At 65.8% G+C, this 56,333-nt stretch carries 53 protein-coding genes and 1 tRNA gene (1 of these 54 only partly in view); 18 read left to right on the top strand and 36 right to left on the bottom strand.

From position 1 onward, the window contains the following. The 3 genes in view from IOC61_RS08155 to IOC61_RS08145 are tightly spaced (at most 17 nt apart) and all read right to left on the bottom strand, a layout consistent with a single transcriptional unit that may run on beyond the window. Positions 1-1,345, bottom strand: the 5' portion of a protein-coding gene (locus IOC61_RS08155; RefSeq protein ID WP_195688350.1) for an N-acetylmuramoyl-L-alanine amidase. The gene continues 104 nt to the left of window position 1, outside the view; only the first 1,345 of its 1,449 coding nucleotides appear in the window; it begins with the start codon at positions 1,343-1,345; its stop codon lies beyond the left edge, outside the window. Then, positions 1,345-1,851: a tRNA (adenosine(37)-N6)-threonylcarbamoyltransferase complex ATPase subunit type 1 TsaE gene (gene tsaE / locus IOC61_RS08150; RefSeq protein WP_195688349.1), complete on the bottom strand. Its 507-nt coding sequence runs from the start codon at positions 1,849-1,851 to the stop codon at positions 1,345-1,347. Before tsaE ends, IOC61_RS08155 begins: the two co-directional genes overlap by 1 nt. 17 nt (positions 1,852-1,868) lie before the next feature. Beyond that, complete coding sequence (locus IOC61_RS08145; RefSeq protein WP_195688348.1) at positions 1,869-3,407, bottom strand: NAD(P)H-hydrate dehydratase; 1,539 nt, start codon at positions 3,405-3,407, stop codon at positions 1,869-1,871. A gap of 126 nt (positions 3,408-3,533) precedes the next feature. Here IOC61_RS08145 and queG point away from each other — a divergent pair, with 126 nt between their 5' ends. Continuing rightward, positions 3,534-4,637, top strand: a complete 1,104-nt coding sequence (gene queG, locus IOC61_RS08140; protein WP_195688347.1) for a tRNA epoxyqueuosine(34) reductase QueG — start codon at positions 3,534-3,536, stop codon at positions 4,635-4,637. Between the two features lie 28 nt (positions 4,638-4,665). On the opposite strand, the gene orn is transcribed toward queG, so the two are convergent. Continuing rightward, positions 4,666-5,271: an oligoribonuclease gene (gene orn, locus IOC61_RS08135; RefSeq protein WP_195688346.1), complete on the bottom strand. Its 606-nt coding sequence runs from the start codon at positions 5,269-5,271 to the stop codon at positions 4,666-4,668. Positions 5,272-5,368: 97 nt separating this feature from the next. Between orn and rsgA the strand changes: the two genes are divergently transcribed. From rsgA to asd, 3 genes are all read left to right on the top strand, one after another. Beyond that, a complete protein-coding gene (rsgA, locus tag IOC61_RS08130; RefSeq protein ID WP_195688345.1) occupies positions 5,369-6,403 on the top strand; it encodes a small ribosomal subunit biogenesis GTPase RsgA in 1,035 nt (344 codons plus the stop codon). Between the two features lie 27 nt (positions 6,404-6,430). Beyond that, positions 6,431-7,261 (top strand): sulfurtransferase, encoded by an 831-nt coding sequence (locus tag IOC61_RS08125; RefSeq protein ID WP_195688344.1) that lies wholly within the window; start codon positions 6,431-6,433, stop codon positions 7,259-7,261. 114 nt (positions 7,262-7,375) lie between these two features. Next, positions 7,376-8,218: an archaetidylserine decarboxylase gene (gene asd / locus IOC61_RS08120; protein ID WP_195688343.1), complete on the top strand. Its 843-nt coding sequence runs from the start codon at positions 7,376-7,378 to the stop codon at positions 8,216-8,218. A 207-nt stretch (positions 8,219-8,425) separates the two neighbouring features. Here the strand turns inward: asd and epmA are convergent, their stop codons facing one another. After that, complete coding sequence (gene epmA, locus IOC61_RS08115; RefSeq protein WP_195688342.1) at positions 8,426-9,415, bottom strand: EF-P lysine aminoacylase EpmA; 990 nt, start codon at positions 9,413-9,415, stop codon at positions 8,426-8,428. A 190-nt stretch (positions 9,416-9,605) separates the two neighbouring features. Continuing rightward, positions 9,606-10,172, bottom strand: coding sequence for an elongation factor P (gene efp, locus IOC61_RS08110; RefSeq protein WP_132043320.1), 567 nt, complete (start codon positions 10,170-10,172; stop codon positions 9,606-9,608). A gap of 116 nt (positions 10,173-10,288) precedes the next feature. Here efp and epmB point away from each other — a divergent pair, with 116 nt between their 5' ends. Beyond that, a complete protein-coding gene (gene epmB, locus IOC61_RS08105; RefSeq protein ID WP_195688341.1) occupies positions 10,289-11,398 on the top strand; it encodes an EF-P beta-lysylation protein EpmB in 1,110 nt (369 codons plus the stop codon). Between the two features lie 95 nt (positions 11,399-11,493). Here the strand turns inward: epmB and leuA are convergent, their stop codons facing one another. The 7 genes from leuA to pgi all read right to left on the bottom strand — a co-directional run bounded on the left by leuA (position 11,494) and on the right by pgi (position 22,447). Continuing rightward, positions 11,494-13,200 carry a 2-isopropylmalate synthase gene (gene leuA, locus IOC61_RS08100; protein WP_195688340.1) on the bottom strand — a complete coding sequence of 569 codons (1,707 nt, stop codon included), beginning with the start codon at positions 13,198-13,200 and terminating at the stop codon, positions 11,494-11,496. A 349-nt stretch (positions 13,201-13,549) separates the two neighbouring features. Continuing rightward, positions 13,550-14,374, bottom strand: coding sequence for an ion transporter (locus IOC61_RS08095; protein WP_195688339.1), 825 nt, complete (start codon positions 14,372-14,374; stop codon positions 13,550-13,552). Beyond that, the gene (gene serB, locus IOC61_RS08090) at positions 14,371-15,600 is read right to left on the bottom strand and encodes a phosphoserine phosphatase SerB (RefSeq protein WP_195688338.1); all 1,230 of its coding nucleotides are present in this window, start codon (positions 15,598-15,600) and stop codon (positions 14,371-14,373) included. Before serB ends, IOC61_RS08095 begins: the two co-directional genes overlap by 4 nt. 86 nt (positions 15,601-15,686) lie before the next feature. Beyond that, positions 15,687-17,939, bottom strand: coding sequence for a DNA topoisomerase IV subunit A (parC, locus tag IOC61_RS08085; protein ID WP_195688337.1), 2,253 nt, complete (start codon positions 17,937-17,939; stop codon positions 15,687-15,689). Positions 17,940-18,237: 298 nt separating this feature from the next. Further along, positions 18,238-20,118: a DNA topoisomerase IV subunit B gene (gene parE, locus IOC61_RS08080; RefSeq protein ID WP_195688336.1), complete on the bottom strand. Its 1,881-nt coding sequence runs from the start codon at positions 20,116-20,118 to the stop codon at positions 18,238-18,240. Positions 20,119-20,133: 15 nt separating this feature from the next. After that, positions 20,134-20,760 (bottom strand): YqiA/YcfP family alpha/beta fold hydrolase, encoded by a 627-nt coding sequence (locus tag IOC61_RS08075; protein WP_195688335.1) that lies wholly within the window; start codon positions 20,758-20,760, stop codon positions 20,134-20,136. Between the two features lie 28 nt (positions 20,761-20,788). Continuing rightward, positions 20,789-22,447 carry a glucose-6-phosphate isomerase gene (pgi, locus tag IOC61_RS08070; protein WP_195688334.1) on the bottom strand — a complete coding sequence of 553 codons (1,659 nt, stop codon included), beginning with the start codon at positions 22,445-22,447 and terminating at the stop codon, positions 20,789-20,791. Positions 22,448-22,530: 83 nt separating this feature from the next. On the opposite strand from pgi, the gene cmoA reads away from it, so the two are divergent. From cmoA to cmoB, 6 genes are all read left to right on the top strand, one after another. Then, entirely contained in the window at positions 22,531-23,271 is a 741-nt protein-coding gene (cmoA, locus tag IOC61_RS08065) for a carboxy-S-adenosyl-L-methionine synthase CmoA (RefSeq protein WP_195688333.1), read from the top strand. 27 nt (positions 23,272-23,298) lie between these two features. Beyond that, entirely contained in the window at positions 23,299-24,705 is a 1,407-nt protein-coding gene (locus IOC61_RS08060) for a phospholipase D-like domain-containing protein (RefSeq protein WP_195688332.1), read from the top strand. 112 nt (positions 24,706-24,817) lie between these two features. Further along, positions 24,818-25,264 carry a MarR family winged helix-turn-helix transcriptional regulator gene (locus tag IOC61_RS08055; protein ID WP_195688331.1) on the top strand — a complete coding sequence of 149 codons (447 nt, stop codon included), beginning with the start codon at positions 24,818-24,820 and terminating at the stop codon, positions 25,262-25,264. A 14-nt stretch (positions 25,265-25,278) separates the two neighbouring features. Then, positions 25,279-25,731 carry a hypothetical protein gene (locus IOC61_RS08050; RefSeq protein WP_195688330.1) on the top strand — a complete coding sequence of 151 codons (453 nt, stop codon included), beginning with the start codon at positions 25,279-25,281 and terminating at the stop codon, positions 25,729-25,731. Positions 25,732-25,741: 10 nt separating this feature from the next. Beyond that, complete coding sequence (locus IOC61_RS08045) at positions 25,742-26,314, top strand: DUF2269 family protein (RefSeq protein ID WP_195688329.1); 573 nt, start codon at positions 25,742-25,744, stop codon at positions 26,312-26,314. 308 nt (positions 26,315-26,622) lie between these two features. Beyond that, positions 26,623-27,615 carry a tRNA 5-methoxyuridine(34)/uridine 5-oxyacetic acid(34) synthase CmoB gene (gene cmoB, locus IOC61_RS08040; RefSeq protein ID WP_195688328.1) on the top strand — a complete coding sequence of 331 codons (993 nt, stop codon included), beginning with the start codon at positions 26,623-26,625 and terminating at the stop codon, positions 27,613-27,615. Here the strand turns inward: cmoB and IOC61_RS08035 are convergent. The 3 genes from IOC61_RS08035 to IOC61_RS08025 are packed head-to-tail and all read right to left on the bottom strand — an operon-like array spanning position 27,593 to position 29,276. Beyond that, the gene (locus tag IOC61_RS08035; RefSeq protein WP_195688327.1) at positions 27,593-28,327 is read right to left on the bottom strand and encodes an RNA polymerase sigma factor; all 735 of its coding nucleotides are present in this window, start codon (positions 28,325-28,327) and stop codon (positions 27,593-27,595) included. The two genes, cmoB and IOC61_RS08035, sit on opposite strands and share 23 nt — an antisense overlap. Then, positions 28,324-28,845: a plastocyanin/azurin family copper-binding protein gene (locus tag IOC61_RS08030; RefSeq protein ID WP_229332999.1), complete on the bottom strand. Its 522-nt coding sequence runs from the start codon at positions 28,843-28,845 to the stop codon at positions 28,324-28,326. The genes IOC61_RS08035 and IOC61_RS08030 overlap by 4 nt, the downstream gene beginning before the upstream one ends. Next, complete coding sequence (locus IOC61_RS08025) at positions 28,842-29,276, bottom strand: hypothetical protein (protein ID WP_229332998.1); 435 nt, start codon at positions 29,274-29,276, stop codon at positions 28,842-28,844. Before IOC61_RS08025 ends, IOC61_RS08030 begins: the two co-directional genes overlap by 4 nt. Before the next feature lie 235 nt (positions 29,277-29,511). Between IOC61_RS08025 and IOC61_RS08020 the strand changes: the two genes are divergently transcribed. Beyond that, entirely contained in the window at positions 29,512-29,760 is a 249-nt protein-coding gene (locus tag IOC61_RS08020) for a GlsB/YeaQ/YmgE family stress response membrane protein (protein ID WP_195688326.1), read from the top strand. A 106-nt stretch (positions 29,761-29,866) separates the two neighbouring features. On the opposite strand, the gene IOC61_RS08015 is transcribed toward IOC61_RS08020, so the two are convergent. From IOC61_RS08015 to IOC61_RS07980, 8 genes are all read right to left on the bottom strand, one after another. Beyond that, positions 29,867-30,541, bottom strand: coding sequence for a zinc metallopeptidase (locus IOC61_RS08015; protein ID WP_195688325.1), 675 nt, complete (start codon positions 30,539-30,541; stop codon positions 29,867-29,869). Positions 30,542-30,612: 71 nt separating this feature from the next. Next, the gene (locus tag IOC61_RS08010) at positions 30,613-31,743 is read right to left on the bottom strand and encodes an App1 family protein (RefSeq protein ID WP_229332997.1); all 1,131 of its coding nucleotides are present in this window, start codon (positions 31,741-31,743) and stop codon (positions 30,613-30,615) included. 66 nt (positions 31,744-31,809) lie between these two features. After that, the gene (cysN, locus tag IOC61_RS08005) at positions 31,810-33,264 is read right to left on the bottom strand and encodes a sulfate adenylyltransferase subunit CysN (protein ID WP_195688324.1); all 1,455 of its coding nucleotides are present in this window, start codon (positions 33,262-33,264) and stop codon (positions 31,810-31,812) included. Positions 33,265-33,428: 164 nt separating this feature from the next. Next, on the bottom strand, positions 33,429-34,391 hold the full coding sequence (cysD, locus tag IOC61_RS08000) for a sulfate adenylyltransferase subunit CysD (RefSeq protein ID WP_195688323.1): 963 nt from the start codon (positions 34,389-34,391) through the stop codon (positions 33,429-33,431). 119 nt (positions 34,392-34,510) lie between these two features. Beyond that, positions 34,511-35,257, bottom strand: coding sequence for a phosphodiesterase (locus IOC61_RS07995; protein ID WP_195688322.1), 747 nt, complete (start codon positions 35,255-35,257; stop codon positions 34,511-34,513). Positions 35,258-35,283: 26 nt separating this feature from the next. Further along, a complete protein-coding gene (locus IOC61_RS07990) occupies positions 35,284-35,733 on the bottom strand; it encodes a DUF1249 domain-containing protein (RefSeq protein WP_195688321.1) in 450 nt (149 codons plus the stop codon). A gap of 1 nt (position 35,734) precedes the next feature. Next, on the bottom strand, positions 35,735-36,373 hold the full coding sequence (locus tag IOC61_RS07985; RefSeq protein ID WP_195688320.1) for an NUDIX domain-containing protein: 639 nt from the start codon (positions 36,371-36,373) through the stop codon (positions 35,735-35,737). Between the two features lie 115 nt (positions 36,374-36,488). Then, on the bottom strand, positions 36,489-37,136 hold the full coding sequence (locus IOC61_RS07980) for a tetratricopeptide repeat protein (protein ID WP_195688319.1): 648 nt from the start codon (positions 37,134-37,136) through the stop codon (positions 36,489-36,491). A 153-nt stretch (positions 37,137-37,289) separates the two neighbouring features. On the opposite strand from IOC61_RS07980, the gene greB reads away from it, so the two are divergent. Next, entirely contained in the window at positions 37,290-37,829 is a 540-nt protein-coding gene (greB, locus tag IOC61_RS07975; protein WP_195688318.1) for a transcription elongation factor GreB, read from the top strand. Here the strand turns inward: greB and IOC61_RS07970 are convergent, their stop codons facing one another. Both IOC61_RS07970 and IOC61_RS07965 read right to left on the bottom strand, forming a co-directional pair. After that, positions 37,830-38,861: a methyltransferase gene (locus tag IOC61_RS07970; protein WP_195688317.1), complete on the bottom strand. Its 1,032-nt coding sequence runs from the start codon at positions 38,859-38,861 to the stop codon at positions 37,830-37,832. After that, positions 38,861-39,727: a methyltransferase domain-containing protein gene (locus IOC61_RS07965; RefSeq protein ID WP_195688316.1), complete on the bottom strand. Its 867-nt coding sequence runs from the start codon at positions 39,725-39,727 to the stop codon at positions 38,861-38,863. Before IOC61_RS07965 ends, IOC61_RS07970 begins: the two co-directional genes overlap by 1 nt. A gap of 163 nt (positions 39,728-39,890) precedes the next feature. Here IOC61_RS07965 and IOC61_RS07960 point away from each other — a divergent pair. The 3 genes from IOC61_RS07960 to IOC61_RS07950 all read left to right on the top strand — a co-directional run bounded on the left by IOC61_RS07960 (position 39,891) and on the right by IOC61_RS07950 (position 43,022). After that, positions 39,891-39,967, top strand: a tRNA-Arg gene (locus IOC61_RS07960). Between the two features lie 343 nt (positions 39,968-40,310). Further along, positions 40,311-41,462, top strand: coding sequence for a DcaP family trimeric outer membrane transporter (locus IOC61_RS07955; protein ID WP_324254704.1), 1,152 nt, complete (start codon positions 40,311-40,313; stop codon positions 41,460-41,462). A 387-nt stretch (positions 41,463-41,849) separates the two neighbouring features. Then, positions 41,850-43,022, top strand: coding sequence for a hypothetical protein (locus IOC61_RS07950; protein ID WP_195688315.1), 1,173 nt, complete (start codon positions 41,850-41,852; stop codon positions 43,020-43,022). A 204-nt stretch (positions 43,023-43,226) separates the two neighbouring features. On the opposite strand, the gene IOC61_RS07945 is transcribed toward IOC61_RS07950, so the two are convergent. The 8 genes from IOC61_RS07945 to IOC61_RS07910 form a co-directional block, all read right to left on the bottom strand. Next, positions 43,227-44,270 (bottom strand): hypothetical protein, encoded by a 1,044-nt coding sequence (locus tag IOC61_RS07945; RefSeq protein ID WP_195688314.1) that lies wholly within the window; start codon positions 44,268-44,270, stop codon positions 43,227-43,229. Positions 44,271-44,375: 105 nt separating this feature from the next. Continuing rightward, a complete protein-coding gene (locus IOC61_RS07940) occupies positions 44,376-45,527 on the bottom strand; it encodes a porin (RefSeq protein ID WP_324254703.1) in 1,152 nt (383 codons plus the stop codon). A gap of 403 nt (positions 45,528-45,930) precedes the next feature. Then, a complete protein-coding gene (locus IOC61_RS17635) occupies positions 45,931-47,187 on the bottom strand; it encodes a ProQ/FINO family protein (protein ID WP_229332996.1) in 1,257 nt (418 codons plus the stop codon). 103 nt (positions 47,188-47,290) lie between these two features. Continuing rightward, complete coding sequence (locus IOC61_RS07930) at positions 47,291-47,812, bottom strand: dihydrofolate reductase (RefSeq protein ID WP_229332995.1); 522 nt, start codon at positions 47,810-47,812, stop codon at positions 47,291-47,293. Positions 47,813-47,844: 32 nt separating this feature from the next. Then, positions 47,845-48,618, bottom strand: coding sequence for a thymidylate synthase (locus IOC61_RS07925; protein WP_229333050.1), 774 nt, complete (start codon positions 48,616-48,618; stop codon positions 47,845-47,847). A 217-nt stretch (positions 48,619-48,835) separates the two neighbouring features. Continuing rightward, the gene (gene lgt, locus IOC61_RS07920; protein WP_195688312.1) at positions 48,836-49,627 is read right to left on the bottom strand and encodes a prolipoprotein diacylglyceryl transferase; all 792 of its coding nucleotides are present in this window, start codon (positions 49,625-49,627) and stop codon (positions 48,836-48,838) included. A gap of 102 nt (positions 49,628-49,729) precedes the next feature. Further along, positions 49,730-50,527: a sulfite exporter TauE/SafE family protein gene (locus IOC61_RS07915; protein ID WP_195688311.1), complete on the bottom strand. Its 798-nt coding sequence runs from the start codon at positions 50,525-50,527 to the stop codon at positions 49,730-49,732. Next, entirely contained in the window at positions 50,524-51,531 is a 1,008-nt protein-coding gene (locus IOC61_RS07910; RefSeq protein ID WP_195688310.1) for a response regulator, read from the bottom strand. Before IOC61_RS07910 ends, IOC61_RS07915 begins: the two co-directional genes overlap by 4 nt. Before the next feature lie 104 nt (positions 51,532-51,635). Here IOC61_RS07910 and IOC61_RS07905 point away from each other — a divergent pair, with 104 nt between their 5' ends. After that, on the top strand, positions 51,636-52,400 hold the full coding sequence (locus IOC61_RS07905) for an NRDE family protein (RefSeq protein WP_195688309.1): 765 nt from the start codon (positions 51,636-51,638) through the stop codon (positions 52,398-52,400). Positions 52,401-52,560: 160 nt separating this feature from the next. Here IOC61_RS07905 and ptsP read toward each other — a convergent pair whose 3' ends face one another. Further along, the gene (gene ptsP / locus IOC61_RS07900; protein WP_195688308.1) at positions 52,561-54,819 is read right to left on the bottom strand and encodes a phosphoenolpyruvate--protein phosphotransferase; all 2,259 of its coding nucleotides are present in this window, start codon (positions 54,817-54,819) and stop codon (positions 52,561-52,563) included. 87 nt (positions 54,820-54,906) lie between these two features. Next, positions 54,907-55,398, bottom strand: coding sequence for an RNA pyrophosphohydrolase (locus tag IOC61_RS07895; protein ID WP_299235954.1), 492 nt, complete (start codon positions 55,396-55,398; stop codon positions 54,907-54,909). Between the two features lie 153 nt (positions 55,399-55,551). On the opposite strand from IOC61_RS07895, the gene IOC61_RS07890 reads away from it, so the two are divergent. Beyond that, entirely contained in the window at positions 55,552-56,205 is a 654-nt protein-coding gene (locus tag IOC61_RS07890; protein WP_195688306.1) for an HAD family hydrolase, read from the top strand. Positions 56,206-56,333 lie beyond the last annotated feature (128 nt).

The raw sequence follows: 56,333 nt of genomic DNA, 5'->3' as shown, positions 1-56,333 counted from the left end.
TCTCGGAGAGGGTATCACCCGGCTGGATGCGATACTCGTCGCCGGCGGTGCTTCGCCCGTTGTCACGCTGCCAGGCCAGCAGGCTGGCCGGGGGCGGGTTGGTGCGGAAATGCTCCTCGACGCCCGAGAAGATGGCTCGGGCCATCTTCTCCTGGTGGGCGGGGTCGAGTAGGCGACGCTCCTCCTGGGGGTTGGAGATAAAGCCGGTCTCGACCAGCAGCGACGGGATATCCGGCGACTTGAGCACCACGAAACCGGCCTGCTCCACCCGAGGCTTGTGCAGCCGGTTGACGCGCCCCATGCGATCCAGCACCTGTCCCCCGATGGAGAGGGAGTCGTTGAGGGTCGCGGTCATGGTCAAGTCGAGCAGCACGCCGCGCAGCACCTCGTCCTTGTCCTTGAGCGAGAGATTGCCATCCACACCGCCGATCAGGTCGGCCTTGTTCTCGCTCTCGGCCAGCCACTGGGCGGTCTCGGAGGTGGCCCCACGCTGGGAGAGCGCAAAGACCGAACTGCCGTTGGGGCGCGGACTGTGAAAGGCATCGGCATGAATGGAGACGAAGAAGTCCGCCTTCTGCTCACGCGCGATATGGGTGCGCTGGCGCAGCCCCACGTAGTAGTCGCTGTCGCGGATCATCACCGCACGGAATCCCTCGGCCGCATTGACTCGCTGCTGGAGGCGCTTGGCGATCTGCAGCACCACGTCCTTCTCGAGGGTACCCGAGGGGCCGATGGCGCCGGGGTCCTCGCCGCCATGGCCGGCGTCGATGGCGATGATGATATCGCGCTTGGGATGCGGCTGAGCCGGCTGGACCACCGCCTCGGGCTCGGGCACTACCGAGCTGCCGCCGAGGTCGACCTGGGCCTGGGCACGCTTGGCGGCGATCTCCTGCTCGCGGATCATCGCCTCGATGGGATCGATGGGGTCCTCCACGGCGCTCTCGCCGGGGTACTCCAGATCCACCACCAGTCGATGTCCATACTGATTGTTGGGCGCCAGGACGAAGTGGCGCGGCGCCACCTCGCGCTCCAGGTCCAGCACCACGCGCAGATCGTTTCCTTCGCGAACGCCGGAGCGGATACGGCTGATGGCACTGCCGGTCAGGTCGAGTCCGTCGAGGTCGGCCTGCATGCGGCTGTCGTCCAGATCGATCACCAGCCGCCGCGGATTGTCGAGGGAGAACACCTTGGCCTGGGTCGGTGAGGCCAGGTCGAAGACCAGGCGCGCATGATCCGGCGCCGCCCACAGCCGCAGGTTCTCCACCTCGCCGGCCTGAACCGCGGCAAGAGGGGCCATCATCGACAGGCTCAGCGCCAGCAGGCGATGCAGGATGGCTGGTCGCATCAGGTGGCCCCCTCTCCGGGCTTGGCCGCGCGACACCACTCGGTGACGGCGGGCATGGCGGCCAGGCGAGCCAGGGCCGCTTCGCCAGGGGCACTATGCGCCTCCAGCACCGCCTCGCGGCCCTCTCCCACCACGCCAAGCTCGATGCGCAGGTCGGGACCGGGCAACCAGCCCTCGCCACGAACCGGCCACTCGATCAGACTCAAGGCATCATCCCCCAGCAGGTCTCGGCCGCCGATGAACTCGAGCTCCTCGGGGTCCCCCAGACGATAGAGATCGAAGTGATAGACCCGCTTGCCATCGAGTTCATAGGGCTCCACCAGGGTATAGGTCGGGCTCTTCACCGCCCCGCGATGACCATAGGCACGTAACACGCCGCGGGCCAGGGTCGTCTTGCCAGCCCCCAGCTCGCCGACGAGATAGACCCGCCCACGCCCCTCCAGGGCACGCCCCAGGCACTCCCCCAGGCCCACCTGGCACGCTTCATCATCGAGTCGCAGCCGCATCGTCCTCGCCCTTGCCATCACTCGTCGCCATCATACCCGGCCGGGTTGACCAGAATCCGCGCATAGGATGCCAGATCACCGGCCAGCAGACCACGCTCTCCGGCGTCTGCCGCGGCCAGATCCGCGGCCCTGGCGTGGACCAGCACCCCCACTCGGGCGGCCATTTCCAGCGGCACCCCCTGGGCCAGCAGGGCTCCGAGCATCCCGGAGAGCACATCCCCCATGCCACCGCTGGCCATGCCGGGGTTGCCGAAGGGGCAGACCGCGACCCCCTCGGGGCCCGCGACCAGGCTGCCCGCCCCCTTGAGAACCACCACTCCGCCGAAGCGCTCGCGCAGGGCCACCACGGCCGCACGGCGCTCCGCCTCGATCTCGGCCACACGCCAGCCCAGCAGCCGGGCCGCCTCCCCGGGGTGGGGGGTCAGGATCCAGTTGTCGCGAGGTGCCATGCCCTCCTCGGCTCCGGCGAAGTAGGCGGCCAGCAGATTGAGTCCATCGGCATCCACCACCAGCGGCTTATCGGTCTCGAGCGCCGCCTGCAGCACCCCCTGGCCCCAGCTGCCCTGCCCCAGGCCGGGCCCCACCACCAGCACATCGGCCTGGGCGGGAAGCTGTCCGAGATCGGTGGCGCCACGAATGCCATGGGCCATCACCTCGGGACGACGCACCAGGCTGGCGGCAACGTGCGCCGGGGCGGTGGCCAGGCTGATCTTGCCGGCCCCCAGCCGTGCGCAGGCCTCGGCGGCCAGCAGCGCCGCGCCACCGAAACCGGGTGCGCCACCCAGCACCAGCGCATGGCCGCAGTCGCCCTTGTGGGCGGTACGGCGCCGCGCCGGCAGCCAGGCAGCCGCCAGCCCCGTGTCGAGCAGGTGCGCTGCCGGCACCAGGTCCGTCTCGGCCAGGGCCTCCACCCCCAGATCCCGAAAGCAGAGCTCACCGACATGCTCCGCCGCCGCACCGATATGCAGGCCCAGCTTGTCGCCGATAAAGGTCACGGTGGTAGCCGCCAGCACCGCGTCGCCGAGCACCGCACCGGTATCGGCGTGCAGCCCCGAGGGAATATCGATGGCCAGCACCGGCCTGCCGCTGGCATTGACCGCCGCGATCGCCTCACGAAAGGCACCGCGCACCTCGCCGGCAAGCCCGGTCCCCAGCAGGGCATCGACCATCAACTCCCCGGCGAGCCTTATGCCGGGCGTCCAGGGTTCGGCGCCCACGCCGACCGCCGTGGCCATCTCGGCGGCCAGGCGGGCATCGCCACTCAACTCCTCAACGGGCCTGAGCAGAACGCGCTGCACCGCGAGCCCCTCGGCGGCGGCCAGGGCGGCCAGCACATGACCATCGCCGCCATTGTTGCCCCCTCCACACAGCACCGTAAGCGAACGGGCCTCGGGCCAGCGCTGCCTGAGCACCTGCCAGGCCGCGGCACTGGCGCGCTGCATCAGGGCGAAGCCCGCGATGCCACCGGCAATGGTGCGCCGGTCCAGTTCACGCACCTGGTCGGCGAGGTAGAGCGGGTGCAATCCTGACCCGCCCCCCTGGCTGGCATCGATCATGCGGTGTCTCCCCGGTGGCAATGCTTTATCATGGCAGTGGTTCGATAGACGACCTTATCGAACAGTGTAAAGCCTTCGCGGCCCGCGCCAAGTGGCGCAGGCCCCCTGCACGGTGTTTTCGCGATCATGTCCTCCTCGTCTCTCCACGACGACGCCCCCGACCCGCACGCCCTGGCCCAGCGTATCAAGGCCTGGGGGAGCGAGCTCGGCTTCCAGCAGCTTGGCATTACCGATATCGACCTCAGCGAGGATGAGGCGCGTCTGGAGCGCTGGCTGGCGGCTGGCCGGCATGGCGAGATGGGCTTCATGGCCAAGCATGGCACCAAGCGCACGCGCCCCGACGAGCTGGTGCCCGGCACCGTGCGAGTGATCAGTGTGCGGCTGGACTATCTGCCCGCCGAGGTCGAGACCCTGACCACCCTGGCGAGTCCGCAGACGGCCTATGTGTCGCGCTACGCCACCGGCCGTGACTATCACAAGCTGATGCGCAAGCGCCTAGCGACCCTGGCCAAGTGGATCGAGGCCGAGGTGGGCCCCTTCGGCTACCGTGCCTTCGTCGACTCGGCGCCGGTCATGGAGCGGGCACTGGCGCGCAAGGCGGGTCTCGGCTGGGTGGGCAAGAATGCCATGATGATCAATCCACAGGCCGGCTCGCTGTTCTTTCTGGGTGAGCTGTATACCGACCTGCCGCTGCCGGCGGATGAGCCCTTTGCCGGCGAGCACTGCGGCAGCTGCAGCGCCTGCCGCACCGCCTGCCCCACCGGCGCCATCGTCGAGGATCGGGTGGTCGACGCCCGGGCCTGCATCTCCTACCTGACCATCGAGCTGTTCGGTGCGATTCCCGAGCACTATCGCGAGGCGATGGGCAACCGGGTGTTCGGCTGTGACGACTGCCAGCTGGTCTGTCCCTTCACGCGCTTTACCACGCCCACCGCCGAGAGGGACTTCTCGCCGCGCCACGACCTCGACCGCGCCAGCCTGCTCTCGCTATTTACCTGGGGCGAAGAGGAATTTCTGGAGAAGACCGCCGGCAGCCCGATCCGCCGCATCGGCTACGAGCGCTGGCTGCGTAACCTCGCCGTGGGGCTGGGTAACGCCCCCTGGAGCGAGGCCATCGAGGCGGCGCTGAGAGCACGCCTGCCCTACCCCTCCGACCTCGTCCGCGAGCATGTGCGCTGGGCCCTCGCCCGCCAGGGGGAAAAACGCCGGGAACTGATTGCCGCCAGCTAAAAGCCGTAAGCTCCGGGCGGTGCCCGGCCTACTCCTCCTCGTCGCCCTGCTTCCCCGGCAGGCGCAGAAAAGTATTGCGATAGTGGGCAAGCTCGGCGATGGACTCCTTGATGTCATCCATGGCCAGGTGCACGTTGCGCTTGCTGAAGCCCGCCAGGGCGCCGGGGTTCCAGCGCTTGGCCAGCTCCTTGAGGGTGGAGACGTCGAGGTTGCGGTAGTGGAAGAAGGCCAGCAGCTCGGGCATCTCACGCTCAAGGAAGCGACGGTCCTGGTGGATGCTGTTGCCACACATCGGCGAGCTGCCGGGCTCGACATGCTCCTGCAGGAACGCCAGGGTGCGCCGCTCGGCCTCGGCGGTATCCACCTCGCTCGCCTGCACGCGCGCGGTCAGCCCCGACTCGCCGTGGGTTCGGGTACACCACGCATCCATCCCCTCGAGCAGGCTATCCGGCTGCTTGACCGCGATCACCGGCCCTTCGGCGACAACGTTTAGCTCGGCATCGGTGACCAGGGTGGCCACCTCGATGATCCGCTCCCTGTTCGGGTCGAGGCCGGTCATCTCCAGGTCGATCCAGACCAGACGCTGGCTACGGGAGTTCTGCTTGTCGTCTTGCACTGACGCGTTCGTGCTCATGGAAACATCTTCTCCTGCGGGGGCCGACTCGCAACCTCGCGACAGCCGGCGTCATGGATGAGTACAATGCCATCATTGTACCGAGCATCAGGGCCCCATGAGCAAACGCAAGCTGAGTCGCCAGCAACGCTGGCGTATCGAGAAGATACAGGCCGAGCGCGCCGCGCGCGCCACCCGCCACGATGTCCAGGAAGAGGCGCTGCTCACCGCCGGCGACTACGGCGCCGAGCAGCCGGGACGGGTGATGGCCCACTTCGGCCGCACCCTGGACGTGCGGCCGGACGCCGACGACGCATCGATACGCTGCCATCTGCGCGCCAACCTCGATGGCCTGGTCACCGGCGACCGGGTGATCTGGCGCGGCAGAACGGATACCGAGGGGCGCATCGTGGAGGGGGTGGTGGTCGCCCGCGGCGAGCGCGACAACGTGCTGGAGCGCCCCGACGCCCGGGGCCAGCTCAAGCCGGTGGCGGCCAATATCGACCAGATCCTGGTCGTCTTCGCGGTGGAGCCCGAGCCCCACCCCAATCTGATCGACCGCTACCTGGTGGCCGCCGAGGCCACCGGCATCCCCCCCGTGCTGGTGCTCAACAAGGTTGACCTGCTACCCGACGGCGGCGGCGAGCTGATGGCACTGCTGCAGCGCTACGCGGCACTCGGCTATCCGGTGGTGGCCACCACCACCGCCCGCGAGGATGGCCTGGCGAGCCTGCTGTCGCGGCTGGCCGGCCGCACCTCGGTGTTCGTGGGGCAGAGCGGTGTGGGCAAGTCGTCACTGATCGACCGCCTGCTCCCCGACGAGGGGCTGCGTATCGGTGACCTGTCGAAGGATTCTCGCAAGGGCACCCATACCACCACCACCGCGCGGCTCTACCGGCTGCCCCGCGCCGAGGGGGCCGAGCTGATCGACTCCCCGGGGATTCGCGAGTTCGGCCTCGGCCACCTGACCGAACGGCAGGTCACCGAGGGTTTCATCGAGTTTCGCCCCTATCTCGGCCAGTGTCGCTTTCGCGACTGCCGCCACCGCCAGGAGCCGGGCTGTGCCCTGCTCGCCGCGGTGGAGCGTGAAGAGATCCATCCCGAGCGATTCGCCAGCTACCGGCGCATCCTCGATTCCCTGGAAGTGAGCTGAGTGGACCTGTCATAGAAGGAGAGTCCCATGAGTTCAGAAGCCAACCTGCTACCGCTGATCGTCGAACCGGAGCAACTCGCCGAGCACCTGGATGACCCGTCGCTGCTGATCATCGACGTGCCCATGCGTGGCGACAGCTATACCGAGGGTCATGTCCCCGGTGCCGTGTTCCTCGACAAGGCTCGGCTGATGCGCGGCGACGGCGAGGTCCCGAACCGCGAGCCCAGTGTCGAGCAGCTCTCGGCACTGTTCAGTGACCTCGGCCTGACGCGTGATACCCATGTGGTGGCCTATGATGACGAAGGCGGCGGCTGGGCGGGCCGGCTGCTGTGGACCCTGGAACTGATCGGCCATACTCGCTACTCCTACCTCAACGGCGGCATTCATGCCTGGCGTGCCGCGGGCCAGCCGCTCGCCACCGAGGCCAGCGCCCCCACGCCCAGCGATTATGAGGCTGTGCTCCTCACCCCCGAGGTGCTGATCGAGCGCGACGAGATCGCCGAGCGCCTCGGCGAGAAGGGATTCGCGGTATGGGATGCCCGCTCACCCGCGGAGTACCGCGGCGAGAAGGGTGACAACAAGCATCTCGGCCATATCCCCAGAGCGGTCAACCTGGAGTGGACCCAGGCCATGGACCCCGAACGCGGCCTGCGACTGCGCGACTATGCCGAGCTGATCACCGAGCTCGAGGCCCTGGGCCTGACCCCGGACATGGAGGTGGCCACCCACTGCCAGAGCCACCACCGCAGCGGCTTCACCTGGCTGGTGGGCAGGGCACTGGGCTTCGACCGAATCCGCGCCTATGCCGGCTCCTGGAAGGAGTGGGGCAATCGCGACGATAGCCCCATCGAGAAGTAGGCCGGCCCCCTGGGGTAACGGTAGCCTCCCTCGGGATCAGACCCCGAGGGAGCAGCGAAACGGCGCTCTTCCAGCTCCAAACGTATATCTCCCAACCACGAGAATCCTCACATAGTGTCCCTAGCCAAGCTATTTGCCCTGATCCAGTACCCCGTGCCCCACCACCTGCTCTCGCGGCTGGTGGGCCGGCTGGCCGAATGTCGCCAGCCCACGCTCAGGAACACCCTGGTGCGTGCCTTTATCCGCCGCTTCGGGGTGGACATGGCCGAGGCCGCCGAGCCCGACCCGACCGCCTATGCCACCTTCAACGACTTCTTCACCCGGGCGCTGAAGGACGACGCACGGCCCATCGGCGAGGGCGTGGCCAGCCCAGCCGACGGCCGGCTATCGCAGTTCGGGGCCATCGAGGCGGGCCAGCTGCTGCAGGCCAAGGGGCATCGCTTCTCGGCCGAGGCGCTGCTGGGCGGCGACACCGAGGCCGCGACCCGCTATCTCGGCGGCAGCTTCGCCACCATTTACCTGTCACCCAGCGACTATCACCGGGTGCATATGCCACTTTCCGGCACCCTGACCGAGATGGTCTACGTGCCGGGCCGGCTATTCTCGGTCAACGCTGCCACCACCGAGCATGTGCCGGGCCTTTTCGCCCGCAACGAACGCCTGGTGTGCCACTTCGATACCGAACACGGCCCCATGGCCATGGTGCTGGTGGGCGCGATGATCGTCGCCGCCATCGAAACCGTATGGGCCGGCCAGATCACGCCCCTGCCTCATGGCGCAGTACAGCGCATTCGCTTCGATACCCCAGTGCGTCTGGAGAAGGGGCAGGAGATGGGCCGTTTCAAGCTTGGCTCCACGGTGGTGATGACCTTCGCCGAACCGGTGGCCTTCGCCGACAGGCTCGACCCTGGCGCCAAGGTGCAGATGGGAGACTCGCTGGGTGAGCTGAATCACTAGTATCAGGGCTTTCCCGGCGTTAAGTCTTCGCGGAGGCGCTGTGAATCCCTCCCTGGGCGCTACCGATGCCCTGCTTCGCTCTCGCATCCTGCTCCGCTTGCAGGACCGGTGCTGGCCATCCATGGCCAGCCCGTTCGAAGCTGTGCTTCTCACCCATGGCATAGGACCTCCGCTTCGACTTACCCCCGGCGCCCTGTCCTCGCACTTCTAACAGCGCGGCGTGGCGAAGGCCATGACCTCCGCCACGCTCTCCTTGCCCAGCGCCAGCTGAATCAGCCGGTCGATGCCGAGCGCAACACCGCTTCCCTCGGGCATGCCGTGCTTCAGCGCCGCCAACAGCCGCCGATCGACCGTGACCTCGGGCAACCCCGCCGCCCGCCGGGCGGCGTTGTCCTCGGCAAAGCGCGCCGCCTGCTCCTCACCATCGGTCAGCTCATCGTAGCCGTTGGCCAGCTCCAGCCCCTCGAGATAGAGCTCGAAGCGCGAGGCCACCCACTCGCCATCCTCCGGGTCGCGGTGACGCCGCGCCAGGGCCGCCTGGCTGGCCGGATAGTCCACCACCACATCGATGGCGCCCCGCCCAAGATGCGGCTCGATCTCGAGGCTGATCAACAGGTCCAGGCAGTCATCGCGGCTGGCATCAGTCATCTCGAGCCCGCCCCTATCCTCGGCCAGGCGGCGCAGCTCGGCCAGCGCCACACGAAAGGGGTCGATGGCGAGGTACTCACGAAACAGCTCGCGGTAGCGGCGTCGACGCAGCGGGCCCGGGTTATCCCCAGATCCTCGTCCCAGCACGCACCTCACCAGCTCCGCGGTCTCCTCGATCAGCCCTTCGAGGGACATGCCGGGGCGATACCACTCCAGCATGGTGAACTCGAGGTTATGGCGCCGCCCGACCTCGCCATCACGAAAACAGCGTGCCAGCTGGAAGATCGGCCCCGCCCCCGCCGCCAGCAGCCGCTTCATGGGAAATTCCGGCGAGGTCTGCAGCCACAGGCGCTCGCGGCCAGCGGGCGTGGTGGCCGCGGCCGAGAGCGAGGCCAGGTGCAGGTCGGTGCTGCCGCCGTGGCCCAGCACCGGCGTTTCCACCTCGAGCACACCGCGCGCGGCGAAGAAGCCGCGCACCTCGGCCAGCAGACGAGCCCGCTCGCGCAGGGTCGCCATAGTGGCAGTAGGCTGCCAATCGATAACTGACATGGTGAGTACACCCAGGGAGGGGGGATTCGCCTGATACGGCGGGCTCCTGCGGATAAGTCGTTACCCCATCCGTTGTAGGAGCCCGACTTGTCGGGCGATTGTCGGAGGCCGCAGCTGGTCGCCTTCGGCGCCAATCGCGCGATGAATCGCGCTCCTACGGGAGGTCGTCAACAGACGTGTTGTCGAGAGATCAAGCCCGGCTGACGTACTCACCGCTACGCGTATCCACCTTCAGCACCTCACCCTCGTTGATAAACAGCGGCACACGCACCACGGCGCCGGAGGAGAGCGTGGCCGGCTTGGAACCGCCCTGGGCGGTGTCGCCCTTGAGGCCGGGGTCGGTCTCGGTGACCTCGAGCTCGATGAAGTTGGGCGGGGTCACGCTGATCGCGTTGTCGTTCCACAGCGTGATGGTGTAGACCACCTGCTCCTTGAGCCACTTCTCGGTATCGCCCAGGGCCTTCTTCTCCACCGGATACTGTTCGAAGGAGCCATCGGTCTTCATGAAGTACCACATCTCGCCATCGTTATAGAGGTACTCCATGTCCAGATCAAGGACATCGGCGCCTTCCAGGCTCTCGCCGGACTTGAAGGTACGCTCCCAGACGCGGCCGGTCATCAGGTTGCGCAGCTTGACGCGGTTGAATGCCTGCCCCTTGCCGGGCTTGACGAACTCGTTCTCGACGATCGAGCAGGGATCGCCGTCCAGCATCACCTTCAGACCGCCCTTGAATTCGTTGGTAGAATAGTTAGCCATCTTCACTCACTCATGGTCGAGCGCGCCCACGGAGACCCCGCGGCGCGCTGGGAAACGATTTTCGACGAGGCAGGCCAGAACGGTCAGCGCCTCGTTCGCATTGACTGGTGTAACACATGATAACCCGAAGCCCCGCCCCTTTGCAGCGCCACGACGAAAGCGAAGAGAGCAGTCAGAACCGTTCACAGCGAGAGGCGCCGGGGCCTGTCGCCGGACCAGCCTCGAGCGAAGAAGCGTCGCCACTTTCGCTTCCACCCGCCTGGCAGGCGCAGCTGTCTGGCGCCATCCGTGACCCGCGCGAGCTCTGCCGGCGCCTGGGGCTGGATGAGCGCTGGCTACCCGGTGCCGAGGCGGGTCATGCGCTCTTCGAGGTGCGCGTGCCCGAGGCCTTCCTGGCACGCATGCGCCCCGGTGACCCCGACGACCCCCTGCTGCGCCAGGTGCTGCCGCTGGGCGAAGAGGCGCGCCCCACCCCCGGCTATGTCGCCGACCCGCTGGAAGAGGCCGCCCACACCCCGGCCAAGGGGCTGATTCACAAGTATCACGGCCGCGTGCTGCTGATCACCAGCCCCGCCTGCGCGGTCAACTGCCGCTACTGTTTCAGGCGCCACTTCCCCTATGCCGAGAATTCCCCCTCCATGGCACAGTGGGAGGCCAGCCTCGACACCCTGCGTGATGACTCCTCGATCACCGAGGCGATCCTCTCCGGCGGTGACCCCCTGGCGACCAGCGACCGTCGTCTCGCCTGGTTTATCGAGCGCCTGGAGGCCATTCCCCACCTCAAGCGCCTGCGCATCCATACCCGCCTGCCGGTGGTCATTCCCGAGCGCATCGACGCCGAGCTGCTCGGCTGGCTCGGCGCCACACGCCTGCAGAGGGTGGTGGTGCTGCATATCAACCATGCCAACGAGATCGACGAGGCCGTGATCGCCGCCTGTCGCCGCCTGAGCGATGCCGGCGTGACCCTGCTCAACCAGAGCGTGCTGCTGCGCGGGGTGAATGACTCGGTCGAGGCACTGGCTGCCCTCTCCGAGCGTCTCTTCGAGGCCGGCGTGCTGCCCTACTACCTGCATGTGCTCGACCCGGTGGCCGGCGCCGCGCACTTCGACGTACCAGACGACGAGGCCCGCGAACTGGTCGCGGGCCTCAGGGACGTGCTGCCGGGCTTTCTGATGCCGGGGCTGGTCAGGGAAATTCCCGGCGAAGGGAGCAAGACACCCTTGTAGGAGCCCAATTCATTGGGCGTCCTCGGCAGCCGCTATCACCGCCGGGCGCCTGCGGCGCCAATCGCCCGACGAGTCGGGCTCCTACAGGATGCCCTTCACGCAAGGGTGGCCGCGGTGACGTTCGCCGCGGGCGCCTGGGTGGAGAGCTTGCGGTTGATGGCACTCATCACCCCCTTGATCGAGGCGCTGGTGATGCTCTCGTCGGTGCCCACGCCGAAGACCGATTCCCCGTCGATGCGCACCTCCACATACGCGATCGCCTCGGCATCGGAGCCCTGGCCACGGGAGTGTTCGTGATAGTCGATGATCTCCACATCGTGACCGGCGGCCGCCATGGCCCGGATAAAGGCGGCCAACGGCCCGTTGCCCTGCCCCTGGATGGTGCGGCGCTCGCCGTGCTCCTCGATGGTCGCCTCCAGGGTGACCGTCGGGCTATCGGGCTCCGAGGAGAGACGGTGGCTGACCAGGCCGAAGGGTGAGGTCTGCTCGAGGTACTCATCGCAGAAGGCCTGGTAGATCATCTGGGAGGTGATCTCCTTGCCGGTGCGATCGGCCACCTCCTGCACCACCTGGCTGAACTCGATGGAGAGACGACGCGGCAGCTCGATGCCGTGCTCCTGCTCCAGCAGATAGGAGACCCCGCCCTTGCCGGACTGGCTGTTGACGCGGATCACCGCCTCGTAGCTGCGGCCCACATCCAGCGGGTCGATGGGCAGGTAGGGAACGTCCCAGGTGGCATCCGGATTGGCGCGACGCTCGGCCATGCCCTTCTTGATGGCATCCTGGTGGGAGCCGGAGAAGGCGGTGAATACCAGGTCGCCCACATAGGGGTGACGCGGATGGACCGGCAGCTGGTTGCAGTACTCCACCTCCCGCATGATCGGGGTGATATTGGAGAAGTCGAGGCCCGGATGCACCCCCTGGGTGTACATGTTCATCGCCAGGGTCACGAGGTCGACGTTGCCGGTACGCTCGCCATTGCCGAACAGGGTGCCCTCCACGCGATCGGCGCCGGCCATCAGGGTCATCTCGGCGGCGGCCACCCCGGTGCCACGGTCGTTATGCGGGTGCACGCTGACGATCAGCGCCTCACGGTTCTTGATATTGCGGCAGAACCACTCGATCTGGTCGGCGTAGTTGTTGGGGGTGCCCACCTCCACCGTGGCCGGCAGGTTGACGATCATCGGCTTCTCGGCAGAGGCACCGTAGGTATCCATCACCGCCTCGACGATCTCCTTGGCGAAGTCCATCTCGGTGGTGGTGAACAGCTCCGGGGAGTACTGGAAGGTCCAGTTGGTCTCGGGCGCCTCCTCCATGCGCTGCTTGATGCGCGTGGTGGCGTCCACGGCGATCTGGATGCACTGGGGCTTGTCGACCCCGAACACCACGCGCCGGAACATCGGGTCGGTGGCGTTGTAGACGTGCACGATGGCGCTCTTCACCCCCTCGAGCGCCTCGAAGGTGCGATCGATCAGATGGTCGCGGGCCTGGGTGAGCACCTGGATGGTGACATCATCGGGGATGCGATTCTCCTCGATCAGCGAACGCACGAAGTCGTAGTCGGTCTGGGAGGCCGATGGGAAGCCCACCTCGATCTCCTTGAAGCCGACCTTCACCAGCAGGTCGAAGAGGCGCTGCTTGCGCTCCTGGTCCATGGGATCGATCAACGACTGGTTGCCATCACGCAGATCGACACTGGTCCAGATCGGCGGCTGCTCGATGCGGCGGTTGGGCCACTGGCGATCGGGCAGATCCACGGCTACGAAGGGGCGGTACTTGGCGGCAGGGTTATCGAGCATCATGGCGGCGTTCTCCTCTGGATATGGGGGCGTCAGGCGTGCTGGCGTTCGGAAACGACAACGCCCCGATGGCCACAAGGCGATCGGGGCGCTGCATGAAGGATCACGGGACGACGGGCATCAACCCAGCGGGAAGATACCGGGACGACCGGGAAACAGGGGGTATAACAGCATGTGGTGACGGGGGTGATTGACATGGTACGACCTCTTGACGACCGGGGCTCCAGCGGGGGAGCAGTGACTCGGCGATGCAGGCGGCATCGCCAGCGCTCAGGCTAGCGCTAGTAGTCGTAGGTCGAGGTCGTACATGGTCTGGTTCATGCCTCTAGAGAATCAGTCCTGAGGCGCGTTGTCAACTCCGCCGCTCAAGCAGTCCCTCCATGCGCGAGAGCTGCTCGCGCAATTCGCGCACATCGTCCCGCAGGCCATGGAGCTCGGCGGCCTCCCCCTCCCCGCTCTCGATCTCCATCTGCACGCTCTCCTTCTGCATCACGTCGAGCACGATGCCGATCATCATATTGAGAAAGATGAAGGCGGTCAGGAAGATAAACGTCAGGTAGTAGAGCCAGCTCCAGGCATACACCTCCTGGGTGGCATACATCACGTCGGTCCAGTCCTCGAAGGTGGCGATACGGAACAGCGTGAGCATGGCGGTGGCGATATTGCGCCACAGGAAGTCGTCCACATCGGCGAACAGGAAGCTCCCGATGGCCGCATAGATGTAGAAGATGATGAACATCAGCAGCGCCACATAGCCCATGCGCGGAATCGACTTGACCAGCGCCGCCATCAGCATGCGCAGCTCGGGGATCATCGACACCAGGCGTAGCACCCGGAAGATGCGCAGCAGGCGAGCCAGCAGCACCATCTCCGAGTCATCCAGCGGGATCAGGCTGGCGGTGACGATCAAAAAGTCGAAGACATTCCACCCCTGGCGGAAGAAGTCGCGCAGGCGCTTCTCCGCGGCCATGCGAATCAGGATCTCCACCAGGAAGAACACGGTGACCGCCACATCCAGCCGCAGCAGCCACTGTTCGAAGCGGCTGGTCTCCTCGTAGGTCTTGGCGCCGATCAGCAGCGCCGAGAGGATGATGATGGCGATGACCGCGGCCTCGAACAGCTTGTTGGCACGCAGTCGTTCGAAGTGGTCGCGCCAGGTGTCAAAGCTCGCACTCACGCGCCCTTCTCCTCCAGATCGCCCTGGCGGTAACCGATCAGATAGAGCACGGCATCGAGGCCCAGGGTCGAGAGCGAGTGCCGTGCCTGGGCACGCACCAGCGGCTTGGCGCGAAAGGCGATGCCGAGCCCCGCGGCGGCCAGCATCTTGAGATCGTTGGCGCCATCGCCCACGGCGATGGTCTGCTCCATGGCCAGCCCCTCACGGGCGGCGATATCGCGCAGCAGCTCCGCCTTGCGATCGGCGTCGAGGATCGGCTCACGCACCTCGCCGGTTACCTTGCCATTCTCGATCACCAACTCATTGGCATGGACCTCATCGAAGCCGAGCCGCTGCTGCAGATGACGGGCAAAGTAGGTGAAGCCGCCAGAGAGAATGGCCGTGCGATAGCCCAGGCGCTTGAGCTGGGTCATCAGGCGCTCGACGCCATCCATCAGTGGCAGCTCCTCGGCGATCTCGGCCAGCACCGCCTCGTCGAGCCCCTTGAGCTTGGCCATGCGCTCGCGAAAACTCTGCTGGAAGTCGAGCTCGCCGCGCATGGCACGCTCGGTGACCTCGGCGACCTCGTCATAGACCCCGTGACGGCGCGCCAGCTCGTCGATCACCTCGGCCTGGATCAGGGTAGAGTCCATGTCGAAGCACACCAGCCGACGATGGCGACGCCAGATGGAGTCCTCCTGGATGGCGATATCCACACCATGCATGGCGCCCAGCGCCAGTGCCTTCTCGCGCAGCGCATCGAGGTCGACCTCATCGCCGCGCAGCCAGCACTCCACGCAGGCGCCCTGAATGCTGTCGTGTTCCTGGGGCACGCCGCCATCCAGCGGCTCTCGGCCGGAGAGGCGATGGATCAGCTCCACCGTCAGGCCATGCTCGGCGGTCAGCGCGCCCACCTCGGCCAGGATGCCTGCGGGCAGATGCGGCGCCAGCAGGGTGAGGATCAGCCGTGGCCGGCTGGCCTGACTGCTCCAGCGCTGGTAATCCTCGGCGCTGACCTGGATCGCCTGGACGTCGAGGCCCAGCTCGTCACCCGCCGCCGACAGCGCGGCCTCGAGGTCGCTGTCGCGGTCTAGGCCCACCAGGGCCTCCAACGACAGCATGCCGAAGGTCACGCTCTGGTTGATATCCAGCAGCCGCGCGCCACTTGCCGCTAACGCCTTGCCCAGTCCGGCCAGCTGGCCCGGCCGTGCCACGCCGGTGGCGCGAATCAAGATTCGTCTTGTCATGTTAACCCCAGTCTTAAGCCGTAGGAGCCCGATTTATCGGGCGAGCCACGGCCAATCGCCGAATAAATTCGGCTCCTACCGCCCTATCATTCGGCGACTTCCAAGCGATCGACCTTCTGCAACCCACGAGGCAGCTTGCTGCCGCGCCGGCCGCGCTCGCCAAGATAATAGGCCAGATCGTTGGCCTTGAGCGTCAGATGACGCTTGCCGGCATGCACCACCAGGCTGGCATCGGCCGGCAATACCACCAGGTCGCGGACGAACTCCTCGCGCCGCGCCGCCCGGGGTCCGGGGATATCGATCATCTTGTTGCCCTTGCCCCTGGCCATTTCGGGAAGCTCGCTCAGGGGAAAGAGCAGCAGGCGCCCCTCGTTGGAGACCGCCGCGACCAGCGTCCCCTCCCCCTCGGGCACCGCCACCGGGGGCAGCACATTGCAGCCCTTGGGTACGGTGAGCACCGACTTGCCTGACTTGTTCTTGCCCACCAGCTCCTCGAGACGGGCGACGAAGCCGTAGCCCCCGTCGGAGGCAAGCAGATAGCGGGTCGCCGATGGCGCCAGCATCACCCCGGCGATATGGGCGCCGGCCACCACATTGACCCGACTGGTCACCGGTTCGCCCTGGCCTCGTGCGCTGGGCAGGTTGTGTGCCTGCAGGGTGTAGGCGCGCCCGGTATCGTCGAGCAGCACCAGCGGCTGGTTGGTCTTGCCACGGGCGGCGAGATGGAAGCGGTCGCCGGCCTTGAAGGAGAGCCCCGAAGGGTCGATCTCGTGACCCTTGGCGCTGCGAATCCAGCCCTTCTCGGAGAGCACTACGGTCACCGGATCGGCCCCCACCAGCTCGACCTCGGAGAGCGCACGGGCCTCCTCGCGCTCGACGATGGGCGAGCGACGCTCGTCACCGTGGACCTCGGCGGCGGCGCGCAGTTCCTCTTCGATCAGGTCGGTCAGCTTGGCCTCGTTGCCCAGCAGCTCCTGCAGATGGGCACGCTCGGCCTCGAGCTCCGACTGCTCGCCGCGGATCTTCATCTCCTCGAGCTTGGCCAGGTGGCGCAGGCGCAGCTCCAGGATCGCCTCGGCCTGACGGTCGCTGAGGCCGAAGGCCTCCATCAGGGCGGGTTTTGGCTCATCCTCCTCGCGGATGATGCGGATCACCTCGTCGATATTGAGGTAGGCGATCAGCAGGCCTTCGAGCAGGTGCAGGCGGTCCTCGACCTTGCCCAGGCGGTGCTCCAGGCGTCGGCGCACCGTGGAGCGCCGGAAGCGCAGCCATTCGCCGAGCATGTCGGGCAGCGGCATCACCCGTGGCCGGCCGTCCAGGCCGATCACGTTCATGTTGATGCGGATGTTCTTCTCGAGGTCGGTGGTGGCGAACAGGTGCGCCATCAGCGACTCGATATCGACACGATTGGAGCGCGGCTCGATCACCAGCCGGGTCGGCTCCTCGTGGGTCGACTCGTCACGCAGGTCGGCCACCATGGGCAGTTTCTTGGCCTGCATCTGGGCGGCGATCTGCTCGAGCACCTTGGCGCCACTGACCTGATAGGGCAGCGCGGTGATCACCACGCTCCCCTCCTCCCGCACATAGCGGGCGCGCAGCTTCACCGAGCCGCGGCCGTTCTCGTAGACCTTGCGCAGGTCGGCACGCGAAGTGATGATCTCCGCCGCGGTGGGAAAGTCCGGCGCCGGCAGGTGCTGGACCAGATCCGTGGTGGTCGCCTCGGGATGACGCAGCAGGTAACAGGTGGCCTCGACCACCTCGTTCACATTGTGCGGGGGAATATCCGTCGCCATGCCGACGGCGATGCCGGTGCCGCCATTGAGCAGCACATGAGGCAGCCGGGCCGGCAGCACCACGGGTTCGTTCATGGTGCCGTCGAAGTTGGGGGTCCAGTCCACGGTGCCCTGGCCCAGCTCGGCGAGCAGCACCTCGGCGAACTTCGACAGCCGCGCCTCGGTATAGCGCATGGCCGCGAACGACTTGGGGTCATCGGGGCTGCCCCAGTTGCCCTGGCCATCCACCAGCGGGTAGCGATAGCTGAACGGCTGGGCCATCAGCACCATGGCCTCGTAGCAGGCGCTATCGCCGTGAGGGTGGAACTTGCCCAGCACATCGCCGACGGTACGCGCCGACTTCTTGTACTTGGCGCTGGCGTTGAGGGCCAGCTCGCGCATGGCGTAGATGATACGGCGCTGCACCGGCTTCATGCCGTCGCCGATATGCGGCAGCGCCCGGTCGAGAATGACGTACATCGAGTAGTCGAGGTACGCCTTCTCGGTATATTCGCGCAGCGAAAGGCGCTCGACGTCGCCCTCCGCCACCTGGATATCCATGGTCATACGGTATGCCCTTGGTCAGGGTGTCCAGAGACTGTCTGAGTAGTACCTCATGCAGTCATGCTATCTATCTCGTAGGAGCGCGATTCATCGCGCAATTTACCCGCTCCCATCGCCGGATAAATCCGGCTCCTACAAGGCGTAGGCGGTTGCCATTATCATCGTAGGAGCGCGATTCATCGCGCGATTTACTCGCTCCCATCGCCGGATAAATCCGGCTCCTACAAGGCGTAGACAGCTGCCATAATCGTCGTAGGAGCGCGATTTATCGCGCGATTGGCGACATTCATAGTGCTCGTGGCTACACCTCTATGTCAGCGAGGTTGCCGTAGTCCTCGAGCCAGCTCTTGCGGTCGGCGGCCCGCTTCTTGGCCAGCAGCATGTCCATCATCTCCATGGTGCCGTCGTCGGCCTCGCGGGTGAGCTGGACCAGGCGGCGTGTCTCGGTGGCCATGGTGGTCTCACGCAGCTGCAGCGGGCTCATCTCGCCCAGGCCCTTGAAGCGCTGGACGTTCACGGTGCCGCGCTTGCCCTCCAGCTTGCGCAGGATCGCCGCCTTCTCGCTCTCGTCCAGGGCGTAGAAGACTTCCTTGCCCAGGTCAATACGGTAGAGCGGCGGCATGGCCACGAACACGTGGCCGGCGTCGACCAGTGCCGGGAAGTGACGCACGAACAGCGCGCACAGCAGGGTGGCGATATGCAGGCCGTCGGAGTCGGCGTCGGCAAGAATGCAGATCTTGTTGTAGCGCAGCTTGGAGAGGTTGTCGCTGCCGGGGTCCATGCCCACGGCCACGGCGATATCGTGGACCTCCTGGGAGCCGTAGATCTCGTGGGACTCCACCTCCCAGGTGTTCAGTATCTTGCCGCGCAGCGGCAGGATCGCCTGGGTCTCGCGGTCGCGGGCCTGCTTGGCGCTGCCGCCGGCGGAGTCCCCCTCCACCAGGAACAGCTCGCTGGCGGCCGGGTCCTGACCGGAGCAGTCGGCCAGCTTGCCAGGCAGCGCCGGTCCCGAGGTGACTTTCTTGCGCGCCACCTTCTTCGAGCTCTTCTGGCGGCGCTGGGCGGCGCTGATCACCAGCTCCGCCAGGGCCTCGGCCTGGTCGACATGCTGGTTGAGCCACAGCGAGAAGGCATCCTTGACCACGCCGGGAACGAAGCCCGCCACGGTGCGCGAGGAGAGCCTCTCCTTGGTCTGACCGGCGAACTGCGGGTCGAGCATCTTCACCGAGAGCACATAGCTGACCCGCTCCCAGAGATCCTCGGCGCTGAGCTTCACCCCCCGCGGCAGCAGGCTTCGGTACTCGCAGAACTCGCGCAGCGCCTCGAGCAGGCCGGCGCGCAGGCCGTTGACGTGAGTGCCGCCCTGGGGCGTGGGGATCAGGTTGACGTAGCTCTCCAGCAGCGGCTCCCCCCCTTCGGGAAGCCACTGGATCGCCCAGTCCACGCCCTGCTCGTCATCGGCAAAGTGGCCGATAAAGGGCGAATCGGGCAGCACCTCGAAGCCGTCGGTGGCCTGGGCCAGGTAGTCACGCAGGCCATCGGCATATTGCCACTCGCTCTCGGTGCCATCGGGCTCCACCAGGGTCACCTTGAGCCCCGGGCAGAGCACCGCCTTGGCACGCAGCAGGTGCTTGAGCCGCCCGATGGCCAGGCGTGGGCTATCGAAGTAGCTGGCCTCGGGCCAGAAACGCAGCACCGTGCCGGTATTGCGCTTGCCCACGCTGCCGATCACCGCAAGCCCGGAGACCGGCTCGCCGTGTTCGAAGGCGATGGCGTGACGGCTGCCATCGCGCAACACCTCCACCTCCAGGCGCCGGGAGAGGGCGTTGACCACCGATACCCCGACCCCATGCAGGCCGCCGGAGAACTGGTAGCTGGCGTTGGAGAACTTGCCCCCGGCATGCAGCCGGGTCAGGATCAGCTCCACCCCGGAGACGCCGTGTTCGGGGTGAATATCGATGGGCATGCCGCGGCCGTCGTCGAAGACCTCGATGCCACCATCCTCGAACAGGCGCACGGCGACGCGGCTGGCGTGGCCGGCCAGCGCCTCATCGACGCTGTTGTCGACCACCTCCTGGATCAGGTGATTGGGGCGGCTGGTATCGGTGTACATGCCCGGGCGCTTGCGCACCGGCTCCAGGCCGGAAAGCACCTCGATCGAGCTGGCACTGTATTGCGTCATGAGTCGTCCGGTTCCTTAATATTGGCTGGCCTGCCACTTGGGCGGCAGGGCGTGACCGCCATGCGCCAGCACCGCCGGCAGGTGTCGAGCGAGTGCCGTGAAGGCGTGGTCGGCCCCGGGGTGCAGCAGCATGCTTGCGCCACGATAGAGCGCGCAGGCATGGGCCGGGTCGAGCACCTCGTCGGCGGTTCCCAGCAGCAGGAGATAGCGCTCGGGGCTCACCGCCTCGGGCGTCAGCGCCGCCAGCTCGGCCAGGTGCCGCTCGCCGATCGTGAACCGCTCGCCGGTATGGTCGTTGACGAACTGCTCGCCCACCCATTCCGCCACCAGATCCGCCGGGCGCACCGCCGGGTTGATCAGCACCCCGGCAAGCGCGAAACGCTCGGCCAGGCAGGTCGCCAGAAAGCCACCCATGGAGCTTCCCGCCACCAGCGGGCGCTCGCCCAGTTCGGACAGGTGCGACTCCGCCAACGCCAGGGCCTCACTCGGCTGGTGTGGCAGCTGGGGCGTGATGCAGGGCACTCCCACGGCCTCGCAGGCGCGTCGCATCAACACGCCCTTGGGCGAGGCGGCCCCGCTGTTGAAGCCGTGAAGATAGAGCACCCCGGTCGCTGGCGCTGGCTGCCTCGAGCCGCTCAGCATACCGCAACACCTGTATAGGTAGCCAGCTTCATAAGGACTCCTCTGCCGCCCAGGCCGCCTCGATCAGGGCTCGCGTGGAGGCATCCATGGTCGCGAGCCCCTCATGGCTCTCGAGGATGCGCTGGGTCTCGCCGGCGATCTTCTTGCCCAGTTCGACCCCCCACTGGTCGAAGGGGTTGATCCCCCAGATCGTGGCCTGAACGAATACCTTGTGCTCATACAGGGCGATCAGTGCCCCCAGGGTGGATGGCGTCAGCTCATCGAGCAGCAGGGTGCTGGAGGGCTGGTTGCCGCGGTAGCGCTTGTGGCCGGGGCGCGGGCCGTCATCGTCGATGGCGTCATCCCCCAGCATCAGCACCCGGGACTGGGCGAAGCAGTTGGCCAGGGTCAGGCGGTGCTGCCCCTTGAGGTGGGCCCGGGTCGCGGCATCCTCGACCCCGTCGTAGCGCCGCAGCGGCGCGATGAAGTCGCACTCCACCGCCTGGGTGCCCTGGTGAAGCAGCTGATAGAAGGCGTGCTGGGCATTGGGGCCGAGCTGGCCCCACAGCACCGGGCAGGTGGCATAGCCGACCTCGCGCCCCTCATGGGTCACCGACTTGCCGTTGGACTCCATCTCCAGCTGCTCGAGATAGGCGGCGAAGTACTCCAGGCGGCCATCGTAGGGCAGGATGGAGTGGGCGCGGATATCCAGGAAGTTGACGTTCCAGATCCCTGCCAGGGCCAGCAGCACCGGCAGGTTGTCCGCCATCGGGGTCTCGCGGAAGTGGCGGTCCATGGCGTGGGCGCCGGCCAGTAGCGCCCGGAAGTTCGGCATGCCAGTCACCAGGGCGATGGGCAGGCCGATGGCGCCCCAGAGCGAATAGCGCCCCCCTACCCACTCCCAGAACTCCAGCTGATGTGCCGGGGCGATGCCCCACTCGTTCATCTTCTCGGTGCTGGCCGACACGCCGATAAAGTGCTGACGCATGATCAGTGCGGCATCCACGCCATCGCTCTCCATCAGGCGAGCCATCAGCCAGTCACGCGCGGTATTGGCATTGGAGAGGGTGTCGATGGTGGTGAAGGACTTCGATGACAGCACGAACAGGGTGGTCTCGGGGTTCAGGCGCAGCAGGTAGTCGGCCAGCTGGGAGCCATCCATGGTCGAGGCGAAGTGCACCTCGATGGTGTGCACGTCATCGGGGCGATAGTCGGTCAGGGCATGGGTCACCATCAGCGGGCCGAGGTCCGAGCCACCGACCCCCAGATTGACCACATCCCGGATCGGCTTGCCGGTGGCGCCTCGCCACTGACCGGCATGAAACAGCGCCACCATCTCTGTCATGCGCTCCAGGGTGCGGTGGACCGCGGGTACCAGGTCCTCCCCCTCCACCACCAGCGAAGCCCCGACGGGCAGCCGCAGCGCCGTATGCAGGGCCGGGCGATCCTCGCTGACGTTGACTCGCTCGCCGGCGAGCAGGCGCTCGATCGCGCCAGGCACCCCGGCCTGCTCGGCCAGGGCCAGCAGGTGCGTCAGAGTCTCGGCGGACCAGCGCTGCTTGGAGAGGTCCAGGGTGAGGCCCGCGGCATGGCGGGTAAAGCAGGCCTGACGATCCGGCTCCGCGGCAAACAGCTCACGCAGGTGGCGTTGGCTCACTTCAGCGGCATGCGCCTCGAGCTCACGCCAGGCGGCGCTCTCGTTGATCATCCTTCTCCTCCTTGAAAGCGACGGGTGCGAGGGCGAGGCGGCACGCGTAGAATGGCGCTCGTTTCCGTCTATCTGGCCCGATCATGAGTGACGCATCTTACCGTGACGCGATCTTTTCGACACCCCTCGACCGGGTGGCCCGCTTCTCCTTTGACGAGCGAGTCGTCGCCTGCTTTCCCGACATGATTCGCCGCTCGGTGCCGGGCTACGGACAGATACTCGGCATGCTGGGGCTGATCGCCCAGCGCCACCTGCGCCACGGCGCCCGGGTCTATGACCTGGGCTGCTCGCTGGGTGCCGGGGGCCTGGCCCTGGCCGGCCAGCTCGCCCCGGGTGCCTTCCGCTACACCGGCGTCGACCTCTCGCCGGCCATGGTCTCCCGCGCCCGGGAGACGCTGGCCGCCGAGTGTCCCGACCACGCCATGGAGGTGCTCGAGGGCGATATCCGTCAGCTGGAGTATCAGCCGGCGGGCATGATCGTGCTCAACTTCACATTGCAGTTCCTGCCTCCGCAGGACCGCGAGGCCGTGGTGGCGCGCCTGTTTGCCGCCCTGGAGCCCGGCGGTGTGCTGGTGCTCTCGGAAAAGATTCGTGCCGAGGACGAACAGGAGAACGCCTGGCTGGTAGAGCGCTATCACGACTTCAAGCGCGCCAACGGCTACAGTGATCTGGAGATCAGCCAGAAGCGCACGGCGCTGGAGAACGTGCTGGTACCGGACACCCTGGAGGGGCATCACGCGCGCCTGGCTCGAGCCGGCTTCACCCGCTCGCTGGTGTGGTTCCAGTATCTCAACTTTGCGTCGCTGATCGCCTTCAAGGAGTGACCGGTACCGGCAAGGCCGGGAGGACCCATGACTGCAGTGCTCAGCGGCCTGCTGCTGGTGGCCGCCCTCGCCTGGGTGGCCACCGCCTGGTGGCACAGTCGCAAGCCGCTTCCTCCGGGCCTGCACGTGATCGGCCCCTGGCGCCGCGCCGAGGCGCTCGCCCTGTTGCTGGACGAGGCCTTCCTCGATCCCCGGGGACGGCTGCAGCGCCGCCAGACGATCTTCGCCGAGTGGCAGCGGTTGATCGACCAGGCCCGACGCCTGGTGGTGGTCGACCTCTTCATGCTCGACGACGGCCCGCTGGGCCGCGCGCTCTGCCAGGCCCTGATCCGGCGCAAGGCCCGGGTCCCGGGGCTCGAGGCGGTGGTGCTGGTCGACCCCATCAACCACTGCTACGGCGGTCGCCCCGCCCCCCAGCTCGAGGCGCTGCGCCGGGCCGGGATCCGAGCGGTGATTTGCGACCTGGCCCCGGGGCGCGACCCCAACCCCGCCTGGACGGCGCTGTGGCGCGGCCTGTTCCGCCCCCTGGGCAACTCCTCGCGGGGCGGCTGGCTGCCCAACCCGTTGGGCGCCGGGCGCGTGACCCTGCGTAGCTACCTGGCCCTGCTCAATTTCAACGCCAACCACCGCAAGACCCTGGTGGTGGACCACGGCGACGGCTGGCGGGCGGTGGTGAGCTCGGCCAACGCCGACAGCGACAGCCGCGACTACCGCAATGCCGCCCTGCGCCTGGCCGGCCCCGCAGCCCTGGACCTGCTGCATAGCGAGCTGGCGCTGGCTCGCCGCTCCGGCCTCCGCGCTGCGCCCCGCTGCCCGGCACCGCCGGCTGCCGGGCCCCTGCCCGCCCTGCCCCGCCTGCGGCTGCTCACCGAAGGCGCCATCCGCAATACCCTGCTGGCCCTCATCCGCGAGGCCCGATCCGACGAGACGCTCGACCTCTGCGCCTACTACCTGGCCCACCGCCAGGTGATCCGCGCCCTGGTCGCCGCCCGCCGTCGCGGCGTGACCCTGCGCCTGCTTCTCGATCCCAACGACAGCCATTTCGGCCGTCCGAGCCCCGGCATCCCCAACCGCCAGGCGGCCCACGAGCTGGCCCGTGCCGGGCTGGCCATCCGCTGGAGCGGCAACGCCCGGGCTCATGCCCACGGCAAGTGGCTGCTGCGCCACGGCGGCGGGCGCCCCGCCACCCTGTTGATCGGCTCGGCCAACCTCAGCCGACGCAGCCTCGACGACCATAATTTCGAGGCCAACATCCAGCTGGAGGCCGCCGGCGACCACCCGGTGATTCGCGCGGCGCAGGACAGTTTCGCCCGCTACTGGCTTAATCGGCGCGGCGAGCTCCATAGCCGCCCCTTCGACGCATGCGACGATGCCACGCCCTGGCGCTACTGGCGCTACCGGCTGATGGAGGCGACCGGCTGGTCGACGTTCTAGCTTCCCCCTTTGCCCAAACAGTTGACCGCAGCAACATGACAACGAGTTGCTATATTGGTGAATAGCTGCCACATTGGAAACCAGTTGTCATCATGCTCGAGGAAGAGAGTCGATGCGTACAGACGAGGGCGAGCGGTTGACCCGATTGATCCTGGCAGTTTTTCGGACCAATGGTCGCTTATTGGCGGCCGGCGATGCGCTCGTCGCACCGCTCGGCCTCACCAGCGCCCGCTGGCAGGTCCTGGGGGCGATTGAGCTGGCTGCCACGCCCTTGACCGCCCCGCAAATCGCCCAGCGCATGGGTATCAGCCGACAGGGCGTGCAGAAACAGGTCAACCTGCTGCTGGAGGAAGGGCTCCTCGAAGCGCAACCGAACCCGGGGCACAAGCGCTCTCCGTTCTATCAGCCGACCGATCGAGGCCAGCAGACGCTGGCGGAAGTCGACGAAGTCCAGGCGCGTTGGGCCAACCAGCTTGCGGCCGACCTCCCTGCACAGGACCTGGAAGCCGCTGTGCGTGTCCTGCACACGCTCGCGGATCGCCTTGACTCCCCCCCTTGATTGAGGACGTCCCCATGAAACCTGCATTGCATGCCGGCGCTGGTGCCATCGCGACACTGACGATTCTGACGTTCTGGATGTCGACCGCTGTCTCCGAGCTCTTTCTCTCGTACGAAGCGATCGCCTCGGTCAAACGCGCAATCCTCTATGGCATGCTCGTGTTGATACCGGCCCTGGCCATGACCGGTGGCAGCGGCTTTTTCCTGGCCAGGGGCCGTCAGGGACGCATCCTCGACACCAAGAAGAAGCGGATGCGTCTGCTCGCGGCGAACGGTCTGCTGATCCTGGTTCCCGCCGCCTTCTACCTCGACAGCAAGGCTGCCTCTGGCGAATTCGACCAGCTCTTCTACGCCGTTCAGGTCGTAGAACTACTGGTCGGACTGATCCAGCTCACCCTTCTGGGCCTCAACTTTCGTGACGGCCTTCGCCTGATGGCTGGCCAACCGATCGCGCAGCCCCCCCGCTGAGAAACGCGCCATGACCTACCAGCTACTGAAGTTCGCCCACCTCCTCGGTGCCATTCTGATGGGGGCGGGGCTGATCGGTGTCTGGTTTGCCGATATCCGGTCACGTCAGTTGCGCGAGCTGGGTCCGTTCGCTGAGGCGGTACGCAACATTGCCGTCTTCTATGACGGGCTTGTGGTCCCGGGCGCACTGCTGCTGCTCGGTTCCGGGGCCTGGATGATCATCCGCTACTACGGTGGCGCCGCACTCCTCACCTTACCGTGGCTCGGCGGAATGGTGTTGCTTTTCTCTCTGGAGTTTATCGAGGGGAACACCGTCACGCGCCTGTACTTCATGCGCCTTCGCCGCATGACCAGGGAGGCCCTGAAGCAGGGACGGATGACGCCAGAGCTAGAACGGGAGCGGGGCAAGGTCGTGCCGACGTTCACGCACTACCTCGATCTGCCCATTCTCATCTTGATCGTGGCCCTCGGTGCGATCCGTCCGAACAGCTGGACGCTGTTCACAGTTGGTACGGTCCTTTCTGTTGCGATTGGTGCGTTTCTGACGTGGTGGATCCCACGGCTCTACCCTTGGGGTCGATAGCGTCTGTCCTCCTCTCCTACCTTCACATTGTCTCCTGGTCATCAGGTGTAGCCCTCGTCTTCAAGGAAGGCGGCAATGGCATTCGCGAAGCCGGCCGGGTTGTCCTCTGGGGCAAAATGGCCGGCATCAGGATGCGAACCGTCCCGGGATTTCGGGAGGCTTCAGACTTCGAGAGTATGGAGTCATATAACCAACGACGGTCGTCATCCCCGGATCCCATCCGGTACACTACGCCGCGGTGCCCCGGCAGTCGCCCTGCCGCAGACCGCCACGCAGACGCCACGCAGACGCCACACGAGGCCTGAACCATGCCGATTGCCGCCGAGCACCGCGAGCTCTACCAGGCCCTCCTCGATCAGGGGCTCGACACCTGGCTGGCCCGACTACCCGAACAGCTCGCCCGCGGCCTCGACCGCAAGCGCCACGGCGACCTGCCCGCCTGGGAAAAGGCGGTGACCAAGCTGCCGACGCTTCCCGATGCGCGCGAGGTACGGCTGGATAGCGATACCGTCGCGGTCAATATGGAACTCCCCACCAGCCAGCGCCGCCAGTGCGAGAACCTGCTCAGGAAGCTCGCCCCCTGGCGCAAGGGCCCATTCTCACTGGGCGGGATTCATATCGACAGCGAGTGGCGCTCCGACTGGAAGTGGCAGCGCGTCGCTCCTCATCTGGCGCCGCTGGCCGGCCGGCGCATCCTCGATGTAGGCGGCGGCAGCGGCTACCACGGCTGGCGAATGGCCGGCGCGGGGGCCGCCTTCGTGCTGGTGATCGACCCCTCGCCGCGTTTCTTCTGGCAGTTCCGGGCGGTACGCCACTTCGTCGGCGATGCCGATGGCCTGCGCACCCACTTCCTGCCGGTGGGCATCGAGGAGGTGCCCAAGAATCTCGGCTTCTTCGATACGGTGTTCTCCATGGGCGTGCTCTACCACCGCCCCTCCCCGCTGGAGCATCTGCAGCAGCTCAAGGAGGCGCTCCGGCCCGGTGGCGAGCTGGTGCTGGAGACGCTGGTGGTCGAGGGGGATGCCACCACGGTGCTGCTGCCCGGGGAGCGCTACGCCGCCATGCCCAATGTCTATTTCCTGCCCTCCTCCGCCGCCCTCTGCCACTGGCTCGAGCGCTGCGGCTTCGAGAACATGCGCGTGGTGGACGAGGCGGTGACCACCACCGACGAGCAGCGCGCCACCGACTGGATGACCTTCCAGTCGCTGACGGACTTTCTCGATCCCGACGATCCGAGCCGCACTCGAGAGGGCTACCCGGCACCGCGCCGCGCGGTGATCATCGCCAATCGGGCGGGGTGATCTGCCCCGCCGCCACAAGCCGCTCGACGACACGCTCCGCCATGCCGGCACAGCGCGCGCCATCGAAGGGAAAGACCTCGCCAAAGCCTCCCTTCATCTTCACCTCCAGGCGGGCACGCAGCTTGCGACGCGCCCGAAACAGCCGCGTCTTGATGGTCGCGGGGTTGATGCCCAGGTCCCGAGCGATGGCGAAGACCCCCATGCCCTCGACCTCGTGCATCAAGAAAGGCAGCCGGAACTCCGGCGCCAGCTCGTCGAGGGCTTCCTCCAGCAGGGCTCGAAACTCCCGGCGACCGAGCCCCGCCTCGAGGGCGTCGGGACCGATACCGGGAAAGACCACCACGGTGTCATCGGTATCGCCTTCATCCACGGTGTCGTACTCCTCCAGCGGACGCCGGCGACGCCACTGCATCCTGGCCTGGTTGATCACGATGCGGGTCAGCCAGGTGGAGAATCGCGCCGTGCCACGAAAGGTATCGAGCCGCGTGAAGGCCGCCACATAGGCCTCCTGCACCGCCTCCTCCGCGGCGGCATCGCTGTCCAGCAGGCCACGCGCGACACGAAACAGCCGCGGATTGAAGCGTCGCACCAGCTCCCGCACCGCCGCCTCGTCGCCGCGCCGCGCCCGGGCAACCAGTTCGCTCTCTGCCTCACCGACTAGCGCCGGCACCAACCACTCGGGCGACTCAAGACCGCGCAGACGATGTGTCATGCAGCCTCCTCCGGCATCACCTGGCCGTGTACAAGAATCCGCTCCACCGACGGCAGCGCCGCGGCGGCGTGATCCGTCTCGACGACCGCCCCCTGCCATCCCGGAGTCTCCGGGGTGCCCACCACGATGCGCCCCACCATGCCCGCCCGCTCATGGGGCAGGCAGTAGTAGTCATAGACCCCCGGGGCATCCAGCACCACCTCGAAGGTGTCACCCGGCAGCAGAAACCCGCTGTGAAACGGGACGGCCGCATCGGGAATGCGCTGCGTTCGCTCGAAGTTCGCCGGGTGATAGCTCGTGGCCGTATGGCTGTTGCCGGGGTCTCGATTGACGAAGCGCACGCGCGTCGATGGCGCCACCGCGATTCCCAGTGGCGCAAACCACACCCGCTCGCCGCGCGCCGTGCCGAGCATGGCGATCTCGACCTCATGTGCCGGCTGGGCGATGGCCAGGGGCAGCGCGGCCAGAGCGGCGATGCCGCCGCTCATGGCCAGGAAGCGGCGCCGAGTCAGGCTCATGGGGTCAGCCTCGCCTTCGCCTCGCTGTCGTGGAACAGCACGACATGGGCATGGGGCTCATCCACGCCGGGATGGCCGGCGTTATAGTAGATATCCACCGACTCGACAGGATGCAGGCCCACCGCCATATCATTGAAGGCCGCCCCCTCCTCCAGCGCGGCCAGCGGCGTCATGTAGACGGTGGCCGACAGCTGCCCCTCGCGATCATAGGCCAGGAAGGGACCGGCCGGCAGGGTGTCGGGGTCGACGAAGAGCGTACCGAGCCCGGGGATAAACTCCGGCAGCGGCAGCGCATCACTCACCTTTACATAGGGTGATGCAGGCGGCGCCTGACGCAGCGCTTCTTCATCATGGGCCACTGCCTGTGAGCAGAGACCGCCCAGCAGCCCGGCTACTCCCAGCCCGATTGTCAGTGTCTTGAAGGTATTCATGGTGACGCCTCCCTCCAGCGGGTTGATGATGCGCGCCAGCGGCGCATCTACCCGTTGGTTGCAGCAGCCCCGCAAAGGGTTTCCACCCCATCACATGAAACCGAGTCGTGGCCTGTTCAGGGAACGAGATTATCGTGCCGAGTGACGAGGAGGGGGGAAGCCACCGGGACCTTGGAGCCGGATAGGGAGGTATGCCAGACTGAAAATCCCCCTACCAGCAAGCAAGGAGAGCAAGATGGGTGTTCTAGCATGGATACTGTTCGGCCTGATCGCTGGTGTGCTGGCCAAGTGGATCATGCCCGGCAAGGACCCCGGTGGCATCATCGTCACCATCCTGATCGGCATCGGCGGCGCCTTCGTGGGCGGCTGGCTGGGCTCGATGGTCGGCATGGGTTCCATGGGCGACTTCAGCCTGGGGAGCTTTGTCACCGCTATCCTGGGTGCCCTGGTACTGCTCGGCGCCTACCGCATGATCAGCAAGTGATGCAGCGACCGGCCCGGCCGGCAGACAACACGAGAGCCGCTCATCGGAGCGGCTCTTGTGTTGCTGGGTGGCCTCGCCCGCCTGCCGTTCATCCCGGGCCCGGCCTTCAGCGCCTGAGGATTACCAACCAGCGCCCCAGGTTGAGAATGCTCGACAGCGACGCCGCCACATAGGTAAAGGCGCAGGCGGTCAGCACATGGCGGGCACCGGCCATGTCGCCGGGCGGGATATACTGCTTGAGCAGTGGCAGGGCACGCTGGAAGCTGGCATCGAACTCCACCGGCAGGGTCACCAGGTGTACCAGTGCGGCGGTGCCGAAGCTGATCACCGCCGCGGCCACCACGATGGCAAGCCCACCGGGCAGGCGGGTCAGCACGAACAGGAAGGGCGCGGCCATCATCAGCAGCGCGCCGAGCTTCTCGGCCCTCTGGGCCACCGCGACCAGGCGCGAGCGCGCCAGCAGCGGCGCATAGCCCTGGTGGTGCTGGATGGCATGCCCCACCTCGTGGGCCGCCACGGTGACGGCGGTGAGGGAGCGCCCCCGGTACACCTCGGGGGAGAGCCGCACGCAGCGCGCCTCGGGGTCGTAGTGATCGCCCCGCTCGGTCGCCTCCACTCGAACGCCCTCGATGCCGAGGCGGCGCAGCAGATGCTCGGCCAGCTCCGCCCCGCTGCCGGGATAGTCATCGCGCCCCCGTGCATGACGCTTGAGCACCCACTGGGCCCAGACATTGGGCAGCAGGAAGAGAGCCAACAGCAGAACGATCACCAAGACGATCATCACGGGCACCCGAGCAAACTGGCGATAGAGACCTTCAGGGTATCAGGAGACGCGACTCGCCAGGAGGCTGATCACGCCGGATCGTCTTTACAATCGGCGATATCCCGTCGCACGGCCTCCACGCCATGGGAGGAGATATAGCCATTGGCATACGCATGCTCCGCCATCAGATTGCTGTCGGGGGCCAGCACCAGCTTGCAGGGAGTATGGCGAATCTGGTCGCGAAGCCGCTGGATGGCGCGTTCACGGCCCGGCTTGTTGTCTACCCGGCGAATGTAGATCGCCTTGATGCGGTCGGGGTACGCCTCGACGACCTGGGTATAGATCTCGGGGTCATGCTGGCCACTGTCACCGACCAGGATGCAGGGCATCTCATCGAACAGGGCCAGCATGCGCGCGATCAGGTCGCGCTTGTGATCCTCGGCACGCCTCGGCCAGGGGTGGCGCAGGGAGATGCCCCACTCGCGCATGAACAGGATCGGCCCCACGGGAATATGGTTGAGCTGAAAGAAGGTCTCCAGCACCTCGTAGATCGCCCAGGGGCCGCGGGATACATAGATGATCGGGCGCTGGGCATCTCCCTCTGCGCCACGATGCAGCGCCTGGTAGAGCGAGGCGGCACCGGGAAAGGCGGTGCGCCGGTGGGGCTTTTCGACGAACAGCCGATACAGCATGCGCAGCTTGTCGGCAACGCCCGTGTACATGACCGTGTCATCGATATCGCTGATTACCATCAGATCCGTTTCGGGCAGCGCCACGAAGACATCGACACTCGCCTGGACGGGAGGCTCACTGTCTGCCCTGACCACGAGATCCGCCCGGTGCCAGGCGACCTCCTCGGGGGGCGGATGGGCGATGGGCAGCTGGGCATCGAAATAGCCATCCCTGTCCGTGGTGACGGTGACGCTATTGTCGCCGAGTCGTATCTCCACACGGGCATCGGCGTACCCGCGGCGAGCGATCCGCCGCACGACATCGGCGGTGTCGCGCAGCATGCCGCGGCGCGGGATCATCCGCCCGAGGCGTGCCTGACGGAACACCCGGCCCATCAGAAAGACCTGCGTGCGGGAGCCGTACCCTCGATATGGCTGGACCATCATGCCGCCACGGCCATGATCGCGCTTCATGGGGCTGGCGACGGTACGCACCAGCCGCTTGATGAAGTCCAGCACGTGGCGAACGGTCGCGATAGGGGATTTCATGATGCGCAGCCTCTCCTTGTGCCATCCCGACGGGCTGCGCCGCATACTACCCTCCGCTCCCTCGGATTATGGCTCTCGGCGGAGCAGCTCGCGCAGGTCCCTGGCCTCCCAGTGGGGGAAGTAGCGGCGTACCAGGGCGTTGAGTTCAAGCTCGAAACCGGCCCAGTCGATATGGCCATCGGCGGGAGTGGCATCCTCGCTTGAATGGATATGGCGAATCATCCCGGCCCCCACGGTGACATTGGTCAGCCGGTCGATGACGATAAAGCTGCCGGTACCGGGACTGTGAGCATAGTCATCCACCGGCACCTCTCCCGTCAATGTCACCCGGCAGCGGGCGATGGCGTTGAGCTCGAGGCGCTCGGCCGGGTGGCGCTCCAGGGTATTGACGTCCACCTGATGATCGATGGCACTCACCTGCCCCGCCACCGAGCGGCCGGCCAGGCGAATATCGACCTGGCGGCCAGGCTCGAGGGGCTGCTCGTGCATCCATACGATATCCGCCTCGAAGACATTCGTGAGCGCCACCTCGGCATCCTCGGCGACGATCCAGTCACCCCGGGAGATATCCAGCTCATCGGCGAGGGTCACGGTGATCGCCTGGCCGGGGAAGGCCTCCTCCAGATCGCCGTCCCAGGTCACGATGCGCTCGACCGTTGAGCTCACCCCCGAGGACAGCACCTTGATCGCCTGACCGGGGCGCAGCAGACCGGCCTCCAGGGTGCCGGCATAGCCGCGAAAATCGAGATTGGGGCGGTTGACGATCTGCACCGGCAGGCGCAGGTCGGAGAGATTGCGATCGCGGCTGACCTCTACCGTCTCGAGCAGCTCCAGCAGCGTCGGCCCCGGCTCCCCCTCCACCCTGTACCAGGGCATGGCGGCGCTGGGATTGACCACGTTATCGCCCTTGAGTGCCGAAATCGGCACGAAGCGGATATCCGGGGCATTGAGCTTCTCGGCGATCGTCTGATACTCGGCGACGATCTCCTCGAAGCGCTCGCGGGAGTAATCCACCAGGTCGAGCTTGTTGACCGCCACCACCAGGTGCTGGATGCCCAGCAGGTCGGCGATGAAACTGTGCCGCCGGGTCTGGGTCTGCACCCCGTGACGCGCATCGATCAGGATGATCGCCAGGCTCGCGTTGGAGGCCCCGGTGGCCATGTTTCGCGTGTACTGCTCGTGGCCCGGGGTGTCGGCGATGATGAACTTGCGACGATCGGTTGAGAAGAAGCGGTAGGCCACATCGATGGTGATGCCCTGCTCGCGCTCCGACTGCAGGCCATCGACCAGCAGCGCCAGATCCACCTCCTCGCCGGTGGTACCGCTCTTCCTTGAGGCCTGGGTAATCGCCGCCAGCTGGTCGTCGAAGATCATCTTGGAGTCGTGCAGCAGCCGACCGATCAGGGTCGACTTGCCGTCGTCGACGCTGCCGCAGGTGATGAAGCGCAGCAGGTCCTTGTTCTCATGCTCATTCAGATACTGCTCGATATTATCTGCTATGAGTGAAGATTGATGGGCCATGTCGATACCCCGGAAAAATGTATAAAGGCGCTGAGCGAAACGTCAGCGAGCGATGGCCAGACAAGGCGAACAGCGGCGAAAGAGCGGAGTTTACGGTAGTAAATGAGCATCTTGAGCCGATGTTCAACGCCGTATGGCCGAGCGCAGCGAGGTTTCGCCAGCGGCTAGAAATACCCTTCGCGCTTCTTCCTCTCCATGGAGCCGGCCTGGTCGTGGTCGATGGCACGGCCGCTGCGTTCGCTGGTGCGGGTCAGCAGCATCTCCTGGATGATCTCGGGCAGTGTTGCCGCCTTCGACTCCACCGCCCCGGTAAGCGGATAGCAGCCAAGGGTGCGAAAGCGCACCCACTTCTCCTCGGGGACCTCGCCCTGGGCCAGCGGCAAGCGCTCGTCATCGACCATGATCTGCATGCCGTCACGCTCCACGACCGGGCGTGGCGCGGCGAAGTAGAGCGGCACGATGGGGATGCTCTCCAGGTAGATGTATTGCCAGATATCCAGCTCGGTCCAGTTCGAGAGCGGGAAGGCGCGGATCGACTCGCCCTTGTTGACCCGGGCGTTGTAGAGGTTCCACAGCTCGGGGCGCTGATTCTTGGGGTCCCAGCGGTGGAAGCGGTCGCGGAAGGAGAACACCCGCTCCTTGGCGCGGCTCGCCTCCTCGTCCCGGCGTGCGCCACCGAAGGCGGCATCGAAGCCGTAGTGATCCAGGGCCTGCTTGAGGGCCTGGGTCTTCATCACATCGGTATACCCGCTGGAGCCGTGATCGAAGGGGTTGATGCCGGCGGCACGCCCCTCCTCATTGGTGTGCACCAGCAGCTCCATGCCCGCCTGCTCGGCCATGCGATCGCGGAAGGCGATCATTTCGCGGAACTTCCAGGTGGTGTCGACATGCAGCAGCGGAAAGGGCGGCGGCCCGGGATAGAAGGCCTTGCGGGCCAGATGCAGCATCACCGCCGAATCCTTGCCGATGGAGTAGAGCATCACCGGGTTGGCGAACTCGGCCACCACCTCGCGGATGATATGGATCGACTCCGCCTCGAGCTGCTTGAGGTGGGTGAGCCGCCGTGGATCGGGCGCGGCAGTCGCCGCGGGCGCCTCCGTGCGCTTGGGGGCATGAAGCAGGGTCATGGCCGGTTACCTCGCATGACATGGCAAAGAAGACAGGGACGCTGTCGATTGTCGATGTCTAGCAGGGTAACGCCGGGCCAATAATAACCCAAAAGAATCAATAACTATCTTTTTATAACTTATACCGAGATATCGACCCGTTCGACCCGCGTCGTCAACGCCTCCCCCTCCAGGTCGATGACGCGATACCCGGGGCGCGCGACCGGGTCGACGGCAAAGTGCTCGCTGCCCGGTAGAAAGGGGTCGATGGTGGAGGGGCAGCCGTAGACCGTGACCTCGCCCTCCTCCAGCGCATGGCGCCCGACGAAGGCCTGGTGAATATGACCACACAGAATCGCCTGGACGTGCGAATGGGGAGCCAGGGCCTGCCAGAACGTCTCCCTGCGCCGCAGGCCGATGGCATCCAGCCAGGCGGACCCTACCAACAGGGGCGGATGATGCATGGCGATCAGTACCGGCCGCGACCTCTCCGCGACGAGGCGACGCTCCAGCGCCTGCAGGGCCGCCGCATCGAGTTCACCGTGGGGCTGGCCGGGCAGATGGGTATCGAGCAGCAGGAGTCGCCAGTGGCCGAGGGTCAGCTCGTCGTTCAGCGGCCGAGTCTCGGCCATGGGGGCGAGCACATCGTGATTGCCGGGCAGCCACTCCCAGGGCGCATCGAGGGTGTCCAGCGTGCGCCGTGCCAGCGCATAGGAGGCGGCGCTATCATCGTTGCTGATGTCACCGGTGACCAGCACCAGGTCCGGGCGTTCCTGGTTGACGGCCGCCACCACCGCCTCCAGCTGGCGCAGCGGCACCCCGCGCCGGCCGCGGGCCTTTGGGTCGGCGCATAGATGAAAGTCGCTGATCTGAACCAGGCGGGGCATGGCAGGCTCCGGGGGATGTCAGCCGCTTAGCGCAGCTCTGGCACGTCGAGGGAGTGGCCGTGGGCCAGGCCGTGCTCGAGCCACTCGCCGAGGAAGCGGTTGAGCTGCAGTTTCTCGTCCGGCTGGTGCATCTGGGCATTGGGGTAGCGATAGCGGCCGTGGAAGTGGCGCTGGCGCTGGAAGTCGGTGACCTCGGCCATGCGTGCATCATGATAGAGATGTACACGCATGCGAGGCGTCTCGAGGTAGTCGTCGAGGATGCCGCGCTGAGTGACCCGCACGATGCTGGTATAGGGCGCGCGCTCCTGCAGCTTGAGGCACAGCTGGCCGACACGGTGGCCATGGCTCACCAGCTCCACCTCACGGCTCTCACCGGGCGCAAGCTCACCCATCAGGCGCAGCAGCCGCAGATAGTTGGCGCTGCACTCGCCCTGCAGGCTCTTCAGATCGGTCACATAGGCGCTTCTCGTCGGCACGCTACCTCCTCGCTCGCAATGAGGCCCGTTCGCCGGCCAGCCAGTGGAAGGCGATCAGGCACATGGCATTGTCGAGTCGTCCAGCCTGCAGGAGTTCCCAGGCCCGCGCAAACGACAGCACGTGCACGCGAATGTCCTCGTGCTCCTCGTCCAGGCCGTGCACCCCGCCGAGGCCGCGGCTGTCGACCAGGCCACAGAGCAGGGTGACCCGCTCGTTGCAGGCGCCGGGGCTGGGATAGTAGGTGTGCAGCTCGATCAGCTCGCCCACCTCGCACCCCGCCTCCTCCAGGCATTCACGGCGCGCGACATCGGCAACGCTCTCGCCCCGCTCCACCAGGCCCGCGACGACCTCGAGCTTCCAGGGAGACTCGGGATCATCGATGGCTCCGGCGCGGAACTGCTCCACCAGCACCACCGCATCGCGCTCGGGGTCGTAGAGCAGTACTCCCACGGCGTCGTGGCGCTGGTGCACCTCGCGCACCATGGGCTCGCTCCAGCCACCCTGGAACAGGCGGTGGCGCAGATGCAGGGCTTCCAGACGGAAGAAGCCCTGATGGAGGCAACGCCGCTCGACAAGTTCCACATCGGCACGGGTGAAGTGTGCGGAAGCCAGATCCGGTATCTCGCGCGGGTCACGCATGGCGCTCTCCGGTCACAGGAAAGGCCCCATTATCGTGATCGACACCGGGGATGCCAACCTTGAACGTCATGCCTGGTCAACGACTGCCACAGCCAATCGCGATAGCCCTGAGCCCTCAGAGACTGGTCAGCAGCTCGCGGGCCTCGTCGCGCAGCGCCTCGTCGGAGGCCGTGCGAGACGGCCGAGCCTGCCCTTCCACGGCGCGCCGGGCATGCTCGCGGGCCTCGTCCAGGCGCCCTTCCTCCTTGAGGAAGGCGGCATAGTAGAAGTTGACGTCGATACCATCGGGACGAATCGCCAGGGCCTGCTGGAACATGCGCTCGGCGGTCTCGCTGTCGCCGAAGCCAATCAGGCCACCCGGCACGCGATCGTAGAGCGCGCCCAGGGTGACGTAGGCGGAGCCATTGTGTCCCTGAGGGTCGAGCTCGACCGCCCGCTCCAGGGCGGCGCGGGCGCTCTTGGCACTGGAGAGCGCCCCAAGGCCGCTACGCTCCCGCGCCCAGGAGGCCTCGATGATGCCCTGCCACACCAACGGCACCGCCGCATCCGGGTGCTCCTCCACCAGCCGCTCGGCCTGGCCGGCCAGGGCCTTGAGGCCATCGGCGCGCTCGCCCTCGGGCTGTTCGGTCACCACCCGCTCCCAGTGGTTCTTCATGCCTTCCACCCGCGCCTCCCAGGCCTGGGCGGCCGTCATGGGAAGCACCACCAGGCTCAGGCTGACGCCCAGCCCCATGGCGCTTGTCAGCAGTCGACGTCGTATCATCTCGGCTCTCCTTCGGGTGTTGGTATTGTGATCCCACTCCCGAATGTAACGAACGTTTGAATCATTCGCCAGTCGCTTCCATCTTGGCCTTCGCCATTCGCTTGGCGTATGTTCCCGCCAGATACCGACAGGCAATGAATCACGAGGTACCTTATGAAAGGCCGCAACATGACCCGTTGGCGCGACCCGGCCAAGGATCCACGTCAGGAACCCAAGAGCCACCTGATCACCGCCGAGGGCGCCGAGCGGCTGCGCGGCATCCTCGACCATCTCTCGCGGGTCAAGCGCCCCGCCCTCTCCACCAAGGTGGGCGAGGCGGCGGCCCTGGGCGACCGCTCGGAGAACGCCGACTATACGTACAACAAGAAGGAGCTGAACCGAGTCATCGCGCGCATTCGCTATCTGACCAAGCGGCTCGACGAGCTGACGGTGGTGGACCGGCTGCCGGCGGATACCGGCAAGGTCTACTTCGGCGCCTTCGTCACCCTGGAGGATGAAGAGGGCGAGGAAATACGCATCCGCATCGTCGGCCACGACGAGATCGCCCCCGACAAGCACTGGATCAGCGTCGACTCGCCGCTGGCCAAGGCGCTGCTCGGCAAGCCCCTGGACGAGGAGGTCACGGTGGCTGCCCCCGGTGGCGAGACCACCTATATCATCACCGAGATCGACTATCGCGACCCACAGGCCTGATCAGCGCTTGATGGCGCGATAGACCCGATAGCGACGATCGTCGGCGAGGATCTCGAAGCTGCCGAAGGCTCGCTCGAGCCGATCCGGATAGGGCAGGAAGGCGTTGGCCACGATGATCAAGGCACCGCCGGGGCGCAGGTGCGCCGGCGCCTCGCCGATCAGCCGCGCCGCGGGGCCATAATCGACGGCGCGCTCCTGATGAAACGGCGGGTTGCTGATGATGGCATCGAACTGACGCTCCGCCAGCGCCGAGTAGACGTCACTCTCCAGCACCTCGCCGGCCAGCTCATTGGTCGCCAGGCTGCGCCGGGTCGCCTCCACCGAGAAGGCGTTGACATCCACGGCACTGGCCCGCGCTCCCCGGCGTGCCAGCCAGGTGGCGAGGATACCGTCACCGCAGCCCATATCCAGAAGCTCGCGGCCCTCGAACGGCAGGGTGCCGGGCAGGGTCTCCAGCAGCAGCCGGGTGCCATCGTCGAGCTTGCCATGGCCGAATACTCCCGGGTGGCTGGCCAGGGTCAACGGCTCGCCCTCCAGACCGGCATCGAAGGTGGTCCAGGCCGCCGCCGGATCGATCTCCACGCGGCCGAGACGGCTCTCGAACAGCGAGCAGCGCCGCGCGCTGTCGAGCTTGCGGCAGCCCAACCCGAGGGCGGCCAACACCTTGAGTACCCGTTTGATGCCGCCCTGGTTCTCGCCCACCAGCTGTAGCGGCGTGCCCTCGGGCAGAGTCGCGCACAACCACAGCAGCCACCACTCGCCCAGGGCATGACTCTTGGGCCAGAACAGCACCACCCCGGCCGGGCCAAGCTCGTCATCAACAAGCTCGGGCGCAAAGGGCGAATGAGCGACCCCACCGACGGCCTGCCACGCCTCGCGCAGGCTCAGATCCGCACTGATCGCCACGCCCTGCCCTGCCTCCAGCCAGGCGTCCCGTGGCGGCGCCACCCACCACCAACCGCGGTAGTCGGCGGCCTGGCGCTCCAGCAGCTGGCAGACCGGATTCTCGGCGCGTGGTGTCTCGGCATGCATCACAGGGGCTCCTGGTTTTGTGAAGAAATTGTTGAAGAGGCCGGTGGAGTGGAAGAGCCGGGCCGCACCAGGGTATAGAGCAGATAGCGGCCCAACCGCCAGTGGGGGTCGACCCGGCAGTAGCGCCATTCGAGCTCGAGCAGCCGCTCGCGGTCGTCATCAGTCTGCGGGGGGCTGCGCAGATAGTCATGGAAGACTCGAATGCCCGCCACCTCGTGCACCTCCAGGCCCAGCTCAGCGCTCCAGGTCATGATCTGAGCATGTGTCAGCGGCGAGATCGGCGTCAGTCGACGACGCAGCCCCTTGCCCTCCAGGCGGTCATCCAGGGCCTTCTGCAGGTTACCCTTGACCACATTGGAGAAGCGCAGGGCATCGCGGTTGAAGACCATCAACGAGAGCTGCCCGCCCGGGGCCAGCAGGCCGGCCAGGGTGGCCAGTGCCGCCCGCGGGTCGCCCAGCCATTCGAGCACCGCATGGCAGGCGATCAGCGACCAGGGCCCGGGGGCCTGCTCGGGAAGCGCCTGCAGCGGCGCCGGAACGAAGGTGATCCCGCGCTCGGCTGATGTTTCCAGGAGCGTCTCACGAGCCCGTTCGAGCATCTCGGCGGAGGGCTCGGCCAGGGTGACCGGATGACCCCGCTCGGCAAACCAGCCGCTCAGCTGACCCAGGCCGCCGCCAACGTCGAGGAGCGGCTGGCCGCGCAGGCCGAGCATCTCCGGCAGCAGACGGTCGAGCAGCGCCAGGCGCAGCTCACCGCGCACGCCGCCATAGAGGCTCGCGGCAAACTTGTCGGCCAGGCCGTCGAAGTGTCGATCACCATGGATGGAGAGCGGAGACGATGGAGGCGGAGACGAAGGGACTGTCATGGAGCGACCTTGTACGAAGATGCCGGCATTCTACCCGCAAGCCGCCTCCGGCTCATATCCATAACACCTCGAATCGCTGCAATCCGAGACGGCATCTATCGACGATGACACCTTGCTGCCGGTTCCCCTCGGCGGCGCATTTCTCTATAATGCGCCGCGTGTTGCCCCCATAGCTCAGCTGGATAGAGCGTCCCCCTCCTAAGGGGAAGGTCTCAGGTTCGAATCCTGATGGGGGCGCCACTTCCTGCCTGCTACCTGTAGCATCTGACTGTTCTGGTCACTCCCGACTATTTATTAGCTGCCTATCAGAATGCCCCGCAGGGCACGACTGACCTCCTCGAACTGCTCCACTCGATCAAGAGACCCGTCGGGCCGCTGTGGTCGATGTCGGGATAGCCGCCGGCAAAGTTCCTACAACTTTAGTCGCCTTAAACCCCTATGGCGTTGTTATCAACGCTGCGTCTCGCTAACTTCGTCCTGACGTTTACGTCAGCTGCATGCCAATTTTCCCTATTGGCGTGCACCGCAGGAACAACACTATAAAGCCGGCCTTCACGGCCAAGTGATTCAAGGAACAACGCACGTGACCCAACACAATAAAGTGAAGCAGGCCTCGATCTTTACCGCCTCTGCCCTGGCACTGGCCGTAGCGAGCGCCTCCCACGCAGTGGATTTTGAAGTCGGCGATACCAAGGCCAGCGTCTACGGCTATGCCAAACTGGATATCATCTATGATGTGGATGCCGATATGGGCAACCTCATCACTCATAGCAAGATCAAGCTGGATGGCGAAGAGAGCCAGGACGGGCATTTCAATATGCACGCCTACCAGAGCCGCATCGGCTTCCAGACCACCACCCCGGTCTCCGGCAGCGACCTGGTCACCCGTATCGAGGGCGACTTCTACGGCAAAAACAACAACTTCCGCCTGCGTCACGCCTACGGCTCCTGGGACGGCATTCTGGCCGGCCAGACCTGGACCAACTTCTACGGCTTCGTGGCCGGCACGCCGTCCATCGACTTCCGCGGCCCCCCCGGAGTCGGCAACCAGGCGCGTCAGCCGCAGCTGCGTTATACCGCCGGCAACTTCTCGGCCTCCATCGAGGATCCGGATACTTTAGGTGGTTCAGAAAAGACCGAAAATAATGTTGTCCAGACCTCAGATGATGCCGCCAAGAGCGAGCTGCCCGATGTGATCGCCCGCTATACCGATGCCTCCGGCCCCTTCAAGTACTCTGCCTCCGCGGTACTGCGCCAGCTCGAGTATGATGCGGCAGAAGATGCTGGTGCCACAGTAAGCGATGACTCCGCCTTTGGCTGGGGTATCGCCCTGGAAGCCGCCATGAATGTATCCGAGGCCGTCACCCTGCGCGCCGGCGTTACCCACGGCGACGGCATCGGCGGCTATATGAACGTCAGCCCGCAGACGTCTCCGGCCTACCTGGCTGACAACGGAGACCTCGAAACCCTGGAGAGCACCGGGGGTACCATCGGCGCCAGCATCAAGGCAGGCCCGGGCGCCATCAACGCCTCCTATAACGTCGCCACCGTCGACCTCGACGATGAGGGCATCGATGGCACCGACACCCATGAAACCGCTTACCTGAACTATATCTGGTCGCCGGCCGAACGTATCCAATATGGCATCGAAGCCGCCTGGGCGAGCCGTGAGACCAAGGGTGGCGATGACGGTGACGCCACTCGTATCCAGGGCATGGTGATGTACAGCTTCTAACAAGCTGACCGATGGCGGGTCCGGCCCCGCCATGCTGGCAATAACACCCGACAATACAAGCAGAACGCTTCGATCCTTTCGCCCCGGCCACTGGCCGGGGCTTTTTGGTTTATCCGGCCCCTTCCCGCCGTAAGGATGATCCAGAGCAGGATATTAATTCTTTCTTAACCCGCTGTTTAAACGGAATTAACTGCTCATACCGGCAGAATCCTCAGATCCTTCTTCCCCTTGACTCATATCAAGCTTTTTCCGCTCCTTGCCAGTGGGCCCGGCGCGCCGGGGTGGTTAGCATGACAACCATCGGCGGCAAGCGGAATCATCAAGGAAACCCGCCCGCGTCGCCGAGCCGTTTCCGCCCACCGGGCGTCCCGCAAGAAGGAAAAGTCAATGACAGGTCCTATCGGCCTCAAACACGCCACGCTGCTCGCCGGCGGCACCCTGGCGCTGGCCATCGCCTCGGCCTCCCACGCTGTCGACTTCGAGGTGGGTGACACCACCGCCAGCGTCTACGGCTACGCCAAGCTGGACATGATCTACGACGTCGACAACGAGCTCGGCGATCTGGCCGCACGGCCGCGCATCCTGATCGACGGCCAGGAGGGCAGCGACGGCCATACCACCATGCACGCCTACCAGAGCCGCCTGGGCTTCAAGACCGCTACTCCCATGGGTGGCAGCAAGCTGACCACCATGGTCGAGGTGGACTGGTTCGATAACGCCCCGGAGAGTGGCGATCTGCGCCTGCGCCACGCCTTCGGCAGCTGGAATGGCATCACGGCAGGCAAGACCTGGACCAACTTCGGCAGCCTGCTGGGCAAGACCCCGACCATCGACCTGGCGCCCCAGCCGGGACAGAGCAAGGTGGGTCGCAAGGCGCAGCTGCGCTACTCCTGGGCCAACTGGCATATCGCCCTGGAGAATCCGGATCCGGAAGACTACCGGGACGGGGTTGCAGCCAACTTCAATCCCAAGCGTGGGGTCTACATCGAACATAAAGATGCCAAGACCGGCCTGCCCGATCTAACCCTGCGCTATCAGAACCAGGCCGCCGGCCTGCACTACTCCGCCGCCGCCATGGTCCGTCAGCTTGAGGTCGATGGTGAAGGCATGGATGACACCGCCGCCGGCTATGGCCTCAACCTGGCGGCCCGCTATCCGGCAAGCGACACCCTGACCCTGCGCGGCGCGCTGACCTGGGGCGACGGCATCGGCGAATATATGCAGAACAACCCTTCGGCTCCGGGCTACTGGAATGGGAGCAATATCGAGACCATCGAGGCCTGGGGAGCCAACATCGGCATGAGCCTGACCGCCGGCCCGGGTGCCATCAACCTGGGATACGGTATCTCCCAGGCGGACCTGGATGATGCCCGCGACGCCGGCATCGCCGGGGTGGAGGGCGCCAACGAGCAGTTCGCGGCGGTGCATCTGAACTATATCTGGTCGCCGATCCAGCATGTCAGCTACGGCATCGAGGCGGCCTACCATACCCGCGAGGTGGTCGACGGCCGCGACGGCGACGCGCTGCGCCTGCAGGGCATGGTCAAGTACAGTTTCTAGACCCGCCGATAACGGTACGCTGGCGGCACATGTTAAACAGGCGTCACGACGGAGCCCTGAGGGTGGAATTCAAATCGCCGATATAACGAGCTACAGGTGGGGGAGCATAGGTTAGGTTAGACAGCAACATCCCCGGCCAGTCTAGCCGGGGATGTTGCGTGCACTCACTCGGGAAACAAAGATGAGCGGCAGCTTATGCCGGTCTCAGCGGCGATCCAGCTGTCGCACCTCAAGCTCATAGTTGTTAACGCCGCTCATCGCCGAGCCGAACTTCTGCCCTTTAACGCGAATGGTGTAGCGACCCGGCTGCAGTTCGGTGCGCAGATCGATGTCGCCATCGAAGCCCTCGCCGGCGTCGCTTGCCACCACGCGCCCTTGCTCATCCACCACCTCGGCCTCGATGCGGTAGGTACCCTCGTTGCCGGGGAAGGTGGAGGTGGCGATGGCCACGGTGCCCGCTTCCAGCACCTCGAAGCTCAGCACCTCGCCGCGGGCGCGGATCTTAACGTCGGTGACGACCCGCTCGAAGCCCTTGGCCGGCTCGGCCGCCGCGGTGGCGCCAGTCTCTGCCTGGCTGTCGGCCGATGCGGCCGCCGGCGTGGTAGGTGCAGAAGACTCAGCTGTCGAAGGCTGAGCCTGCGCGCGGGCAGGCTGCGACGCCTCGGCAGACTCGCTGGCCACAGGCGCGGCAATCGGGGCCACCACGTCGGAGCGCCGCACGAAGGCGTTGCGCCCTCCCTCACGACTGGTGCCGGTGAAGGCGATCCCGTCGCCGGCCGAAACGCCTTCGTCGACGTCCACGCCCGCGACACTCACCGAGAAGCTGTTGCCGCCGCGGCGCACCGTGCCGAACTTGTTGCCCTGCACCTGCAGGACATAGTCCCCGGGCTCCAGGCGCTGCTCGAAGCTCAGGCCACCATTCTGGCCAAGCGCCTCACTGCGAGCCAGGACGTTCCCCTCCCTGTCCAACAGCAGCGCCTCGATGCGGTACTCCTCGGACTCCCCGGCCGGCACCCGGCTTTCGAAACGATAGGTGCCGACTTCCTTGACGGTGAAGTCGTGCTCCTGCACGCCGCCGTAAAAGAAGCTGCGGCTGCGGGCGTCATTATCTGCCTGCAGAAAGCCGGTCAGGTCGAGCTGCTTGCCGGATTCGCGGAAGCGCTCCTGCATCTCACTGGCCAGTGCCTGGGAGCCGGCCAGGGCGAGCCCCAGGCTTAGCAGGCCGGCGGTCACGATAGGCTTGTTCATGGAACCTCGCTTGGTCATGCCGGTAATAAAAAAAGCCGACCCCGGAGGATCGGCTTTCGATGTCGAAACCCATCGGGGCAGGGTCAGGCCCTGCGACCGAGTGGATTAGAACAGGTAGACGGCACCCACGGCAACGCCATCTTTTTCGTCGTCTTTACGGTCGTACCAAGCACCCTCGATAAAGGTGTACATGGCGTCGGAAACGTTGTAAGTGGCACCGATCACAACTTCGTTATAGCTCTCATCTTCACGCTCGTTGGGCCAGTCACCGCTGGTGAAGGCGTCATCGGCGGTATCGAGGAAGTTGTCGCCACCCACGTCGACGTACTGGTAGGCACCGTAGATATCGCCCATGCCGTAGCCGTAGCGGGCACCCAGGCCGTAGTAGTTAGTGTCGGCCAGCAGATCGTTATCGGACTCGAAGCGCTCCAGCTTCAGAGCGAGACGCAGGGTGTCAACGGTGTACTGAGCAGTGATGCCATACTGCTCACCCGCATCGAAGTCACCGCCGATTGTGTTGCCGTCAGCATCCGTACCAGTGAAGGTACCGTCGTTGTTGTCCAGATTGTCATAGACAGCCGCGATAGAGAAGGCGCCGGCAGTATACTTTACGCCACCGAAGAACGAGGCATTACTGTCACCATCTTGAGTGACTGTTGCAGTGCCTCCGGTAGAGGGATCAATGGTTGCAGTACCAGCACCCTCAGCATCACCCTCGTACTGGGTGCCAACGGCGAACTGGAAGCCATTCAGCGACGGAGACATATAGCTCAGCTTGTCACCTTCGCGAGTATTCTCGGTACCAACGATACGGCTATTGGAGTCGGAAACGTCGAAGAACTCGTTATTGGTGATCGGATCCTGGATCCAGTCATCGACCAGCGGATCCCAGGAACCCAGGCGAACATCACCGAAGTTGCCCTTCAGACCCATATAGGCCTGATCGCCACTATTCAGACCACCAACATCCTTGGCTTCGTCAGCATCGCCTTCGAACTCGTACTTGAAGTAGCCGGTCAGGCCACGACTGATCACATGCTCACCAGAGAAACCCAGGGTGGAGCCGTTATCGAAGACTTCGTCTTCGGCATCGACGGAGCCATCGTTTTGAGCGGTCTCGATTGACTTGTAAGCAATCTGAAGATTGCCGTACAGGTCCAGCTTAGTGCCGTCCTGGTTGTAAACGGTGGCGGCCTGGGCGCCGGTGGCAACCATGGCGCCGGCAATAGCAGTCGCTAACAGTGTCTTCTTCATCATGATGATGTTCCTTTGACTAGCAGTCTGTTTCGATCGTTTGTTGCCGACCGCTCTCAGGCGATTCGGCAGGCCCGGCCGGTCTGCGCCGGCTCGTCTCGGCTAACCTTCTTCGCGAAGGGTGCCGGTGCGAGCCTCACTTCGGCAAGGCCTTAGTTATATTCCAATGCTCGCAGGAGCAACCTTATACCGGGTCATGAGGGAACGCAAGAAGAAAAAAACACTGTTTTCCTATTTCTTGCCCTCCCAACACGGAACTTTCCTGCAACTACGTAAACACGCGCCTCACGGCGGTTGCTGCATGATGCCTTGCCGATATGACGAACACAAGTCAACGGCTACCAACGCGACATACCGTTGGCACCTAGAGACAGATTAACAACAAAATCAGAGATTTAAGAAGACCTCAGCGACCATTATGCTTGGCCAACAGGGCCGAGAGTTTCTCTTCCATGGTGGCCGGCGCTGCCGCGGAGCCCGACTCGTGAGACGCCGAATCGGGAACATCGGCACGCCCTTTCGGTGTGCCACCCTGTTCTGGGCCCTTGCTCCCAGCCTTTGGCCTAACCTTCGCCTGGGTGGAACCCTTGGCTGACTTGCCAGGGCCCTGATGCTGCCGATTCTGGTGGTTGCGCCCTTTTCCGCTCCGCTTGTCACCCTGCAGATGGTCGAGCTTGCGGTGAGCGTAATTGGCGGCCTGGGCATCTACCTTTCCGGCGGGCTGACCGTCGAGATCGATGCGTTCGGCGCCTTCGCGCATCGCCTTGAGATAACGCGGCAGGTTGACGTAGCAGGCCAGGGCGCGACGCACCAGCTTTTCGGGCCAGGGCTCACGACTGGCCAGTACCTCGTGGATACCGACCATCAAGGGGCGGGTATGCCCCTTGAAGAAGGCGGCGGGATAGCGCACATACCACTCGCCGAGCAGGGCCTGGGGAGATGGCGGCTCGCTTGCCTCCTGAGGGCTGGAAGCCTCGGAGGGTGATGAGACTTCTTCGTTTCGCTCGATAACTCGGGCTCCGACGGGCCTGGCAGCGTCAGCCACACCCGCCTCGCAGGAGCCGGTTGTATCCGCGGCTCGACTCATCGGCGATTGCAGTGTTTCCGATACGGCCGCCTGGTAGGAGCCGGATTTATCCGGCGATTGCGGTGTTTCTGATACGTCTGCCTGATAGGAGCCGGATGTATCCGCGGCCCTGCTCACCGGAGATGCAGGAGTGGAGGAGTCGGCTGACGCCGGGCGGTGGCCGATCAATGCGGAGAGGCCCTGGGAGCGGCGCCCGGGGCGAAAGCCACCCTCGGCGGGCTGGCCGCTGGTAAGGCGTTCATGGAGATGGCGGTTATGGGCCTCCAGCTCGCTGTTCTGCTCGTCGAGCTCGCGGCACTCCTCTTCCAGCTCACGGCACTGCTCCTCAAGCTTGCGACGGCCTTCCTCCAGCGTGCCCTTCGCCTCCTCCAGTTCACGATGCGCTTCGGCGAGTTCACGGTGGGCGGCTTGTGCCTCTGCCAGGCGACGCTCCAGTTCGCCGAGCCGCTGGGCCAGCTCGCCCTGCACACTTTCGGCGTGGCGGCGCGCCCCGCGCTCATGGGCCAGGCGCTCCAGCAGCGATCGGGTGCGCCCATCCAGGGCGTCCAGCAGCGAATGTACGCGTTGCTCGGCCAAACCGTTCTCCTCCCACAGGCTCTGTGATACAGGCAGTGCCATCAAGTCTGTGCCAGATGCGCGCCCATGACAAATGTCTTCAAGCACCGACATTTTCCCGGCGCTACTCTTCGCGACGGCGGTACTCCACGAAATCGTAGGCGGGCTGGCCCTCGGCGGGGCTACCGACCACCCGTTGGACCTCAACCCACTCGGCGGGGTCGATCTCGGGGAAGCGGGCGTCGCCCTCCACCTCGACATTCACCTCCGTGAGGTAGAGGCGGCTGGCGTAGGGCAGCGCCTGGGCATAGATCTCGGCGCCCCCCATCACCATGATCTCCTCCACCCCGTCGATGGTCGCCTGCTGGTCGGCCAGGGTCAGCGCCGAGGCGATATCGTGGCAGACCCGGATACCGTCATGCTGAAAGCTCTGGTCGCGGGTCACCACGATATTCAGACGTCCGGGCAGCGGCCGGCCGATGGAGTCGAAGGTCTTGCGTCCCATCACCAGCGGCTTGGCCTGGGTCATGCGCTTGAAGAACTTGAGGTCCTCGGGCAGGTACCAGGGTAGCGCGTTGTCGACCCCGATCACCCGGTTGCGATCCATGGCGGCGATCATGGCGATGGGCACCAGGGTGTCATCCATAAGAAGCTCATTGCTCACTGGCTCGGCCTGACTCATACGGCGACCTCCGCCTTGATATGCGGGTGAGGGTCGTAGCCCTCGATGGCGATATGCTCGATGCCAAAATCGAAGAGATCCTTGACGCCTGGGTCGAGCACCAGACGGGGCGCCGGGCGCGGCGCGCGCGACAGCTGCTCCTCGGCTTGCTCCAGATGATTGAGATAGAGGTGAGCGTCGCCCAGGGTGTGGATAAACTCGCCGGGCGCCAGCCCCGCCACCTGGGCGATCATCTGGGTCAGCAGCGCATAGCTGGCGATATTGAAGGGCACGCCCAGGAAGATATCGGCGCTACGCTGGTAGAGCTGGCAGGAGAGCCGCCCCTCGGCCACGTAGAACTGGAACAGGCAGTGGCAAGGGGGCAGCTGCATCTCGTCGACCTGGGCGGGGTTCCAGGCGGAGACGATCAGGCGCCGCGAACGGGGATTGACCCGCAACTGCTCGAGCAGACCCGCGATCTGATCGACGTGGCCACCGCGCGGATCGGGCCAGCTGCGCCACTGATAGCCATAGATCGGCCCCAGGTCGCCGTTGGCATCGGCCCACTCGTCCCAGATACGAACGCCATGTTCCTTGAGGTAGCCGATATTGGTGTCGCCGGCCAGGAACCACAGCAGCTCGTGAAAGATCGAGCGGGTGTGGAGCTTCTTGGTGGTCAGCAGCGGAAAGCCGCGGGCCAGGTCGAAGCGCATCTGGTGGCCGAAGAGCGAACGGGTCCCTACCCCGGTGCGATCGTCGCGCTCCACACCATGGTCGAGCACCTGACGCATCAGGTCGAGATAGGGCTGCTCAAGAGCGGGCTGTTCGAAGGCGGGCTGAGTATCGTCGGTCACGGTATCGTCGGGGCGGGTGGCTGGAAGGCGGATTCTACACGTCCAGGGGTGACGATGGCAGGCCCCGCATCGCACGATAAATCGCGCTCCTACGAGATCGGTGGCCCCACATCTCAGCGATGGGAGGCCGGATATCACGCGATAAATCGCGCTCCTACGCCACCTTGGCATCCACCGGTTGGCGGCGCGACCAGGCGATCAGTGCCACTCCCGCGGCGATCATCGGCAGCGTCAACAGCATGCCCATGGTGAACCAGCCGAAGGCCAGGTAGCCGATATGGGCATCCGGCAGGCGGTAGAACTCCACCAGGAAGCGGAAGGCGCCATAGAGCACCAGGAAGAGCCCCGAGGCCAGGCCGCGGCGGCGCGGTGTGGCGGTGACGAGCCACAGCACGATAAACAGGACCGCCCCTTCGAGGGCCGCTTCATAAAGCGACGAAGGGTGGCGCGGCTCGGGCCCGAGGCCAGGGAACGGCATGCCCCAGGGCATCTCGGTCACCCTGCCAGGAAGCTCGCGATTGATGAAGTTGCCGATGCGCCCTGCCCCCAGACCGATGGGCACCAGCGGGGCCACGAAATCGGTAAGGGTGAAGAACGCCAGCCGCTTCTTCCTGGCAAACCACCACATGGCCACCAACACACCGAGCAGGCCGCCATGGAAACTCATGCCGCCATCCCACACCCGCACGATCCACAATGGATCGGCCAGCCACTGGTCGAGGCCGTAGAAGAGCGCATAGCCCAGTCGGCCGCCCAGCACGACCCCCAGGGCGGCGTAGAAGATCAGGTCTCCGATATCGTCCTGGTTCAGGCCGATTCGCGCGGCGCGGTGGCGCCCCAGGAGCCAGGCGGCGACAAAGCCCACCACATACATCAGGCCATACCAGTGCACCTGGAAGGGGCCAAGGGAGATCGCCACGGGATCGATATCAGGGTAGGAAAGCATGGAAATCCTTAAACGCTGGAAGCCGTAAGCCAAGATATAAACACCAAGCCTAGCGGCAAGAGGTTTTCTTAGAGCTTATAGCTTTTAACTTACAGCTTAAAGCTATAACACGAAGGTCAGGCCGACCGAGGCCAGCAGGGCAGCGAAGGCCAGGCGCAGTACACGAGCGGGCAAACGGTGGGCCAGCAGCACACCGAGGCGGGCGCAGGGCACGCTGGCGAGCACGATGCCCAGCAACGCCGGCCACATCACGAAGCCGGTAGCCCCGGCGGGAAGCAGGGCATTGCCCCAGCCGAGCACCGCAAAGGTAGCCGCGCCAAACAGGGCAATCGGAATGCCGCAGGCGGCCGAGGTGCCCACGGCCTGGGTCAGCGGTGCACCACAGCGCGTCAGCCAGGGCACGCAGAGGGTGCCGCCGCCGATGCCGAACAGTGCCGAGATACCACCGATCACCCCACCGGCGGCGGCCATGATCGCCCGTCCCGGTGCCGCGCTGCCGGGGCGGGGGCCGCGCGAGAGGGCCATGCGCACCGCCATCACCAGCACGAATACCCCGAACAGGGTGCCCAGGCTCCCCGCGGAGAGGCCATCGGCGACGAATACGCCGGCAATGGCTCCCAGCAGCAGCCCGGGCAGCAGGGCCAGAAACCACTGCCGGTGGATGCTGCCGCGATGGTAATGACTCCAGGCCGAGGAGGCGCCGGTCACCACGATGGTGGCAAGCGAGGTGCCCACCGCCAGGTGCATGGTGACCTCCGGGGCCACCCCCTGAACACCGAACGCCACGACCAGGGCCGGCACGATGATCAGCCCTCCCCCGACCCCGAACAGCCCGGCCAGGGTCCCGGCGACGGCGCCCAGCGCCAGGTAGCCGACGAAGACCAGCAATAATGTGCTCATGCCTCTGGCTCCGCGAGGTGCTCGGGCAGCCAGCGGGTGACCCGCTCGACCAGCTCCTGGGGGCGATAGGGCTTGGCTAGAACGTCATCCAGTCCCGCCTCGATGAAACGCCGGCGATCATCGTCGCTAACGTTGGCGGTCAGCGCGACCAGCACGCTGCCACTTGCCACGTGTCCGATTCGCTCCTGCTCACGCCAGCGGCGGCTCGTCTCCATGCCGTCCATGCCCTCCATAAAGATATCCATCAGCACCAGGTCGAAGTGTTCCTGCGCCTGACACGCCAGGGCCTCGCTCCCCGAGGTGACCGCGGTGACCCTGAGCCCTTCGCGCTCCAGCACCTGCTGAGCCAGCATCAGGTTGACCGGGCCGTCGTCGACGATCAACACCCGCCCCTGTCGAGCGGTCGGCCGCGTCGAGGACGAACCGCCCTCCCCGACCAAACCTTCGAGCAGCTCATTCATTCCGGCAAGACGCTCGCGTAGCTCATCGACCATGGAGGCATCGGCATCAGGGTTTGATGCATGCTCGCTGGCGAGTTCGTCGAGCCTCAGGCGCAGACGCCGCAGCTCGCGCCCCATCAGGCTCAGATAGTCGGATTTCAGCCGCGACGACTCGCGAGTCCGTTCACGCCCCGCCATCAGCCGGGAAAGCCTCTGCTTGCGGTGGGCGAGATCATCCTGGAGATCACGTACCTGGCGGCGAAGCCGTGCCTCCGTCGCCGTGGGCTCGGCAACGGTGTCCGGCTTCACGGCGTGTGCATCTGGCCGCTTGGCTAGCGGTTCGTCCGGGGCTTTCAGCTGACCCCGAGCCCAACGACACGGCTGCAGCACCACCAGTAGCAGATTGAAGCTCGACCCCAGCAGCAGGGCCATCAGCCAGGTCGAGGCTCCACCGCCGGCATACAGCAGAAGGAGTATACCGACGACCAGCAGGGCCAGCTGGAGCAGTAGCGCCGCCATGATAAGGGGTGAAGGGCGCCAAGCGCCGCGTGCCTCGTCTCGCATGCGTCCTGTTTGCCGTTATCGGGGTGGGGGCTGAGTGTACGCCGGCCCGTGGCCGCTGTCATCGCGGGGTTCCCCGCCCGGTGCCGAGCCGCTAAGCTGGCCGCATGTGCCTGATTGCCTTCGACCATCGCCCGGGCGACGCCTGGCCACTGCGCCTGGTCGCCAACCGCGATGAATTCCACGCCCGCCCCGCCGCCCCGCTGGCCGTCTGGGACGACGCCCCCGATATTGTCGGCGGACGCGACCTGGAAGCCGGCGGCACCTGGCTGGCGGTTCACCGCCGAGGGCGCTTCGCCGCGGTCACCAATGTGCGCGACCCGCGCCTGAGAGTGCCCGACGGTGCGCCGAGTCGCGGCGGCCTGGTCCATGACGCCTTGACCCAGCCCGAGCTCGGCGACTGGCTGGCACACCTGGAGCGTGGCGAGGCGCTGCGCTATGCCGGCTTCAATCTGCTGGCCGGCGATGGCAAACGATTGTGGCACCTGCACCGCGGTTTCGAAGGGGCCTGGCTGCGCGAGGTCCCGCCCGGCCTCCACGGCCTCTCCAATGCCGCCCTTAACACCCCCTGGCCGAAGTTGATCGAGGCCCGCCGGGGGCTCGGCCACGCCCTTCGGCATGGGCGCTGGCCCGATGATGCCCTGGCGGCGATGGCCGACTCGCGCCCCGCCGATGACCACAACCTGCCGGATACCGGCGTGGGGCTCGAGCTGGAGCGCACCCTCTCCTCGCCCTTTATCATCGGCGACACCTATGGCACCCGCGCCACGACCTGGCTGAACTGGCACGCCAGCGGCCGCATGGAGATCGGTGAGAAACGCTTCGGGCCAGGGGGCAAAGCCGAGGGCGAGACCTTTTTGATCGCGCGATAAATCGCGCTCCTACGAGGCCGGGGGCATACCAACTTGCAGGAGCCCGAATTATCGGGCGATCGGTGGGCCATCACGTGATACATCGCGCGCCTACCAGACAGGAGGCCATACCACGAGGCCGGAGGCATACCACCCTGTAGGAGCCCGATTTATCGGGCGATCAATCCCGCGGCGGCATCAGGTGGGCGAGCTCCCATTCGCCAATGCGTTGATTGAGATGGCGGCGCACCTCGTCGGGGCTATCGAGGCGCAGGGTCTGGTCGACCAGCTCCCGAGCATCCTTGAGCGGTACCCGACGGATGGCGGCGCGTACCCGCGGCAGACTGGGGGCGTTCATGGAGAGTGCGCCGAAGCCCATGCCCATCAACAGGATCGCACCGGCAGGGTCACCGGCCAGCTCACCGCACACCGAGACCGGCATCTCGAGCCGGCGCGACTCGCTGGCCAGCAGGGCCATGGCGGAGAGCACCGCGGGATGGCAGGCGTCATAGAGGTCGGCGACCCGCGGGTTGTTGCGATCCACCGCCAGCAGGTACTGGGTCAGGTCATTGCTGCCGACCGAGAAGAAATCGGCCCGCGCGGCCAGGGCATCGAGCTGGTAGAGCGTGGCCGGCACCTCGATCATCACCCCCACCCTGGGCTGCGGCACCACCACACCCTCCTCGCTCAACTCGACGATGGCGCGTTTGATCAAACGCTGGGCGGTGTCGACCTCGTCGACATTGGTGATCATGGGCAGCAGTATCTGCAGGTTGTCGAGCCCCTGGGAGGCACGCAACATGGCGCGCAGCTGGACCATCAGCACCTCGGGGTGATCGAGGGTGACGCGGATTCCCCGCCAGCCGAGGAAGGGGTTGGCCTCCTCGATGGGAAAGTAGGGCAGGTCCTTGTCGCCACCGATATCCAGGGTGCGCATGACCACCGGCAGGGGGGCAAAGCTCTCGAGCTGGTCACGATAGAGGCGGGTCTGCTCCTGCTCGCCGGGGAAGCGTTCGGTGACCATGAAGGGCACCTCGGTGCGGTAGAGCCCCACCCCGCTGATACGCGGCTTGAGCGAGGCCACCGCGTCCACCGCCAGGCCGGTGTTGACCATCAACGGCATGGCGTGGCCATCCGGGGTGCAGCTGGGCAGGTGCTGCTCGTGCTCGAGCACCTCGGCCAACGCCGCCTCCTCGCTGATCATGCCCTCGTAGTGGGTCAGCAGGTCGGCACCGGGACGCATGTATAACCGCCCACGGTGGCCATCGAGGATCAGCTGCTCGCCGGAGAGCCTCGGCAGCGGCAGGTCGACCATGCCCAGCACCGTGGGAATGCCCATGGCACGCGCCAGAATCGCCACATGCGAGGTGCTCGAACCGCGCACCGAGACCAGGCCGACCAGCTTGTCGCGCGGCACCTCACCGAGCAGCGCCGCGCTCAGCTCGTCACCCACCAGGATGGTGCGCTCGGGGTAGATCCGGGGAGTCTGGGGGGTCTCCTCCTGCAGGTGGGCCAGCACCCGACGCCCCAGGTCGCGCACATCCGCCGAACGCTCACGCAGATAGTCATCATCGACGCGTTCCAGGTACTGCACATGGCGTTTGACCACATCGGCCAGGGCGCCCGGGGCCCACTGTCCCTCGCGGATGCGCTTCTCCACCTCCTGGGAGAGCGCCGTCTCGCTGAGCATCTGCTGGTAGACCTCGAACAGCGCCAGCTCCTGGGCCGAGATGCGGCTGGCCAGGCGGGCGCCGGCGGCGCGGATCTCCTCGCGCACGCGATCTATCGCCTCATTGAGGCGGGCGATCTCGTATTCGGCGTCGGTCGGGATCAGGTCGGGCACGCTGTCGAGGTCGGCGGGGGCGGCGATCACCACCGCCTCGCCGATCGCCATGCCCGGCGAGGCGGCCACGCCCTTGAACTGCACCTGCCCCTGCAGGCCAGGCCGGGTCAGGTTGCCGGTGACCAGGGCATGGGCCAGCACGCCACCCAGTTGAGCGGCCATGGTCACCAGAAACGCCTCGTCCTCCTCGCCGTAGCGGCGTTTCTCGGCCTGCTGTACCACCAGCACGCCGAGCATGCGGCGCTGGTGGATGATGGGCACGCCGAGGAAACTGGAGTAGCGCTCCTCGCCGGTGGATTCGAAGTAGCGAAATTGTGGATGCGCCTGGGCGTCCTCGAGATTGAGCGGCTCCTCCCGCATGGCCACCAGCCCCACCAGGCCCTCGCCGACGGGCAGGCTCACCTGCCCCACCGCCTGGCTGCGCAGGCCGATGGTCTCCATCAGCACCAGGCGATCTATCTCTTCATCGAAGAGATAGAAGGAGCAGACATCGGTCTGCATCGCCTTGCGAATGCGCCGCACCATGGTAGAGAGCGCCGCCTCCAGGCTGCGGGCCCCGTTGACTTCCTGGATGATGCGGCGCAAGACCTCGAGCATGTCGAGTGGGTATCCCTGTTGTTGGTTAGCGCTGTCGTATCGCGCTGTTATCGTGTGTTGCGGTCGGGGCTCAGCCCTCCAGGTGGACTAACCATGGCCCAGCGCCAGGCGTTGGGCCCGCGGCGAAAGCTCCTTCAGGGCACGGCGGTACACCTCTCGCTTGAAGGGCACCACCTGGGCCAGCGGGTGCCAGTAGCTGACCCAGCGCCAGCCGTCGAACTCCGGCTTCTCGGAGAGATCCATGCAGATCTGGCTCTCCTGACAGCGGATCCGGAGCAGGAACCACTTCTGTTTCTGGCCGATACACACCGGCCTGGAATGCGTGCGAATCATGCGTCGCGGCAGGCGATAACGTAGCCAACCCCGGGTGCAGGCAAGAATCTCGACGTCTTCGGCCGTCAGGCCGATCTCCTCGTGGAGCTCTCGAAATAGCGCCTGTTTGGGTGTCTCGTCAGACTTGATGCCTCCCTGGGGGAACTGCCACGCATTCTGCCCTACACGACGCGCCCAAAGCAGCTGCCCCTGGTCGTTGGCGATGATGATGCCAACGTTGGGGCGAAAGCCGTCAGCGTCGATCACGGACTTCACCTTGTTGAAACCAGTATTGCAGCCATTCTTCCACAAGGCCGTGAAGCGCATCAATACGCCTTCCGCCGCAAGATGCAGCGAAACACGGCATCTGCCATAATCGCCGGCTTTCCCCCATCCCGTCAGCAACCCTGGAGAGTCTCTGTGAGTCTGGCCATCTTCGACCTGGACAACACTCTGCTGTCGATCGACAGCGATCATGCCTGGGGCGAGTTCCTGCTCGAGCAGGGCGCCGTCGACCCAGTGGCCTACCGCGAGGCCAACGACCGCTTCATGGCCGATTACGAGGCCGGCACCCTGGATATCCAGGCGTTTCTCGAGGTGGCGCTCAGGCCCCTGGCCGAGAACAGCCCGGAGCAGCTCGCCGCCTGGCATCAGCAGTTCATGGCCAGCAAGATCGAGCCGAACATCCTGCCCAAGGGGGAGGAGCTGCTGGCCCGCCACCGCTCCAGGGGCGACACCCTGCTGATCATCACCGCCACCAACCGCTTTATCACCGGCCCCATCGCCGAGCGCCTGGGGGTCGATGACCTGATCGCGGTGGAGCCCGAGATCCTCGACGGGCACTACACCGGCAAGGTGAGCGGCACCCCAAGCTACCGCGAGGGCAAGGTAAAGCGTCTGGATGAGTGGCTGAGCGACAAGGACCTGACCCTCGACGAGGCCTGGTTCTACAGCGACTCTCACAATGACCTGCCGCTGCTGGAGGTCGTCGAGTACCCGGTGGCCGTCGACCCCGACGACACCCTGCGCGAGGCCGCCGAGACCCGCGGCTGGCGGATCATGAGCCTGCGCTGATCCGGCTGCGCCGGATCAGACGTAGGAGCCGGATTTATCGGTGGCCCGGCATACCGGCGATTGAAACCATCACGCGATAAATCGAGCTCCTGCGTGGAGACGTCAGAAACCACAAAGCCCCGCCAGGA

The sequence above is a fragment of the Halomonas sp. KAO genome, assembly GCF_015595025.1.
Classification (GTDB): Bacteria; Pseudomonadota; Gammaproteobacteria; order Pseudomonadales; family Halomonadaceae; genus Halomonas.
The sequence above is the reverse complement of the archived record's forward strand: the minus strand, read 5'-3'. Positions and strand labels throughout refer to the sequence as shown.

Coding starts and splice junctions, on each gene's coding strand:
- leuA (WP_195688340.1), bottom strand. CDS start 13,200: ATGATGCTCGATAACCCTGCCGCCAAGTACCGCCCCTTCGTAGCCGTG.
- pgi (WP_195688334.1), bottom strand. CDS start 22,447: ATGATCAACGAGAGCGCCGCCTGGCGTGAGCTCGAGGCGCATGCCGCT.
- IOC61_RS08035 (WP_195688327.1), bottom strand. CDS start 28,327: ATGACACATCGTCTGCGCGGTCTTGAGTCGCCCGAGTGGTTGGTGCCG.
- IOC61_RS08030 (WP_229332999.1), bottom strand. CDS start 28,845: ATGAGCCTGACTCGGCGCCGCTTCCTGGCCATGAGCGGCGGCATCGCC.
- IOC61_RS07930 (WP_229332995.1), bottom strand. CDS start 47,812: ATGGATGACACCCTGGTGCCCATCGCCATGATCGCCGCCATGGATCGC.
- epmB (WP_195688341.1), top strand. CDS start 10,289: ATGATAACCCGAAGCCCCGCCCCTTTGCAGCGCCACGACGAAAGCGAA.
- rsgA (WP_195688345.1), top strand. CDS start 5,369: ATGAGCAAACGCAAGCTGAGTCGCCAGCAACGCTGGCGTATCGAGAAG.
- ptsP (WP_195688308.1), bottom strand. CDS start 54,819: ATGCTCGAGGTCTTGCGCCGCATCATCCAGGAAGTCAACGGGGCCCGC.
- IOC61_RS07980 (WP_195688319.1), bottom strand. CDS start 37,136: ATGATACGACGTCGACTGCTGACAAGCGCCATGGGGCTGGGCGTCAGC.
- IOC61_RS08020 (WP_195688326.1), top strand. CDS start 29,512: ATGGGTGTTCTAGCATGGATACTGTTCGGCCTGATCGCTGGTGTGCTG.
- IOC61_RS08125 (WP_195688344.1), top strand. CDS start 6,431: ATGAGTTCAGAAGCCAACCTGCTACCGCTGATCGTCGAACCGGAGCAA.
- IOC61_RS07970 (WP_195688317.1), bottom strand. CDS start 38,861: ATGCATGCCGAGACACCACGCGCCGAGAATCCGGTCTGCCAGCTGCTG.
- IOC61_RS07945 (WP_195688314.1), bottom strand. CDS start 44,270: ATGAACAAGCCTATCGTGACCGCCGGCCTGCTAAGCCTGGGGCTCGCC.
- IOC61_RS08010 (WP_229332997.1), bottom strand. CDS start 31,743: ATGAAATCCCCTATCGCGACCGTTCGCCACGTGCTGGACTTCATCAAG.
- IOC61_RS08055 (WP_195688331.1), top strand. CDS start 24,818: ATGCGTACAGACGAGGGCGAGCGGTTGACCCGATTGATCCTGGCAGTT.
- IOC61_RS08060 (WP_195688332.1), top strand. CDS start 23,299: ATGACTGCAGTGCTCAGCGGCCTGCTGCTGGTGGCCGCCCTCGCCTGG.
- IOC61_RS08075 (WP_195688335.1), bottom strand. CDS start 20,760: ATGCTGAGCGGCTCGAGGCAGCCAGCGCCAGCGACCGGGGTGCTCTAT.
- serB (WP_195688338.1), bottom strand. CDS start 15,600: ATGACAAGACGAATCTTGATTCGCGCCACCGGCGTGGCACGGCCGGGC.
- parC (WP_195688337.1), bottom strand. CDS start 17,939: ATGACCATGGATATCCAGGTGGCGGAGGGCGACGTCGAGCGCCTTTCG.
- queG (WP_195688347.1), top strand. CDS start 3,534: ATGTCCTCCTCGTCTCTCCACGACGACGCCCCCGACCCGCACGCCCTG.
- IOC61_RS08015 (WP_195688325.1), bottom strand. CDS start 30,541: ATGATCGTCTTGGTGATCGTTCTGCTGTTGGCTCTCTTCCTGCTGCCC.
- efp (WP_132043320.1), bottom strand. CDS start 10,172: ATGGCTAACTATTCTACCAACGAATTCAAGGGCGGTCTGAAGGTGATG.
- IOC61_RS07985 (WP_195688320.1), bottom strand. CDS start 36,373: ATGCGTGACCCGCGCGAGATACCGGATCTGGCTTCCGCACACTTCACC.
- IOC61_RS07995 (WP_195688322.1), bottom strand. CDS start 35,257: ATGCCCCGCCTGGTTCAGATCAGCGACTTTCATCTATGCGCCGACCCA.
- IOC61_RS07910 (WP_195688310.1), bottom strand. CDS start 51,531: ATGCGAGACGAGGCACGCGGCGCTTGGCGCCCTTCACCCCTTATCATG.
- IOC61_RS07925 (WP_229333050.1), bottom strand. CDS start 48,618: ATGCGTCAGGTGCTCGACCATGGTGTGGAGCGCGACGATCGCACCGGG.
- tsaE (WP_195688349.1), bottom strand. CDS start 1,851: ATGCGGCTGCGACTCGATGATGAAGCGTGCCAGGTGGGCCTGGGGGAG.
- IOC61_RS07940 (WP_324254703.1), bottom strand. CDS start 45,527: ATGATGAAGAAGACACTGTTAGCGACTGCTATTGCCGGCGCCATGGTT.
- greB (WP_195688318.1), top strand. CDS start 37,290: ATGAAAGGCCGCAACATGACCCGTTGGCGCGACCCGGCCAAGGATCCA.
- IOC61_RS07905 (WP_195688309.1), top strand. CDS start 51,636: ATGTGCCTGATTGCCTTCGACCATCGCCCGGGCGACGCCTGGCCACTG.
- IOC61_RS08050 (WP_195688330.1), top strand. CDS start 25,279: ATGAAACCTGCATTGCATGCCGGCGCTGGTGCCATCGCGACACTGACG.
- IOC61_RS08025 (WP_229332998.1), bottom strand. CDS start 29,276: ATGAATACCTTCAAGACACTGACAATCGGGCTGGGAGTAGCCGGGCTG.
- epmA (WP_195688342.1), bottom strand. CDS start 9,415: ATGTCAGTTATCGATTGGCAGCCTACTGCCACTATGGCGACCCTGCGC.
- cysN (WP_195688324.1), bottom strand. CDS start 33,264: ATGGCCCATCAATCTTCACTCATAGCAGATAATATCGAGCAGTATCTG.
- cmoB (WP_195688328.1), top strand. CDS start 26,623: ATGCCGATTGCCGCCGAGCACCGCGAGCTCTACCAGGCCCTCCTCGAT.
- lgt (WP_195688312.1), bottom strand. CDS start 49,627: ATGCTTTCCTACCCTGATATCGATCCCGTGGCGATCTCCCTTGGCCCC.
- IOC61_RS08145 (WP_195688348.1), bottom strand. CDS start 3,407: ATGATCGATGCCAGCCAGGGGGGCGGGTCAGGATTGCACCCGCTCTAC.
- IOC61_RS07950 (WP_195688315.1), top strand. CDS start 41,850: ATGACAGGTCCTATCGGCCTCAAACACGCCACGCTGCTCGCCGGCGGC.
- parE (WP_195688336.1), bottom strand. CDS start 20,118: ATGACGCAATACAGTGCCAGCTCGATCGAGGTGCTTTCCGGCCTGGAG.
- cmoA (WP_195688333.1), top strand. CDS start 22,531: ATGAGTGACGCATCTTACCGTGACGCGATCTTTTCGACACCCCTCGAC.
- IOC61_RS07965 (WP_195688316.1), bottom strand. CDS start 39,727: ATGACAGTCCCTTCGTCTCCGCCTCCATCGTCTCCGCTCTCCATCCAT.
- IOC61_RS07915 (WP_195688311.1), bottom strand. CDS start 50,527: ATGAGCACATTATTGCTGGTCTTCGTCGGCTACCTGGCGCTGGGCGCC.
- IOC61_RS08045 (WP_195688329.1), top strand. CDS start 25,742: ATGACCTACCAGCTACTGAAGTTCGCCCACCTCCTCGGTGCCATTCTG.
- cysD (WP_195688323.1), bottom strand. CDS start 34,391: ATGACCCTGCTTCATGCCCCCAAGCGCACGGAGGCGCCCGCGGCGACT.
- orn (WP_195688346.1), bottom strand. CDS start 5,271: ATGAGCACGAACGCGTCAGTGCAAGACGACAAGCAGAACTCCCGTAGC.